Here is a 57,671-nt window from a genome sequence, read left to right as displayed (position 1 = left end):
CGTCATTCACAGCGCACCGTCGTTCATAGCGCCGGTCATTCATAGCGCCGTCGTTCACGCGCGCAGGAATTCGTGAGCGAGGAATCGCTGGTGCAGTCATTCGTGCATCAGACGCGCAACAAGGCCCGCGGGTTCCACCGATTCGGGAGAATCTGTGCCGACTTCGATCCACGGCGACGCCCAGCTCTCCGCGGCGAGTTGTCGGTAGACGGAGTCGACGCGCATCTGCAGGTCGTCGTCGCGTTCGTATGCGTCGCGTGGCCGTGACGGATCGGTGGCCGCGCGAGAGCGTGCGCGCTCCATCGCGACGGTTGCGGGCACTCCGAGCAGTAGGTGCTGGTCGGGGACGGGAACGTCAAATCTGCCGAACTCGAGGTCGGCGACCCAGCGCACGATGTCTCCGGATGCGTCCTGCCGTAGCCGTCCCGCGCTGTAGGCCGCGTTCGACGCGACGTATCTGTCGAGGATCACGACGTCGGACTCGGTGAGTGCCGCGCGGATCTGTGCTGCGGCGTCGACGCGGTCGAGTGCGAAGAGCAGCGCCATGGCGTTGACGCTCTCACGCAGATCGCCGTGCTCACCGTGTAATGCCTCCGACGCGACGTCGGCGAAAATAGATGAGCCATATCGCGGGAACGTGAAGGTCGACACCGACGCGCCGCGTCGGGTCAACTCGTCAACCACGCCGGTGACCAGCGTGTTCTTTCCGGCGCCGTCCAACCCCTCCACTGCGATGAGCACTCCCACGATCGAATGGTAGGCGCCGAGGCGATGAGAAGGCGCCAGCCCGCCTCGGCGCGTCAATCACGACGGTTCGATCACGGAAGTGTCACCATTGGAGTCATGAAGCCTCGCATCCTCGTTGTGGACGACGACGCCGCGCTCGCCGAAATGCTAACGATTGTGTTGCGTGGTGAAGGTTTCGAACCCTTCGTCGTCTCCGACGGAACACAGGCGTTGACTGCGGTTCGAGAGGTTCGTCCTGACCTCGTCCTCCTCGACCTCATGCTCCCCGGGATGAACGGGATCGACGTGTGTCGGGTGTTGCGGGCCGATTCCGGTGTACCCATCGTGATGCTGACAGCGAAGTCCGACACCGTCGACGTCGTGCTCGGGCTCGAGTCGGGTGCCGACGATTACATGGTCAAGCCGTTCAAGCCGAAAGAACTCGTGGCGCGGGTGCGTGCGCGGCTGCGTCGCAATGACGAAGAGCCTGCCGAGTTGCTGTCGATCGGGCCGGTGGAGATCGATGTGCCCGCACACAAGGTCACCCGTGACGGCGTGCCCATCTCGCTGACACCGCTCGAGTTCGATCTCCTCGTTGCGCTCGCCCGCAAACCGCGGCAGGTCTTCACGCGCGACGTGCTTCTCGAGCAGGTGTGGGGATACCGGCATCCGGCGGACACTAGACTCGTCAACGTGCATGTCCAGCGTCTACGCGCCAAGGTCGAGACCGACCCGGAGAATCCCGAGGTCGTCCTGACGGTGAGGGGGGTCGGCTACAAGGCCGGCCCGCCGTGATCGGTCGTTCTCGACGTCGCGTCAACAGCACTCTCGGTCGGTTCACCCGCGCGGCAGGCGGCGTCGGCCGGACATTCGGCCGCATGTGGCGGCGTTCGCTCCAGTTGCGTGTCGTCGTGTCGACGCTCGTGTTGTCGTTCGTCGTGCTCCTCATCCTCGGGTTCGTGCTGATGAGTCAGATCACCGATCGGCTTCTCGAGGTCAAGTTGGGTGCCGCGACCGAAGAGGTCGAGCGTGCGCGCGTCGCCGTCGAACGTGACCTTGCGAGCGGCGACGGCAACACGTCCGTGCAGAACCGGCTGCGGCAGACGAGGTCGTTGCTGACCGACCGCGACGTCGACACCAGCCAGACGTCAGGATCTGTCGGCACCTTCGACAGCGTGCTCATCGTGCCGCGATCAGGCAGTGATGGTTCACAGTTCGGCGTCGGCCCGATCTCGGAGATACCGCGCAACCTGCGTGACATGGTGCAGGGCGGACAGGTTGCCTATCAGTACACGCGCGTGGCCGATGGTTCAGGCGGATCGATTCCCGCGCTGGTCATCGGCACACCGACCAACTCGTCGGTTCCCGGACTCGAGCTCTATCTGGTGTTTCCGCTGACCACCGAAGAGAACACGGTCGACCTGGTGCGTGGCACCCTGCTCGCCGGAGGCGTTGTGCTACTCGGCTTGCTCGCGGCCATCGCATGGTTGGTATCCCGGCAGGCCGTCATGCCTGTGCGGTCGGCGTCGAGAATTGCCGTGCGCTTCGCCGATGGGCGCCTCAAGGAACGAATGCCTGTGCGCGGCGAGGATGACATGGCCCGCTTGGCGATGTCGTTCAACGACATGGCCGAGAGCCTGTCCAAGCAGATCACCCACCTCGAGGAGTTCGGTGGTCTGCAGCGACAGTTCACCTCCGATGTCAGCCATGAACTCCGTACACCGCTCACGACGGTCCGCATGGCCAGCGATGTCCTCTACGAGGGCCGCGACGACCTCGACCCCGTGCGTAAACGATCCGTCGAGCTGCTCGACAAAGAACTCGATCGCTTCGAGACGTTGCTCAACGAGCTCCTCGAGATCTCCCGACACGACGCCGGAATGGCTGAACTCGCCGCCGAACGGATGGACATGGCCATACCGATCGACGGAGCGCTCGCGACGGTCTCGCACCTCGCCTCCGACACGGGAACCGAGATCATCCTCGATCTACCGGACGAACCCGTCATCGCCGAGATCGACCCGCGTCGTGTGGAACGTATTCTGCGCAATCTGCTCGCGAACGCCATCGACCATGGCGAACGCAAACCCATCACGCTCACCATGCGCTCCGACGGCGACGCCGTTGCGATCACGGTGCGCGACCAGGGCATCGGGCTGCGCCCCGGTGAAGAAAAGCTGGTGTTCAACCGCTTCTGGCGGTCGGATCCGTCGAGGTTCCGTCGGTCGGGTGGCACCGGGCTCGGTCTTGCGATCAGCATCGAGGACGCCCGGCTGCACCAGGGGCGTCTCGACGCATGGGGCGAGCCCGGCAAGGGAGCGTGCTTCCGACTGACCATTCCGCTGATTCGCGGTTACAAGGTTCTCGGTAGCCCGTTGCCACTCAAACCGGTTGGTCAGCCGGTCCGCAGTTTGCCCGCGAAGTCGTCGACGAAAACGGTTGTTACGCGACTCGACGACCCCGGCACCTCTGACGCCGTTGGCGGGGACGACACTGCCGGCAGGGCCGACACCGCACAGAGGACAGACACCGCGGACAAGACAGACCCTGCGGACAAGGCAGACGCCGCAGACAGGGCCGACGCGAGCGACGGGGAGCAACGGTGATCGCGCGCGTGGGCGGCCGGACATCACGACGATTCGTCGCGCTGATCGGGCTGCTCGTGACGGCGATCGTGCTCGCCGCATGCGGCGGCGTACCCGAGAGTTCGTCGCCTCAGCCAATCGAATCCTTCAAGCGCGAGGGACCGACGAACGCGGTTCCGGTTCCGCAGTCCGATATGGACCCCGAAGCGCTGGTGCGTGCATTTCTTGAAGCCACGGCGTCGCCGACGGATGGGCATGCGGCCGCCCGGCGATTTCTGACGGCACCGTCGTCGCAGCAGTGGGACGAGCGTGGCGACGCCATCATCCTCGACGAGATCAACACGTTCGTCGATCAGCGCAGCCAGAACTCGGTGCGCATGCGTCTCGTCGGCGACAACGTCGGAGTACTCAAGTCCAACGGACAACTGCTGCCCGCCAGCGGGCGGGTCGAGACCACGATCAGCCTTGTCCGCGTGGGGGAGCAGTGGCTGATCGACGGCCCGCTGCCCAACGGCGCGATGATCGACAGGAGTCGGTTCGTCGCGACATACCGTTCGGTGTCGTTGTACTTCACCGATCGCACCCATCAGCAACTGGTTTCGGACCCGCGGTGGTTGTACGGCAACCAGGACGCCGACCCGACGGTCCTGCTCACCAGGCTGATCGCGGGCCCGGCAGAAGATCTCGAAGCGGGCGTCGACAACGGCTTCCCGACCGGGTCGTCGCTGCGCGGACAGGCTGCGCAGATCTCCGGCGGCGGTGTCCGCATCGAACTGACCGGTCTCGGAACCCTCGGCGTGCGTGACCGGACATCGCTTGCCGCTCAGATCATCTGGACCCTCAACGCCGCGGACATCGGCGGACCGTATGTGATCAGCGCAGACGGCGCGCCGCTGGTCCCCGAGCGCAGCGCCGGGTGGCAGCCCGCCGACGTCAAGGCGTTCGACCCGCTCGCAACGCCCACCACCGATGTCGGGCTCAACATCGTGCGCGACGGCGCTCTGCTCAAGGTCACCGACACCGGGACCACGCCGTCGGGTGGATCGCTGGGTACCAGCCGCGACGTTCGCTCCGCGTCGATTTCGGCGGACGGCGACGAGGTGACGGCGGTCGTCGCAGCCCGCGGCGGACCCGGACTGCAACTCGTGTCGGGCGCTTATGGCGGTGAGGTCTCGCCGCTCACCTCGGGGACCTCGATCACGCGACCGTCGTTTTCGGGGAGCTATGGGAACGACACCGTGTGGGCGGTCGTCGACGGCAAGCCCGTTCGCGTTGTGCGTGATTCCCAGAACTCCAGCCAGATCGTTTCGACGGTCGACGCGGCGTCGATCGCACCGATTGCCCGTGGCCCGATCACCGAATTGCAGGTGTCGCCCGACGGCGTCCGTGTCGCACTCATCGTCGGCGGACAGGTGCTGCTCGCCGTCATCGCGACCAACGAGGACGGCCAGGTGACCCTGTCCGACCCACGAATCGCCGCGTACAACGTCGGCAATCAAGCTGTGTCGCTGTCGTGGGCCACGTCGACGACTCTCATGGTCGCCCGGGACGCCTCCGATTCGCCGGTGGTCCAGTTGCCGATCAACGGTGCTCCTGCATCCGGTCTGATCAGCGGAAACGTGGCACCACCGGTCCGCGCGGTCACTGCGGATGCCAGCAACGTCTACATCGGCGACCAACGCGGGATACTCCGACTCGGCAGCACCAACGGGCAGCCCGACCAGTATTGGACTGAGGTTGAGCCCGCGATGTCGCCGACTGCGATCCCCGTGCTGCCCTGAGCCTCTGGCGTCTGTCATGCGCCGGCGATGACGGCGACGAGGTCGACGCGTACGCCGTGTTCAGCGAGCACGCGGACTGATTCTGCTGCTGTCGCGCCGGTGGTCATCACGTCGTCGACCAGCACCGTCGCCGTGCGAGGTGAACGGTCGGTCCGCGTCGGCGGTGACCGGACGCCGACGCGCTGCGCGAGGTTTCGACGCCGCGCCCTGGCGTCGAGTCCCGCGGAGTCGCGTCCTCCGGGGCGGATGGTCAACAACGGACGCACCGACGTGCGTTGCCCCAACTCACCGGCTGCGCAGGCGGCGATGGCCGTGACGGTGTCGCCGCCGCGTCGTCGTGCCGCGAGCGGCCGCGTCGGAGCGGGAACGAGAGACAGCCGCGACGCGGGTGGGATCTCGCCCCAGCGACTCAGCGTGCGCAGTGCGTCGCCCAAGGCGTGCCCCAGCGGGGCGGCGAGATCGCGTCGGCCGTGTTCCTTGAGCTCGATCACCGCCTTGCGATGTGGACCGCGATAGCGCCCGAGCGCCCACACCCCGACACCGACCGGGACCCTGGGGGAGAGCATCACGGGAGCGTCGGCGAGAAGCGCCGCGCAGCGTGCACACCAGCGCGGTCCCGGAGCATCGCAACCGCCACAGGTCACCGGGATCATGAGGTCGACGCCGGCGCGTGCGATCGCGCGGACGTGCCGTCGGGCGATTCCTGACATGGACCCGAGCCTGCACGCTCGACCGAAGGACACCCGTGGTGCGGCTGCGATCCGACGCACAACTGTGGATTCATGTGAGCCTGTGGATATCTGCCGAGCGGGCACCCGCTGGGCCGTTGGTCCCGTACTCGAATCAACGTGGCGACGAGCCGTCATATCGATGGCTAACAGGCAAACTTCCGACTACGGTCGAGGTTGCAGAAGGTAGCCGAGTCCCGGTACGGGAGGTGAAGCCCCTGACACTGGTTGTCAACCGCCGGTTGGCATGAATGAGTCGCCATTTCCTGACCTCAGTTGCCGCGAATCGTCTGGTGCTTCACGTAAGTCACAGCGGGTTCTCCTTGCGCACAACGGCTTTCGGGCTCTACAGACCTCGATGGGTTCCGTAGATCTTTCGACGAGATCGGGTGGTGGTAGCACACCCAGGAGGTAGTCGAATGTCGCAAGTCGTCCATCGCAAGGGTCGGCGTGAATCAAAGGTCGGTGCCACCACCGACGAGTACGACGCAGAATTCGCTTTTGTGCGGCCCCCCGGAACAGTCGAGTCCGACGAGCCGGCCGAACCGAACGCCACGGTCGTCTTCGCCGGGCGCAATGTCGAGATACCCGAGCACTACCAGATCTACGTCCGCGACAAGCTCGCGCGACTCGAGAGGTTCGACCTCAACGTCTACCGATTCGACGTCGAACTCAATCACGAACGCAATCCGCGGCAGTCCAAGGCGTGCCAGCAGGTGGAGATCACGGCCACCGGCAAGGGGCCTGTCGTCCGTGCGCAGGCATGCGCGGAAAACTTCTACGCCGCGCTCGAGGCCACTCTCGACAAGGTCGAGTCCCGATTGCGTCGGGTGAAAGACCGCAAACGCGTGCACTACGGCAACCGTCGGCCGCTCTCGGTGGCCGAGGCGACCGAGGTGGGGGCACCGCCACTGCGAGTCGACCAACTAACCGTCGACGAACTCCCCGGTGACCCCGGCACCGTCGACGGTGCACAAACCTGGGACGACGGCGTCGATGACCACACACCAGGACAGATCGTCCGCGTGAAGGAACACCCAGCCGTCCCGATGACCGTCGACGACGCCCTCTACGAAATGGAACTGGTCGGACACGATTTCTTCCTGTTCCACGACAAGGAAACCGATCAGGCTTCGGTGGTCTACCGCCGCCACGCCTTCGACTACGGACTGATTCGGCTCGTCTGATCGACAGCCACGGGGCACCGATCAGGCTCCCTTCAGGCGACGTCGGTACCATGGAATACGGCCTGCGTTCATGCACTCGCATGCACAGGCCGTATTTCGTGAGTAGTCGACATGAGTAAGGGACTCGATCCACGGTGCTGAACAAGCTGCTGCGCGTCGGCGAAGGCCGCATGGTCAAGCGACTCGATGCGATCGCATCGCACGTCGAGGCGTTGGAAGACGAGATCGCGTCGCTGTCCGACGACGAACTGCAGGCCAAGACCGGCGAGTTCAAGGATCGGATCGCCGAGGGCGAGACGCTCGACGAAGTGCTGCCCGAGGCCTTCGCGGTCGCTCGCGAGGCCGCGTGGCGCGTTCTCGACCAGAAGCACTTCCACGTGCAGATCATGGGTGGCGCCGCGCTGCACTACGGCAACATCGCCGAGATGAAGACCGGTGAGGGCAAGACCCTGACCTGTGTGCTGCCCGCCTACCTCAATGCGCTGTCCGGCGACGGCGTGCACGTCGTCACCGTCAACGACTACCTGGCAAAGCGCGACTCCGAGTGGATGGGACGCGTCCACCGCTTCCTAGGTCTCGAGACCGCGGTGATCCTGACCGGGATGACTCCCGAGCAGCGCAAGGTCGCCTACGCCGCCGACATCACCTACGGCACCAACAACGAGTTCGGCTTCGACTACCTGCGCGACAACATGGCGCATGCACTCGAGGATCTCGTGCAGCGTGGCCACAACTTCGCCGTCGTCGACGAGGTCGACTCGATCCTGGTCGATGAGGCGAGGACACCGCTGATCATCTCGGGTCCCGCCGAGGGATCGAGCAAGTGGTACACCGAGTTCGCGCGTATCGCGCCGCTGCTCGAGCGTGACGTCCACTACGAGGTCGACATCAAGAAGAAGACGATCGGCGTGCACGAGGCGGGCGTCGAATTCGTCGAGGATCAGCTCGGCATCGACAACCTCTACGAGGCCGCCAACTCGTCGCTGGTCAGCTATCTGAACAACGCGATCAAGGTCAAGGAACTCTTCCACCGCGACAAGGACTACATCGTCCGCAACGGTGAGGTGCTCATCGTCGACGAGTTCACCGGTCGCGTGCTCGACGGCCGTCGCTTCAACGAGGGTCTGCACCAGGCGATCGAGGCCAAAGAGGGCGTCGAGATCAAGGCGGAGAACCAGACACTCGCCACGATCACGCTCCAGAACTACTTCCGTCTGTACGACAAGCTCTCGGGCATGACGGGTACCGCGGAGACCGAGGCCGCGGAGTTCGACCAGATCTACAAGCTCGGCGTGCTCCCGATCCCGACCAACAAGCCGATGGTCCGCAAGGATCAGGGCGATCTGATTTACAAGACGGAAGAGGCGAAGTTCGCCGCCGTCGTCGACGACATCACCGAGCGCCACCAGGCGGGTCAGCCGGTTCTGATCGGTACGACGAGCGTCGAACGGTCGGAGTACCTGTCGCGTCAGCTCGCCAAGCGCGACATCCCGCACACCGTGCTCAACGCCAAGTTCCACGAGCAGGAAGCGCAGATCGTCGCAGAGGCCGGTCGACCCGCAGCGGTCACGGTCGCCACCAACATGGCCGGTCGCGGTACCGACGTCGTGCTCGGCGGTAACCCCGACATCATCGCCGACACCCGCCTGCGCAAAGCCGGACTCGATCCGGTCAACACCCCCGACGAGTACGAGGAGGCGTGGGAAGAGGCGATCACCGTCGCGCGCCGCGAGGCCGCGGAGGAAGCCGACGCCGTGCGCGATGCGGGCGGTCTGTACGTGCTCGGTACCGAGCGTCACGAATCCCGTCGAATCGACAACCAGTTGCGCGGACGTTCCGGCCGCCAGGGCGATCCGGGCGAGTCACGGTTCTACCTCTCGCTCGGCGACGAACTCATGCGACGCTTCAACGGCGCGGCCCTCGAGACGATCATGAACCGCGTCAACCTGCCCGACGACGTCCCGATCGAGGCGAAGATGGTCACCAAGGCCATCCGCAGCGCGCAGACCCAGGTCGAGCAGCAGAACTTCGAGGTCCGCAAGAACGTCCTCAAGTACGACGAGGTGATGAACGAGCAGCGCAAGGTCATCTACGCCGAGCGTCGCACCATCCTCGAGGGCACCGAGCATCGCGAGCAGATCATGCAGATGATCGCCGAGGTCGTCGGCGCGTATGTCGACGGCGCGACCGAGGAGGGTTACGCCGAGGACTGGGACATCGACGAGCTGTGGACCGCTCTGCGTGCGCTCTATCCGATCGAGCTGGACCCGCGAGAAGTGGTGGGCGAGAACGAGTTCGGTGAGCGCGACGACATCTCGGCCGACGAACTCAAAGAGATCCTCGTCGACGACGCGCAGAAGGCGTACGAGAAGCGCGAGGAGGAGATCACCGCGATCGGCGGCGAGGATGCCATGCGGCAGCTCGAACGCACGATCCTGCTCAGTGTTCTCGACCGCAAGTGGCGCGATCACCTCTACGAGATGGACTACCTCCGCGAGGGCATCCACCTGCGCTCCATGGCCCAGCGTGACCCGGTGGTCGAGTACCAGCGCGAGGGCTACGACATGTTCGTCGGGATGCTCGAGGGCCTCAAGGAGGAGACCCTCCAGTATCTGTACAACGTGCAGGTGCAGGCCGAGCCCGCTCCCACTGTCACACCCGCTTCCGCTGCGGCGACTGCAGCCGCGGCCGCCGCCCGTCAGCCCGCGATGGCAGGTGCGGCGGCGTCCGGTAACGGGGCATCGCAGAATGGCGCGTCGGGCAACAGCGAGGCACCGGCCGCATTGCGTGCTGTCGGCGTCGACGCCGAGTCCGACGTCCCGATGACGTACTCCGGGCCCGACGAGGACGGTGGCACGTCCGTGCACTCGGAGGAAGAGGAACTCGACGATCCGGCACTCGTGGCCGCGTCGCGTCGGGAGCGTCGGGCCGCCGCGCGTGCCAGCGGAAAACGCGAGGGCGCGAAGCCGCCGAAGTCCAAGCGACGTCGACGCTGAAAATTCTCTGACGTTCATGGAACCGGACGTACCTCGCGTGCGTCCGAGTTTCCATGACCAACACCTACACTGATCAGCCGTCGCATATCGAAGCGAGTCCGGCGTCGAGTCGTATCCGGATAGTGCCCGCGCCCGACTACGAGACGCGCGGGTCCCTGACCGGCTCGACGCGTGACGAGAGGTCCGCTGCCGCCCCCGCTCGCCGCGCGCCGGAGATGCCGGGCGCCAGTACCCGCACCGCGGCTCGTGCGACTTCCCGCACTGGTTCCGGCGCAACCGCCATTGCGGCGCGGGACTTCTCGGTCGGCACGCTCACGATGATCTTCGAGGTCATCGCGCGCCGCAGGCCCGCATCGCATCTGCAGCATCGGGTCGGAATCCAGGTCGACGACCAGATCGACGCCCTCGCGCGGGCCGGGGCGGCGGGCCACGACATGTGCATCCCCACCGTTCGACGCGTCCACGTCCAGATGTGCGACGCGGGATCGGCAGAGATCTTCGGGACGTACTCGCGGCAGGGCAGGTCGCGGGCGTTCGCGGGGCGTATCGAACGCGTGCCGTGCCGGGTTCGCGTAGCTGGGCAGGCGGCTCGTGGTCGCTACAGTCCGGTGGCGACCCGCGTCGAGTATCGCTGGCAGCTGGTCGTCCTGACACTCGGATGACTACGTTCGCGGGGCGCGCCCATGCGATGCGGCGGGTATCGCCATCGCGATGTCGGCGACGGTGTCCGCGGCGCTAGGATCATCGCGTGGCGAACCGGCTGTCTCCGCGCGAGGCGATCTCCTACTTCCTCGACGGCGCAGGTGTCACCAATCACCTCGGTGCCGTCATCGTCTTTCCCGGAACCAACGGCAAGAAGCGTTCCGCGGCAAAGGATCTCGCGACCAGTCGGACACGCGGAAAGAAGTCGGAACCACCCGTCCTCGACTATCCGGCGCTGGTGCGGCTCGTCGAGAACCGACTGCAACTCGTGCCGCGGTATCGGAAGGTGGTCCTGGAGGTCACCCTCGGGCTGGCCCGTCCGGTCTGGGCCGACGACCCCGACTTCGACATCAATTTCCACATCCGCCGATCGGGCCTGCCGTCGCCGGGAACGATGGCCGATCTCGAAGATCTCGTCTCCCGCGTGATGTCGCGGCCCCTCGACCGCAGCCGACCGCTGTGGGAGATGTATCTGATCGAGGGACTCGAGGACGGCGGGTTCGCGATCCTGACGAAGTCGCATCGCTGTCTGATCGACGGCGGTGGCGCCGAGATGAGCGAGCTGATCTGCGACGACGAACCCGACGTCGCCGCACTGCCCGTGGATGTCTGGATGCCCGGGCCCCCACCCGGTTCGGCGTCGTTGGCGGTCAGTGCGCTGGCCGAGGCGTTGGCGCGCCCGGGAGAGCTGATTGATTCGGTCATCGGTGGCAACGGATTGCTCGGTGAGGCGAAGTCCGTGGTGGTGGGTACGGTCCGCCGCGCAGGACGCCTGGTGCAGCAGCTCACGGATTCGGCACCGTCGAGCCTGTTGAACGCGCCCGGGTCGTCGACCCGCACGTTTGTCTCGGCGTCGGTGCCACGGCGCGATGTCGCGAAGATCGCCGAACGCAACGAATGCACCGTCAACGACGTCGAGCTCGCGATCATCACGGGTGCGATGCGCCATTGGCTGCTGTCCATCGACGCGGAGGGTCGGTTCGGCGACACCGTGCGGGCGGTGCTTCCGCTCGGCGCGCGACAGTCCGGGGTACTTGCGCACGAGGAGTCACCCGAGACGTGGATCGTCACCGACGAGCCGCGGTTTGTCACCGACCTCCCGGTTGGGGAGTCCAATCCGCTGGTCCGACTCGCTCAGGTCGCGGGGCTGGCCAATCGCTATGCGCAGTCGTCACGACGCGTCTCACCGTCGACGCAGCCGTTGCTGAGCGAGCTGGGTGTCATACCGTTCGCGGAACTCAGTTCGCGCGCGTTCCGGTCACTCGACCGCCGCGGGTACAACGTGCCGGTCGCGATGAACACCGTGCCGATTCCGCCCCAGTACGTCTCGGGCCACAAGGTGTCCAACCTGTTCGTCGTACCCGGCCTGGTCGCCGGACGCGCGTTGTCTGTCGGCGTGTGCGAGTATGCGGGGTCGATCGAGTTCGGGTTCACCGCCGATCGTGGTGTGATCGACGACCCTTCGCTCATCGGCGACTACGTCCGCGAGTCGTACGAGGAACTCGCCGACGCCCACTAGTGTTGGCAGCGGAATCCAGGTAAATGGGTGGAATCCAGGTAAAGCACGGATTCCATTAAAAGCGCGTGAATCCAGGTAACACGCTGAGGATGTCGTAGGAGGAAACACGCGGTGAGGGTCTACTTTCCGGCGACGCTGACCATGCTGCTCGAACTCGACGAGACCGGGGAGTTCCGCCCGGTCGGCGGGACGGGTTTCGCACTCACTCCGGCGTTGCGCGAGTCGTACTTCTCCGGTGACGACGAGGAGTTGGCGGAGGCGGCGATCCGCGAGGCCGCGCGTGCGTCGCTGCGTCTGCTGGCCGGTGAAGCCCCCGAGCCGGGCGACCCCGACGCGGAGGCCGACCTCGAAGCCGACGAGGCGACTGCCAAGCCCGGCGACACACCCCGCCTACCGCCTCGTCGTGCCGTGGTTGCCGCCGACGTCGACGGAGCCACACTGCGTCCCGACCTCGACGACGCCGTCGTGAAGGTCTCCGGTCCGATCGCGAAGTCGGCGATCGCGTCTGTGCTGGTCGACGGCGCCGATGCCGAAAGTGCTGTCCGTAACGCCGTCGTGGTCATCGACGCCGCGGACATGGGCGACCTGGACGCCGAACTCGCCGTCGGCGACGTCGAAGACCACGACCTGGGGTGGTACGCGACCCAGGAGCTACCGTTCCTCCTCGAACTGCTCTGAGGCTTTTGGACTGCTCTGAGGCTTTTGGACTGCTCTGGGGCTTTTGAACTGCTCTGGGGCTCTGAACTGCTCTGGGGCTGTCCCGGAGTCCACTCATTCCCTAACCTACGGTTCCGTAGGTTAAAGTTGTCGCGTGAGGTCTTCGGGGCCCCGATTGCGGGCTCCGTCCAACATGCGGTCGCACGACGAGGAGTGGGAACGGTGAACCTGCGGGAGCTGCGGGAACGGTTTGAAGAGCCGGTGTCGGGGGTGGCAGCGCGTAGTCGTGGGGCTCGGTGGGCACGCGCTGCGGTCGCGCGGATCACCACGCCGCTGTTGCCCGACGACTATCTCCACCTGGCCAATCCGCTCTGGTCGGCGCGTGAACTGCGCGGCCAGGTGGTGTCGGTGACTCCGGAAACCGACGACTCCGCCACCATCCGTATCAAGCCGGGGTGGGGATTCACGCTCGACTACGCGCCCGGGCAGTACATCGGAATCGGAGTGCTCGTCGAGGGGCGTTGGACGTGGCGGTCGTACTCGTTGACCTCGGTGCCGGATCTGACGCGCACCGAGGGCACCATCGCGATCACGGTCAAGGCCATGCCCGAGGGTTTCCTGTCGACGCACCTGGTCAAGGGACTTGAGCCGGGTACAGTCGTGCGATTGGCCGCGCCCAAGGGTGAGTTCGTTCTGCCCGAGCCACTGCCGGGCAAAGTGCTTTTCCTGACCGCTGGCAGCGGACTGACCCCGATCATCTCGATGCTGCGCATGATGCGCCATCGCGGACAGTCGACAGACGTGCGCGTGGTGCACTCGGTGCCGACGCCCGACGATCTGCTGTTTGCCGACGAACTCGTCGAGATGGAGAAGAGCGGACTCATCGACCTGCACGTGCAGTACACGAGGGCCGACGGCAAGGTCACCGCACATTCGCTCGACGAGCTCAGCCCCGACTGGCGGACACGCGAAACGTGGGCGTGTGGGCCGGGCGGTTTCTTGGAAATGGTCGAAGCGGCGTTCATCGATGCAGATGCCTCCGATCGCCTGCACATCGAGCGATTCGCTCTCGAGCGTGGCGCGGTCGGCGCGCAGGGCGGGACCGTCACCTTCGGACGCACGGGGCAGACCGCGGAGGTGGACGGCGCGACAACCCTGCTCGAAGCGGGGGAGCAGGCCGGTGTGTTGATGCCGTTCGGATGCCGCATGGGCATCTGTCAGAGCTGCGTGGTCATGCTCGACAAGGGGTGCGTGCGCGATCTTCGATCCGGCGACGAGCATGTCGCGGGCGAACGAATACAGACCTGCGTGAGCGCTGCCGCGGGTGACTGCACACTCGATGTATGACGAATCGCCGAAATCCTCGGCGAATGCGCAGCTCACGAGCGTTTCGGGCGCCTCGGCGCCTGTGTTCCCCGTCGCCGGGTTGGTCGACGCGTTAGGCTCTGTGGGCGAGGCTGTCGACCACGGAGGTGGATCCGCGTGCGAGCTGAACTGATTGAACTGACCGCGACGAGTGATGTCCCGATGCTGACCGATGGCACCATCACTCTGCGGGCACATCAGACCGACGACGTCGATCGCATCGTCGGATATGCCACCGATCCCCTGACGATGCGATGGGCCAAGATGCCATCGCCGTACGGTCGATCCGACGCCGAGCGGTTCATCATCAATGCACTGCAGGGATGGCGTAACGGGACGTCGATGATCTGGGCCATCGAGCACGACGGCCGGTTCGCCGGAAGTATCGATCTCCGTGGGCCCGGCCGGATCGTCGACATCGGTTTCGGGTTGCATCCCGATGCTCGCGGTGAAGGCCTCGTGCGGCGCGCGATGGTGTTGGCGATGCAGTACGCCGTCGACAACCGCGACGTCGAGGTCGTGCGCTGGGAGGCCGCCGAGGGCAACCTCACCAGTCTGCGCGCTGCGCACGCCGCGGGATTCACTCTGGTCGGTCGGCTTCCCGACTGGCTCGAGATGAACAGCGGCGTCGTCGACGCCTGGTGCGGCAAGTGGCACGCCGGCGAGAGTTTCGAACCCAAGACCGTCTGGCACGCAACGACTTTCGAAACCGAGCGGTTCCGCCTGCGGCCCCTGGAGGCCAAGGACGACGAGCGCATTCGAGAGACGCTCGACGACCCGATCTCGCGCAAGTACCTGTTCGGCAGGCCCGACCCGCTGACCGTCGAACATGCCGCGGCCGAGCGCACCAGGAAGTGGTGGACCGCTGCGCGAGGGGAGACCTGCACCTGGGCCGTCGCCGACAAGGAAACGGACCACTATCTCGCAGACATCTCGCTGTTCAAGATCGATCCGGTGGTCGGCGCCGAGATCGGCTTCTACACGCATCCCGAGGCGCGTGGTGCCGGCGTGCTCGGCGAGGCGTTCCCCGCGTCGGTGCGGCACAGCTTCGACGTCCTCGGTCTGCGCAGGCTGACGATGTTCGCGGCCGACTCCAACGAGGGCAGCAAACGCCTTGCGCTGCGCGCGGGCTTCAACGAGTTCGGCACCCAGCCGCTTGCCGCGAGCTCGGCGGGCAAGATCGAGGATCTACTCGGGTACGAACTGCTCGCCGACGCAGGCGATCACTAGCGCCTCTGTCCCCGAAAGCTGGGGCTTTTTGGTGGGTGGCCAAACCGGGACAATGGGATAAACGCAGCGGACCTGCCGCCACGCTCCGAATTCGGGAGAACCAATGGCATCCCAGAACAGTGCAGGTGCCGTAGCGGTGGCGAACGTCGACCTCTGCATCGTCGGCGCGGGAGTAGCGGGCTTGAATGCTCTCGCCGTGGCAACCGAATACCTCGACGCGGGCGCTCGGGCGGCTCTCGTCGATCGTCGTCCGGATGCGGGTGGTATGTGGAACGACACGTATTCCTATGTCCGGCTTCATCAGCCATATGAGTTCTTCACCGCCGGCGACATCGCCTGGAGGCTGCGTCGTGCGCCCGACTACCTTGCGACCAAGCCAGAGGTCCTCGATCACCTGCGGTACTGCCGCGACGTTCTCGCGGAACGAGTCGCGCTCGACGAGTACTACGGATGGACGATGGACCGATTCGATGAACACGCAGACGGCGTGCGCGTCCATCTCAGCGACCCCGCGGGTGGGAAACTCGTCCTCGACACGCCGATCCTGATCAACGCGTACGGATTCAACGTGACTCCCAATCAGCCTCTCGCGCTGAGCAGTTCGCAGGTGAAGTCGGTCTCGCCCGACTTCTTCGACTTCTCCGAGAATGACTTCACCGACACCAATACGCCGGTCTGGATCATTGGCGGCGGCAAGACCGCCATGGACACCGCCTATCTGATCACCACCAGAAATCCCGGACGTGAAGTGCATCTGGTGGCCGGTGCCGGGACGTTCTTCAACAATCGCGAGGCTGCTTTCCCAATCGGAATGCGCAGATGGTGGGCAGCCAAACCCGCCAGCCAGGTCTTCAGCTCGTTTGCCGACATGTACGACGGGACAAATGATCAGCAGGTGACCGCCGCCTACCGCGCGCGGTATGGAATCAGCCCGATGCCCGAGTCGCGTCGGTTCTTGAACGGCAACCTCTCACCATCTGAATGCGACGCCATCTCGGCTGCGCTCAGCGGCATTGTCACTGATTACCTTGTCGACGTCGTCGATCGAGATGGCATGCCGCAGCTGGTGTTCCGTAGTCATGAGGAGATTCCCGTCGTCCCGGGGAGTTGGGTCGTCAATTGCACCGGTTACATCCTGCGTGAGCGTTCAACCGACGATCCCTACGTTTCGGAGGGTGGTCGGGTGCTCACCATCAACTCCGGATCGGCGATCGTCCAGTTCTCCACCTACGCCGCCTATTTCCTCACCCACCTCGCCTTCCTGGGCAAGCTCGATTCGGTGCCGCTCTACCAAACCGATATCGGCGTGGTGGCGCGCCAACATTCACAGGCCGCGGTCGGTATCAGTTGCTGCCTTGCGATGTACAACATCGGGCTGATCGCCGACGAGGTCCCGCTCAAGGTCTTCACCAACTGCGGTGTCGACTTCGACAAGTGGGCTCCGATGCCGCTGCGGCTCGCGGCGTCGACCCGATTCATGCTCACCCATCGCCGCAAGCGTGAACAGTATCGCCGCGCGCTCGACATCGCGTCGCAACGGCTGGGATTCGCATGCGGGCCACTCGTCGGGGCGACTGCGTCCTGACCGTTGCGATCAACCTCACTGCCGTTCGCCACAGAACACCCCCCATTTGGTCTGGACAGCCCGATGCCCGTAACCTACGCTTACGTAAGTTACGGGAACGTAGGCGTAGCCGACTCTCCCGTCGCCCCTGACCATCCGCGACCAGTGAGGACGCCCATGGCGATCACCGACATCCCGGAGTACGCACATCTGAGCAAGGCTGACATCGAAGAACTCGGCCGTGAACTCGACAAGATCCGTGCCGAAATCGAGGCAGACCGAGGGGAGCGGGACGCGCGGTACCTGCGCAACACCATCCGCTTTCAACGCGGCCTCGAGTTGGTCGGCCGCGGACTGATCTTCGGTTCGACGCGTCGCTCGTGCTGGTGGGCGGGCGCGACGGCGCTCGGCGTCGCGAAGATCGTCGAGAACATGGAACTCGGCCACAACGTGATGCACGGGCAGTGGGATTGGATGAACGATCCCGAGGTGCATTCGACCACGTGGGAGTGGGACAACACCGACCCCTCGGCCCACTGGAAGCACACGCACAACTACATCCATCACAAGTACACCAACGTGCTCGGCATGGACGACGACGTGGGCTACGGACTGCTCCGCGTGACGCGCGACCAGCGGTGGCGTCCGTTCAACTACGGCAACCTCGTCTACAACACGCTGCTCGCGCTCTTCTTCCAGTGGGGAGTTGCCGCGCAGCACCTGGAGATCGGCAAGAAGCGTCGTACACCGGAGGCCAAAGCGCAGTTCCGCCGCGACCTAGCCGACGTCGGCAACAAGATCGGTCGCCAGGTCGGCAAGGATTACGTGATCTACCCCGGTCTTGCGGCTGCGGCAACCGCCGCGGTGACCAAGGGAGACGCCCGGGCGTCGGCTCGCGCGTTCGGCAAGGCAGCCACTGCGAACGCGCTGGGCAACGTCATCCGCAATGTGTGGAGTAACGCCGTGATCTTCTGCGGGCATTTTCCCGACGGTGCGGAGAAATTCACCAAGCAGGACGTCGACAGCGAGACGCAGGCCGAGTGGTATCTGCGACAGATGTTGGGATCGGCCAACTTTCGCTGCGGATTCCTGCTCGCTTTCATGAGCGGAAATCTCTCGTACCAGATCGAGCACCACATCTACCCCGACCTCCCGAGCAACCGGCTCGCCGAGATTGCCGTTCGCGTCCAGGCGCTCTGCGACAAGTACGACCTGCCCTACACGACGGGGTCGTTCCCGCTGCAGTACGCGAAGTCGTGGCGAACGATCGCCAAGCTGTCGTTGCCCGACAAGTACCTCAAGGCGACTGCCGACGACGCTCCCGAGACGGCGTCGGAGCGTCGATTCAAGACCGGACTCGACGAGGGGGTGCGCCTCGAGTCGGTGGTCGATCCGGTGAGTGGACGTCGACGCGGGCTGCGTAGTGCGATTCGGTCGCTGCGTGATCGGCGTCGAGGACGTGCGGCAGCGCCGACGGTGGTTACAGCACGTTCAACGCGCGCTGCCTGATCGTGAATACGGCGACCTCACGCTGCCTGCGGTTACTCGCGGGTAGGGTGGGTGTCGCACACACGCCGCGTGCGACATAATGGAGTGCAATGGCTATCACCGACATCAATGAATACGCACATCTGACTGACGCGGATGTCGAGGCCCTCGGCGCCGAGCTCGATGCTCTGCGACGAAAGATCGAGTCCGAACGCGGCGAGCGGGATGTGCGTTACCTGCGCAGGACCATCCTCGCGCAGCGCGCCCTCGAAGTTGCCGGTCGACTCGCGTTGTTCGGTTCGCATCGTCGTTCACTGTGGTTGCTCGGCACCGGTTCGCTGGCGTTGGCCAAGATCATCGAGAACATGGAGCTCGGCCACAATGTGATGCACGGGCAGTGGGACTGGATGAACGATCCCGAGGTGCACTCCACGACGTGGGAATGGGACATGGTGTGCGCGTCCCCGCACTGGAAGCACTCGCACAACTACGTCCATCACAAGTACACCAACGTGCTCGGCATGGACCACGACGTCGGTTACAAGGTCCTTCGGGTCACGCGGGACGAGCCGTGGGAACCGCGGCGCCTCCTCCAACCCTTCATGAACCTGTTTCTCGCGCTGACGTTCGAGTGGGGGATCGGGCTGCACGATCTCGATCTCAGCGAGTACCGCGCGGGCGAGCGTCCGCGTGAGGTCACGATTCCGAAACTCAAGCTGTTCGCGCGGAAGATCGGCAAGCAGGTGGGCAAGGACTTCGTTCTGTTCCCGGCACTGACCGGCCCCAACTTGATGCATACGCTCACGGCCAACCTCACCGCCAACGTGATCCGCAATCTGTGGGCCTACGTCGTGATCTTCTGTGGTCACTTCCCCGACGGCGCAGAGAAATTCACGGTCGACACCCTCGACGACGAGACGCCTGGCCAGTGGTACCTGCGGCAGATGCTCGGCTCCGCGAACTTCAACGCCGGCCCGGCGATGGCCTTCATGTCGGGCAATCTCTGCTACCAGATCGAGCATCACCTCTACCCGGATCTGCCGAGCAACCGCCTCGCCGACATCTCGGTGCGCGTGCGCGAACTCTGCGACAAGTACGACCTCCCCTATACGACGGGATCATTGTGGGTCCAGTACTTGAAGACGCTACGGACCATCAACAAACTCGCACTGCCCGACCGCTTCCTGCGTGATTCGGCCGACGACGCACCCGAGACCGCGTCGGAGCGACGCTTCGCCGGTCTCGACCAGGCGATGGGTCTCAAGACGGCTATCGAAGAGGTTCGCCGCAGGCGTCGGATGCGTCGCCGGGCGCGCCGCTAGTCACACGCTCGTCGGTGGTCACACGCTCGTCGGGTGGTCACACGAGAGCGTGGCTCATCGGCCGGCGGTGACCCAGTCGCTCGTCGATCGCGCGAGTCGTCGCGACACGAATGCCAGGCTGACGACGCAGACGGCCGCAACGGTCACTGCCCATGGTGCGAGGTCGTGGATCACGAGCACGCCGCCGACGACGGCTCCCGCGAACATGGTGGCGATCGACATCCCCCTGCGGCCGGCTCTGCTGCCGCTGCCGGTACCCACGCGGCTGTCCCCGAACACCCCTGTGATCGTCAGCGTGAGAACTGTCGTCGTGAGGTCGGGAACGGCGAGGCCGCGCGCGAGGGCGTTCTGCAGTCCCATCGCGGCGGAAACGAGTGCGATGAGCGTCGCCACGATTCCCGTGTGATAGGGATGCGGGAACGTCCACGCGACCACGCCCGCGACGATCATGAGTACGGCCTGGGTCGCGAGCGCGGTTCGCAACTGCTTGCCGCGATGCCCGTCGTGGATGCGTAGGATTCGTCCGCCAAGCGCGGCTCCACAGGCGAACGTCAGCAGCGACGTGATCGAAGCCCATGCTGCGAAGCCCGCGGCACCTGCCAAACCGAAAGCGAGGAAGACGACGTTTCCGGTCATGTTCGCCACGAACACTCTGCCGAGCGCGAGATAGCTGAAAGCGTCAACGACACCGGTCACGAAGGTCATGGCCAGCAACATCGCGGGCAGGGGGCCGTGCTTGCCCTGCGCCGGTGGAGCTATCGTTTGCCAAGCTTCGCGCGCGTGATTGCTGATGGTTGTCGCCATGTTGCCTCGCTCCTACCCGGCTTGTGTGTCTTGGCGTAGCCGTGCGTGTGCGGTCACTCCCTGTAGCGGATGGTTGCGCTCGCTGATTGCGAAGACGGCCCACAGTGCCATGCCGGCAATCGCCGTGCCTGCTCCGGCCGCGCACACCAGTACCCATCCACCGGCCTGGTATGCCCACGCGCCGAAGGCCGATCCGAGCACCCCGCCTGCGAAATAGGCGACCATGTAGGCGGTCGTCAAGCGGGATCGTGCTTCGTCGTCGAGCGAGTACACGGCGGCCTGGTTCGCGATCTGGACGCCTTGGACGCCGAAATCGAACACCAGCAGGGCGATGACCAGCACGATGACCTGGTGTGCTCCCCAATAGAGCAGAGCCCACCCCAGGAGTTCGATCGCCCACACGCCGTATTGGGTGTGGCGTAGATACCCGCGGTCGGCGAGTTTGCCGACGCGCGGCGCCGCCAACGCCCCGGCCACCCCGGCGAGTCCGAAGAGTCCGATCGCGGCGTCGGAGAAGTGGTACTGCGAGCCGTGTGCCCCTGCGAGCAGGAATGCGATGGCCGTCCACATGCCGCTGAAGGCGGCCATGTTCAGTCCGCCGAGAAGCATGCGGTGACGTAGGACCCCTTCGCTGCGAACCAGGGTGACGATGGACCACAGCACGCGGGGATAGCTCGTCGACGTGGCGCTGATCGCCGTGCGCGGGGCATACCACCACACCGCGGCCGCCATCGCCAGCTGGACCACTGCTGCGACGACCAGCACCGTGCGCCACCCGCCGACCTGCGCAACCAACCCGGCGAATACACGGGAGAACAGGATTCCGACAAGTAGTCCGCTCATCACCGTGCCGACGATTGCACCGCGCTCGCCCGGCGCGGCGACCGCTGCTGCCCACGGCACGACGACCTGCGCTGCTGACGCGGAGACACCCACCGCGAAGACCATCACCATCAGCACCGCGTAGGCCGGAGAGAAGGCCGCGATGGCCAGGCCGATGCAGGAGACGACGAGCAGTCCGCCGACCAGGATGCGTCGGCTGACGAAGTCTCCGAGCGGCACGACGAGTGCCAGACCGATGAGGTAGCCGACCTGAGTGACCGAGACGACGAGACCTGCGGCAGCGGTCGAGATGTGGAAATCGTCGCCGACCTCATGCAGTAGTGGCTGCAGGTAGTACAGGCAGCCTGCGGATGATCCCGCCGTGATCGCAAAGAGCAGCACTACCAGTCGACTCAACCGCGGCGTGACCGTCGACGGTGTCGCGGACGTTCCGGACGGGTTCGTCTCCGATGAGCTGGGTGAGGTGCGCTGTGGCGAAGTCATGAGTCCATGGTGAGCCGGATAGGCCATGCTGAAAAGCGATAGATTTCGATACGGACATCACCATCGTTGATGATTGATACGTTGCTGCGACCACCCTGCTGGAGATGCGAATGGAATTGCGTCAGCTCGAGTACTTTCTCGCGTGCTGTGACCAGGGAACTTTCACCGCGGCGGCGCGATCTCTGCACGTCGTGCAGTCCGCGGTGTCGACAGGAGTGGCGAAGCTCGAGCACGAACTCGGTGCAAAGCTCTTCGACCGGACGCGCACCGTGCTGGTGTTGACCGACGCCGGGCGGGCGGCGATGGCCCCGGCGCGGGAAGCGTTGCGCGCACGGGACGAGGTGCGTGACGCGATCGCCGGGATGCGAGGCGAGGTCCGTGGCGAGGTAGTGCTCGGAGCCCTCGTCAACGTCGCCACGATCAACCTCGCCGGGGCGTTCGAGGTGGTCCATCGCCGTCATCCGGGCATCTCAATCGCCATGCGGCAGAGTCCGCAGGGCAGCGCGGGCAACGTCCGGCATCTGCGCAATGGCTCCCTCGACCTGACGCTGCTGGGTGGTCGCGTACGCGATCTGTCGGGGATCACCTCGTACGCGTTGGCCGCCGAGCCGCTGGTACTGGTTACTCATCCCGACCACCGGCTTGCGCGCGCGGGACGTTTCGCCGCCGACGACCTCGCAGACGAGCGCGTCATCGACTACCCACCTGGTTGGGGAACCCGAACGATCATCGACGCCGAGATCCCGACGCGGCATTCGGTCATCGAGGTTGCCGATCAGGTCTTTGGAATTCAGTTGGCACGCAGTGGTTTTGGTGTGACAGCGGTTCCCGCCAGCGTTGCGGCCGATCAGTCCGGAGCCGGTATCGTCCCCTGTGTCGACCGGGATCTCACCTGGGTGATCTACGTAGCCCACTCGGCTACCAGAAGCCTGACAAGGCGGCGGGCGCCGTGCTGGATATCGTTCGAGAGGTATGCGGGCCGCCTGGGGATATGACAGCGTGACAGGTCGAAATGCGAAGGGCCGGTGCGACATTGCGCGCCGGAAACCTGACCGCGATGTTCAGTTCTCCCCGCTCTGCTTCGTCCCGGTCTCCTTTGTGTCGCTGACCGCCCGTAACAGGTGCCGCACCGCCATGGCGCGCCGGTGGGAGTGTCCGGTCAGCGAGTCCAGTGCGCACTCGGGGTCGGCGGGCGGTCCGAGGTGGGTGCACCCGCGCGGGCAGTTCTCGATCGCTTCGTGGAGATCGTCGAAGGCGTTCACGATGTCGTCGGCGCTGACGTGCGCCAGGCCGAACGAGCGGATACCCGGTGTGTCGATCACCCAGCCGCGCGGCTTGTCGTGGTCGCCCGGCAGTGGCAGTGCAACCGACTGCGTCGACGTATGGCGTCCCTTGCCGACGCCGCTGACGACCCCGGTTGCTCGTTCCGCTTCTGGGACAAGGCGATTCACCAACGTCGACTTTCCGACCCCCGAGTGTCCGATGAGCGCCGTGCGGTGATTGGTGAGTAATGCCAGCACGTCGTCGAGTGGATCGTCGCGCCCCGCACGCACAACCGGCAGGTCGAGGTCGGCGAATGCGGCAGCGAATTCGTCCGAGGAGGCGAGGTCGGTCTTGGTCAGACACAGGATCGGTGACAGCCCGCCGACGTACGCTGCCGCGAGCGCTCTTTCGACGAATCCGGTGCGTGGGGGAGGGTCGGCCATTGCTGTCACGATGAGGAGTTGATCGGCGTTCGCGACGACGATGCGCTCGTAGGGGTCGGTGTCATCGGCGGTGCGCCGCAATACAGTTCGACGCTCCGCCACCTTCACGATGCGTGCAAGGCTTCCGGAATCGCCGGAGAGATCGCCGACGAGCGATACGTCGTCGCCGACCACCACAGGTGTGCGGCCGAGTTCGCGGGCGCGCATCGCGACCACGCGTCGGTCGGGGTCTCCGTCGATCACGCAGCCCCAGCGGCCCCGGTCGACCGAGACGACCATCGCATGTTGCGCGTCGTCGTGTGTCGGTCTGGTCTTGGTGCGCGGTCGGCTGCCCTTGCCCGGACGAATCCGTACATCGGATTCGTCGTAGCTGCTCGCGCGGCGGCTCACCGGCGTCCTCCGTCAGGACACACTGTGAAAGCCTTTGCCGCGCGGTAGATCACGGATGTCCGACCATCTGCTGCCACATTCCGGGGAAGTCGGGCAACGTCTTCGACGTGGTCTCGATGTCGTCGACGGTGACGCTGGGGACCACAAGGCCGATGATCGCGCCTGCCGTGGCCATGCGGTGATCTGCATACGAATCCCATTGTCCGCCATGTAGCGGAGCCGGTCGGATGATGAGCCCGTCGTCGGTCTCGGACACATCACCACCGAGCTTGTTGATCTCGGTGGCGAGCGCGGCAAGCCTGTCGGTCTCGTGGCCGCGCAGGTGGGCGATCCCACTCAACAGGGATTCCCCATCGGCGAGCGCGCACACCGCGGCGATCGTCGGAGTCAGCTCGCCGATGTCGCGGAGGTTCCGGCTGATCCCGGTGAGTCGTTCTGGCCCGCGCACCGTCAGCACGCCGTCGGAAAGTTCTGCGGTGCAGCCCATCTCGGCGAGAATGTCGACGATCTGTGCACCCGGCTGTGTTGTTGTCGCGGGCCAACGCGGGATGCTGACCTCACCGCCGGTGACCGCGGCCGCCGCGAGAAACGCTGCGGCATTGGACAAGTCGGGTTCGACAGCGACGTCGACGGCTTTGATCACACTCGGGGGTACGCGCCAGGTATCGGGTTGTGACGTGTCGACGACGACCCCCGCGGTGGCGAGCATCTCGACGGTCATGTCGATGTGCGGCGTCGACGGCACCGGCGCTCCGACGTGTCGCACCGTGATCCCGTTGTCGAATCGCGCTGCGGCAAGCAGGAGTCCCGACACGAACTGCGACGACCCGGACGCATCGATCGTGACCGTGCCACCGTCGGCCGAGCCCGTGCCGTGCACCACGAACGGCAGGCTGTCGCCGTCGACGCCCACCCCGAGGTCGCGCAGAGCAGCGAGGATGGTGGTGAGTGGGCGCTGTCGGGCTTGTGGGTCGCCGTCGAATGCGACGTCGCCGGAGGCGAGCGCGGCCACCGGCGGCAGGAATCGCATGACTGTTCCGGCCAGGCCGCAGAACACCTCGCCCGCATGCAGCGGCCGAGGTTCGATGGAGACGGTCGTGGGATCGGCGGGGTCGACGCGGACTCCGACGCCGAGTTCGGTGAGCGCGGACAGCATGAGGTTGGTATCGCGACTGCGCAGGGTTCCGGTGATTGTCGACGGTCCGTCGGCCAGCGCGGCGAGTACCAGCGCGCGATTGGTGATGGACTTCGACCCGGGCAGGTCGACGGTGGCCTGAATATGGCGGTCGGCGAGGGGCGCAGTCCAGATGCTCATGCGTTCAGTCTCGCATGTCGTGCTTGCAGCGCCGGATGCCGAACTCAGCGGTTGTCCAACCGCAGCGGATGATCGGCAGGTACCTCGACGAGGATGAGGGTGCGTCCGTCCGGGTCGACGACGTGCATTTCGATGAGGCCCCACGGTTCGGTCAGCGTCTCCCTGCGGATGTCGACTCCCATTGCGCTCAGTTCGCGCTGGGTCGCGGCGACGTCGCGCACCTGAATCCACAGCGCGGCCCCGTTCGCGTGGCCGTCGGGCAGGTCGGTACTCATGTGGCCGGGTACTTCGATCAAGCCGTTGCCCGCGTGGAAGACCAGGCCGCCCGGGTACTCACGCGCGATCGCGAGATGAAGTTTGTGGCGGTAGAAGTGCTGAAGAGCCTCGGGATCACGCGACCGCAACAGGATGCGACTACTCAGGATCTCCATGTCTTCAGTATCTACACGGTTACGGACGAGTCGGACACCAGCCATCGCGGCGCGTCAGGACTTGCTGACGTGACCCGTTGTCATGGCACCGCCGGGCTGACGGCGTCACTGCCCCTCGGTGGTCCCGTCGCTGCCGCCGAGCGCGTGACCGCGATTGACGTCATTGCCGTGGCGGGCGGCCTCGTAGATGGCCTTCTCGCGGGCGATACGATCGGTCTCGCCGATCGGGGTGGCGTCGCCGAAAGCGAACGCCGACTCGTGAGGCTGCTCGTGTGGGATGTCGGGATCGTCGGGGTCGGGGCTGTCGGGATCGGGGCTGTCTGACATGCACCAACGATAGGACTCATCCGCTGGTGGCGCGGGGAGACGGCCCGGCGACCCGTTACCGTCGAGGAATGCGCCGCATCTTCACTACGAGCTTCGCCGACGTCTACCCGCTCTACGTCGCCAAAGTGGAGCGCAAGGGTCGCACCAAAGCCGAACTCGATCAGGTCATCTGCTGGCTCACGGGATTCGACGACGCCGCGCTCACCCGTCACATCGAGGACGGCACCACCTTCGCGGACTTCTTCGACGACGCGCAGCTCAACCCGCGCGCAGAACTCATCACCGGCGTCGTCTGCGGCAAGCGTGTCGAGGAGATCGACGACCCGCTCATGCGCAAGATCCGCTACCTCGACAAGCTGGTCGACGAACTCGCCAAGGGCAAGGCCATCGAGAAGGTGCTGCGGTAGTTCCAGCGTCCCCGCTGCTGGGCCCATCCCAGCTCAGGCCGGTGTGTCCTGTCCGCGGCTGGAGAACTTGCCGTCGGTGACGTCGTCCCACTTGTCGAACAGGCTCGTCACCTTCGGATCGCCGAGAGCCTTGATCTCGTCGCACAAATCCTTCGGTGCCGACGGGTTGGTGACGATGAACGGATGCAGCCCGGGGTCGTGGTCGGCCAGGATGCGTAGCGTCTGCGGACTCGTGTTCGGGTCCGCGGCGGCGAGTGCGTCGCGCGGATCGAATGCGGCCCCGCGCGGAGCGTCGGACCCCGAGATCCCGACGTTGTCGCCAGCGACGTCGATTTCACCGGTGTTGTGATAATCGACGGGATCGGTAGATGTGCTGCGCCAGTTGAAGACCAGGTTCAGCACGATGGCGCAGATGGCTCCCGCCGAGATTCCCGAGTGGAAGATGGTCTGGAACCAGTCGGGGAACTTGGCGTAGAGATCGAGCGCAACGGGAATCTTGTCGTCGTTGGTGTACGACAGGCTCGCCTCGGTGAGCATCGCGACGCCGATGGAGATCGCGACGACCAGGATGTTGGAGTTGTTGAACTTCACCTTGGTCAACGTCCGCACGCCGCTCGCGGCGACCATGCCGAACAGCGCCACGCCCGCACCACCGAGCACGGGCTGAGGAATGCCCTCGATGATCGCGGCCATCTTGGGAACCAGACCCAGGATCACCAGGATGACGCCCGCGCACGTTGCGACGTGGCGCGACTTGACGTTGGTGATCGCCACCAGCCCGACGTTCTGCGCGAACGCGGTGTACGGGAATGTGTTGAAGATGCCGCCAAGCACGGTGCCTGCACCGTCGGCGCGCATGCCGTCGGCCAGACGCTGCGGCGTGATCTTCTCGTCGACGATCTCACCGACGGCCACGATGTCGCCGGTCGTCTCGGTCATGATGACCAACGCGACGATGATCATCGCGATGATCGAGCTGACGTCGAAGCTGGGGAAGCCGAAGTAGAACGGTTCGGGCACGGCGAACCATGAGCTCGATCCGACGTGGCTCCAGTCGGTCATCCCGAACGGAATCGAGATGAGTGTTCCTGCGACGAGGCCGAGGAGGATCGAGACACGTTTGACCGCGGGTGGCCCGAATCGTTCGAGCAGGATGATGATCAGCAGCGTGAGGAAGCCGAAGGCGATGGACTTGGGAGCACCGAAGTCCTCACCCTTCGCGGTGCCACCGCCGAACCAACCTGCGGCGACACTCATCAGTGAGATACCGATGATCAAGATGATCGTGCCGGTCACCAGTGGTGGGAAGAATCTGATGAGCCGTCCGACGATGGGCGCCACGAGCATCATGAACAGGCCGCACGCGATCACCGAGCCATAGATCGCGGTGATGCCGTGGTTGAGGCCGATGGTGATCATCGGGCCGACGGCCGCGAACGTCACGCCCTGCATCAATGGGAGGCGCACTCCGAAGCGCCAGAATCCCACCGCCTGCACAATCGTGGCGATACCTGCGACGAAGAGGTCGGCCGTGATCAGGTGCACGATCTCGTCCGAGCGCATCTGCCCTGCGCCGACCATTGCCCCGCCGACGATCAACGGAACGGCTACCGCTCCCGCGTACATCGCCATCACGTGCTGTAGGCCCAGAGGGAACAGTCGCGCCAGCGGTGGGATGTCGTCGACCGCGCGGGCGGCCTTTCTGCCATGTTTGATCGTGTCGAGAACGGTCACGGATCATTGTTCTACTTATCGGACGTTTCGGACACGACGCGATCGTGTGACGTCCCTGTTTCCGCCAGAATATATTGCGTGGACACGCGCACTTCCCGACACAGTTTCGGGCTCCTGGTATTTCGACGGACCGGCGGGGCAGCTTCGATCGAAGGCGGCTCTTTCGGGGGAGTCGAGGTACTCATCGCGCACCCGGGTGGTCCGCTGTGGGCGCGCAAGGACGAGGGCGCGTGGTCGGTGCCCAAGGGGCTGCCGGAGGCCGACGAGTCTCCGCTCGACACGGCGCGCCGCGAGTTCGCCGAGGAGATCGGGCACGCCGCTCCTCGAGGCGAGGTCATCGAACTCGGTGACGTGCGCCAGAAAAGCGGCAAGGTCGTCACCGCCTTCGCTGTCGAGGGCGACGTCGACGTCGACACCGTCGTCAGCAACACGTTCGAGATGGTGTGGCCGCCGCGGTCGGGGTGTATGCAGACATTTCCCGAAGTCGATCGGGCGCAGTGGTGTGGCCTCGACGAGGCGCGCGTGAAGCTGAACCCCGCGCAGGCGGAGTTCGTCGATCGACTCGAATCGGCGCTCGGCAAGCAGTGAACCTCCACAACCAGTGAACCTCCACAACCACTGGACGCCGCCTTTCACCGTTCGCTGACAACCATTGTCGTTAAGGGTGTGGTGTCACTACGGTGGGTTGCATGACAGATCATGCGGCGGGTTTCAGGTTAATCGGCTTGTTCAATTCGATCGGAACCGATTTCGACGCCTTGCGACCGAGTCTGTGGGGCCTGCGGGTCAGGCTCTGGTCGACGAACTCGACATCCGGCCAGGGGAGCGCATCCTCGACATCTGTTCGGGGACCGGAGCGAGTGCGCTACCCGCTGCTCGGGCTACCGGATCGGCAGGCACGGTCGTCGCAGTCGATTTCGCGTCCGAACTACTCGACATCGCCGCTGCCAATGCGGCTGACGAAGGTCTGGAGATCGACTGCGTCGTCGCCGACGTCACGGCATTGAAAGCCGGAACATCGCCCTGCGTAACACCTTTCGACGTGGTGGCGTGTTCGTTCGGGATTTTCTTCCTTCCGGACATGGACGACGCCGTGCGCAACGTGTTGAGTCTGCTGCGCCCGGGAGGGCGGATGGGGGCGTCGATCTGGCACGCCGACAGCCTTCGTGAGTTCAGCGAGATCTACCGCGCATCGGTTGCGGAGGTGGCAGGCGAAACGTCACATCAAGGGCCGCGTAGCGGGAGTCGGATGCCGATCAGTCATATCGACACCGAAGAGTCTGTCTCGCAATGGTTCACGACGTTGGGCGCCCAGAAGGTCGACACGTCGGTGTACCGACTGCGCATCGAGTGCACGCCGGACTTCGCCTGGAAGTTGGTGGTGGGCACGGGGATGCGTGGCGCACTCACACCACTCGACGACGAGCAGATCGCACAGGTGCGGCAGGTGTTCCTCGAACGGCTGGCATCCGAGGGGCCCGCAGAGGTCAACTGCGACACACTGATCGCGGTGGCGACGGTTTGAATCGCCACCGCGGTCAATGGTTGTGTCGGGCGGTTGCGCGGGCGGTAGCCGATCTAGGTGACCGTGATTCCGCCGTCGACCGCGATCGTCTGGCCGGTGACGTAGCCGCCTGCGGCCGAGCTCAGCCAGATCGCCGTGGCCGCGAGTTCCGAGGGATCTCCCATACGTCCCAGCAGGACTCGCGGCATCTGCGACTCGATGTATCCGGGTGCGTAGGTGTCTGTCATCTCGCTCTCGAAAAACCCGGGTGCAATCGCGTTGACGCGGATACCCTTTCGAGATCCCCACTGTTGGGCCAGATCGCGGGTGAGGCCGACGATGGCAGCCTTGCTCGCCGCATAGGCGGCCTGGGGGAGACCTGCGGTGGTCAGGCCCAAGATGCTGGAGATGTTGACGATAACGCTGCCCGGCTGCATGACTCGGCCCGCGGCCTGAGCCATCCAGTACGAGCCGTTGAGGTTGACGTCGATGACCGAACGGAACTGCTCCGGCGTCTCACGCGTTGCCGGTACCGCGGTGCCGATGCCCGCGTTGTTGATGAGGATGTCGACGCGGCCGAAAGTTTCGACGGCGCTGTCGATCACGCGCTGGCAGTCCGCGGGGTCGGAGACATCTGCCGCCACGGTCAGGGCTTTGCGTCCGAGTGCCTCGACCTGTGCTGCGGTCTCGGTCAGCCGGTCGGCGCGTCGGGCGGCGAGTACGACGTCGGCGCCTGCCTCCGCGAAGGCCGTGGCGAAGCGTACGCCGAGTCCCGACGAGGCGCCGGTGACGACGACGACCTTGTCGGTCACGTTGAACAGATCGAGTACTGACATGAAGTCTCTCCTGAGTCGATCGTGCGGGGATGTGTTGTGGGTCAGAATATTTCGGGACGCGCGTCGAGCGTCGTGCGGTCGAGCGCTGCGAGCAGGTCGAACTGGGCGTCGACCTTCGGTAGCTCATAGGTGAAGAAGTACTGCGCTGCGACGCGTTTGCCGTCGTAGAAGTCTCCGGTCTTGTCTGCGACGGCGAGCAGTTGCTCGAGCCACATCCAGGCGATGACGATGTGTCCGGTGGCTTCGAGGTATGCGGTGGCGTTCGCGAGCGAGACCGCGACATCTCCTGCCGACCACACCTGCCCGGTCACGGTGACGAGTCGTTGGACGCGACTGCGCAATTCGTCGGCGAGAGCCGCAGTGGCGGGAGTGGAGCCAGCGCGGTCGGTGGTCTGGGTGATCGTGTTCGCGAGCAGTTCCAGGCCGGCTCCGCCATTCATGATGACCTTGCGGCCGAGCAGGTCGAGTCCGTGGATGCCATGTGCGCCCTCGTGGATGGGGTTGAGACGGTTGTCGCGGTAGAACTGCTCGACGGGGAACTCGCGGGTGTAACCGTAGCCGCCGTGAATCTGGATGGCGAGATCGTTTGCGGTCAAACACCATTGGGACGGCCACGACTTGGAGATCGGCGTGAGGACATCGAGCAGCAGGCCCGCTCGAGTTGCCTCGCTTGCGTCTCCGGTCCGCTGCAGGTCGACGAGCTTGCCGGAGTACAGGCCGAGCGCGAGTGCCCCTTCGACATAGGCCTTCTGCGCCAACAACATCCGTTTGACGTCGGCGTGCTCGATGATCGGGACGGGCTTGGAGGTCGGGTCCTTCTGGTCGACAGGACGCCCCTGCGTGCGAACCTTGGCGTACTCGAGGGATGTGAGGTAGCCCGCGTAACCCAGTGATGTTGCGAGGAATCCGACGCCGATGCGCGCCTCGTTCATCATGTGGAACATGTACTGGAGGCCTTTGTGCTCCTCGCCAACCAGGTAGCCGACCGCGCCGGGAACGGAGTGAGCGGGCGGGTTTTGTTCAGCGCCGGTGGATTCCGCGCCGGAGTTTTGTTCAGTGCCGTAGGTGCCGTCGCCGAAGTTGAGGAGGCAGTTGGTGGTCGCGCGCTGGCCCATCTTGTGGTTGAGGCCGACGAGTGCGACGTCGTTGCGGGTGCCCTCCGGCAGGTACTTGGGAACGATGAACAGCGAGATGCCCTTTACTCCCGGCTTGCCGCCCGGAGCCTTGGCGAGCACGAGATGCACGATGTTCTCACCGAGTTCGTGGTCGCCTGCCGAGATCCACATCTTGGTTCCGGTGATGCGGTAGGTGCCGTCGTCAGTCGGTGTCGCCTTGGTCGTGATGTCGGCGAGTGAGGATCCGGCCTGCGGCTCGGACAGGCACATCGTGCCGAAGTAGCGTCCCTCGACCATGGGGCGAACCCAGGTGTCGATCTGTTCTGGTGTGCCGTACTCGGCGATCAGATTGGCGTTGCCGATCGTGAGGAACGAGTACGACGACATGCCTGCATTCGCCGCCTGGAACCACGACTGCGCAGCGAGACTCACGACGCTCGGCAATTGCATGCCGCCGAGCGATTCGTCGAACGAGCCCGCGCCCAGGCCCGCCTTGATGAACTCGGCGATGCCCGACTGGATTTCGTCGGGCAAGACGACGGCACCGTCGTCGCCGACGTAGGGCTCCTGGGTGTCGCCGAGTCGGTTGACCGGCGCGAAGCGTTTGGTCGCGAGGTCGGCGGCGAGTTCGAGCACGGCGTCGAATGTGTCTCGGGAGTGTTCGGCGAAGCGTTCGCGCTCGGTCAGTGACTCGACGTCGAGCCACTCGTAGAGCATGAATTCGAGGTCGCGCTTGGAGATCGGTTCGGCCATGACACTTTCCTTGAGGCAGCGGATTGCTGGCTGCTCGACACGACGATCGGGTCACACGATCCGAAGTCCGACGTGACGGAATCGTCGTCCTAAGCAGTCGCTCATTTTATGAGCACTCGCTTATACTGCCTGGTGTGCCGGTTTGGGTCAACCATCAGGCGGGAATTCGACGAGCGAAACGGGGTGACGGCGACGTGACGACGCGGGAGTCGGCTGCAGCGCAGCGCATACGCGATGCGGCAATTGTGTCGTTCGCCCAACTCGGCTATGCGGGCACGTCGACGCGGCAGATCGCTGCCTCGTTGAAGATGAGCGCCGCGGCGATGTACCCACACTTCCGGTCGAAAGAGGACCTGCTGTACTCGATCGCCCTCGACGGACACCGCAGCGTCTACGAGGCGCTACGCGAAGTCGACGATCCGTCTGACCCGTACGCGGTTCGTCTGGAGAACGTCGTGAGTGCCTTCGCGCGGTGGCAGGCGGAGCATCACGAGCTGGCCAAGGTGGTCCAGTACGAACTGGGTGCGCTGACCGCCGACCACTACCGTTCGATCAGTGCGGTTCGTCGCAAGACAACCGCAATTCTCGCGACCATCGTCGCCGGAGGTGTTGCTGCCGGGGAGTTCGCAGCCGACGACCCCGACGACGTCGTGCTCGCCATCTCGTCGCTGTGCGTCGACGTGTGCCGCTGGTTCCCCAGCCGTGATCGCCGCGATCCTGTCGCGCTGGGCACGGCGTACGCGCGCATGGCCCTCCGAATGGTCTTGGCGCGCCAGAGCTGATTCGAACAGGGTTGATTCGACGCCCAACCACGTCAGCCCCGCCACCGGATGTACGGTGCGGGGGGCTGACGGGTTGCTGACGGGTTGCGGTGCAACAGGATTGGCGGCGACGCCGCAGCCAGTCAGGCTGCGTCAGACAGCGGCGGGTCGACGCCGCCAGGCGAGTCGGGTGCGGCCGGCGGGTCCGGTTCAGGTGACGCGCCGGGGTCGGATGGCCCGCCGGGGTCCGTCGGCGGGTCCGGGTCGAGTTGGAGTGGTCTGGGTGGGTTCCACGTGAAGTCGACGCGCTTCTCGCGGGCCGGGGTGTCGTCGGTGAGCATGCTCGCCACCAGTCGCAGTTCGACGCCGGTGAAGATCTGCTCATACGCGCTCGGCGTATCCGTTTTCCGGCGTGGCGATACAGCAGCGCCGCCAACGCTGGGTTCGCCTGCGCCGGTCATGCCGCTCGAACTCGCACCGCCGGCCGTTGTAATTCCTGCAGGATGCCCGGTGGTGTCGGTCGCGGTGTGTTCGGCGTTGATCTGCTCGGTGCCGGTGTGCGCGGTGCCGGTGTGCTCGGAGGCGAGGTAGTCGCGGAAGTCGGCGGCCACGTCGGCCATTCGGTTCACATGTTCACGATTGGGTGGCATGCCGGGACTGGCGTTCAACCGCCACGCCACTCGTCCGGTGTCGGGACCGTCGGTGATCATTCGCGTTGTGTACTGGCCGATATTCGGTCCGACCTTGCTGTTGTGCACGTCGCATGCGGGCACCAGTTGGTCGATATCGGTGAGTCCACCCTTCGCCCAGTCCTTGGCGGCGTGATGCATCTGTACTCGCGACGCGGGTTGGGTACAACCCGGTGCTGAACACATCCCGCCGCCATCGGAGGCGAACGAGGCGAAGCGTTGTCCGAGGGTGGCGATCCTTTTCGATCGACCCAAATACAGTGGCACGCTGGTGTGTTCGGCGAACACTGCGAGGAATGGCTGCGCGCCGCTGGTGGCAGCCATCTCGATCAGATCCTTGATCGGCAGTAGCGCTCCGGAGGCGGTCTGCGCCAAACCAGCCTGCTGCTCGAGTTCGGTGAGACTGGTTTTGACGATCACCTGGATCGGCAGCCCGCGATGAGACTTGCCGAGCATGCCGGAGTCGAGCACACGAGCCAGCAGCGCAGAGAAGGCGTCATGATTGCGTTGCGCTGCCGATCGCTCGTCACGTTGTGCCGCTGCGCGGAGCAGGTCGGGATCAGCCGAACCGACAGGTCCTGACGGCGAGTCGGGATCATCGGGATTGTTCATACCGGGTTTGCCCCACGCATCCAGCACCGCATCCAGACGCGCGCGTGCGGCCGGATCGAGATCGGCGGTCAGCCGTGACATCAGTTGCGCATCTTGCCGATTCACCCAGAACGCACGACGACGCTTGCGGTCTTTGGCGTCTGTCAGTGAGCCGTCGGGATCGAGATGGGCCAACAATCGTGCCCCGAGACTGCTGATTTCAGCCGGAGTGTATGAAGTCGCATAATCTGCCATCTGCACCTCGGCTGCCGCACGCGTCTCTGCGGGAACGGCGCGAGGGATCTTGTTGAGCACATCGATGACGGCCCGTGCATGTGCGGGCGCCACCAATCCCTGCGCCACACGCTCGGCCAGGGTTGGACACTTCGGGGCCACTCGCTCACCCAGTATCGAGGTGAACGTGCCGGTTTCGGCGATCAGCCAATACCTGGCCGCAGGGTCACCGACGTGCAGATGACTGGCCAAAAACCCACTTAGATTGCGGTAGCCCAGCCTACGGTCGGCACTGCGATCAGACACCTCGACCACCAGACGGTCGGTCACAGCTCCCGAGGTGCGCCGAGCCAGCCGCTCGGCAACCTGCGCAGCTTCTACGAGGACTCCGTCCGACAGCGCCGACGCATCAACCTCAGCCAACGTGTCCAAGGCTGCTGACAGACGTGACAGTTGCTCAGCCACCGCGGCATCGGCCGAACCTGGCACGGTTGAAGCCAAAGCGGAAGGCGTGCTGAGGTTTTCGTCGATCTGCTCGTCGTGAAATTCTGTGGCCATCTGTTCTCACCCCCGCCCGTGAGTATCCGTTACAGAGAATCGGCTGCCGAGATCGAGCCGATCAGCCTCTTCGAATATGTGTTCTATGCTACCTGACGAAACGGGCATCCGCCAGGAGAATCCGAACAGTCTTTCGATGAGAGACGGTGTCCTCTTCGGGTGTGATCTCATCTCCCAGAACACCGCGGAGACGCTTCAGCTCGCAAGTCCCCGCACGGCTGTGGCGCGACTACAGAGCGTCGCGAACAGGCCAAGCTGAGCGAACGGGGTGCGGCAGAACCGTTGCATCGCCTTACGTCCCAACCTGCTTACACTCAATTGTCACGTCGAGCTGGGGAGTCATCCGGTCGGAGCTTCATCGTTTCCGGTGGGCCGCAGCGCATACGACGGGGGCACCGTGCCGTTTTTGTAGTAGTAGAACCAAATGTCGGCTGCTTCGGCAGCAGCGAAGACCTCGTTCGGATAGACCCGCGTCGGGTACTCACCCACGTGGATGGTCACTGATGGTGGCGACGTCAAGTCCGCTGCCGGTGGCCGCCCTACCGTGAATAGTCCCGTACGGCCTTGTCCGCCCGGTAGTCGAACCTCGACAGTCATTTCCTGAGCGCTGCCGCCCACTTGTAGAAAAGCTGTCTTGGCGTCATCGATTTCTGCGTCGGTGAAGTCTTGTTGCCAACCGGGACGGGGCAGCCGCCACATGACTCGTGCGTAACGCGTTCGACCATCGAGCGCATCGAGCGGCGTACGAAACGAGTAGAGCGTCTCGTTCGGTCCCAACCACATCTCGTAATCCATCGCGTTGACCACGTGCGTCGGAACTGCCATGGCTAACTCACCTACCCCTCACCGCTCCCGATTTCAAACGCGACGCTGCGCTCGTGTGCGGATTTTTATCCTGCGCTGTCTAGTCGGATGAGGATTCGCCGCTTGTGAACGGGCGCAGCACATAGGAGTCGGGGACAGTGTCGTGCGTGTAGTAGTAGAAGCAGAGGTTTGCTGCTTCGGTGGCATCGAAGACTTCGTTTGGGTACACGAGTGTGGTGTGGTCGGCAACTGCAATCGTTATTGACGGGGGGCTGGTTGTGTCCGCAGCAGGGGGTCGTCCAACGGTGAACAGTCCCTCGATCCCGCGTCCCCCTCGGAAGCGAACTTCCACTGTCATTGCGGATGCGCTGCCTGCCACTTGCAGGAATGCTTCCTTTGCGTATTCGATATCGGTCTGAGTGAAGTCCTCCGACCAGCCGGGGTGGGGCAGCTTACAGATGAGTTCGGTGTATAGCTTGTGGCCATCAAACTGTTGCAGAGGTATGAGAAAGGACCCCAAGTCATCGTCAGGACCGATAAAGGACCTTAGTCCTGGGCTGTCGATCAGATGTGTCTGCATTGCCGAATTCAGCCTTCTCCCTTTTCGCCTGGAACCTCGATGTCTCGAATCCTAGTGACCTTTACCGTACGGCCGTCGGGGAGCTTCACTTCAGCGGGAGCACCGCCTTTTGCCTTGTCATCGAATGTGCGTTGACGCCTAGGTCTTGTGGCGTTGTCGGCACTGAAGTGTCTTGGGTCTGGTGGAGACCGTGATCTCACCGGGAGGACGGATATGGGAGCACCACGGAAGTTCGATCAGTAGACCCGTGAGCCGGCGGTTCGGATGTATCACGACCGTTTGAAGGAGGCGGCCGAGTCGAAACTCGGCGCCAGTAAGCACGTTGGTGGCCTGTTCGACGTCAAACTGCGACGTTGCCCAACTGGATCGAGAAAGACGCCTGCTGGATTCAGGGCCGGGCGCGCAGACGGTCGCCGAGCATGAAGCCGAGGTCCACCGGACTTCGGCGTCAATTTGCCGAATTGCCAAGAACTAATGAGATTGTGAAGACTGCTTCAGCGCTTTTCGCAGCGGCGGAGATCGACCGCGGACTGCGGTGATCGAGGACACAACACACGGTGCCCTTGGCTCCGTCGGGCTGTGTCAGCTACCTCGCGGACGTTATTCTCAGCCGCGCGCGATCCACGTCGTCTTGAGTCCGGTGAACTTCTCGATCGCGTGGACCGACAGGTCCGAACCGAACCCCGATGCCCCGAAGCCGCCGAAAGGTGTTCCGGGAGAAAGGGCGTCGACAGTGTTGATCGAGACGGTTCCGGCGTGCAGATTGTCCGACATCCGCAGTGCGCGATCGAGATTCGAGGTCCATGCCGATGCTGCAAGCCCGAACGGAGTGTCATTGGCCAGGGCGACTGCCTCGTCCTCGGAATCGAACGCGATCACCGCCAGCACCGGGCCGAAGATCTCGTCGGTCATCACCGCCGAATCGGCGGGAAGGTCGACGACGACGGTGGGCTCCATGAAGCACCCGACGTCGCCGATTCGGTTGCCGCCAAGTGCTATTCGTCCGTCTTCGCGCGCCTGATCGACGAAGCCGAGGACGAGGTCGAGTTGCTTGCGCGTCACCATGGCGCCCGTTGTCGACGCCGGGTCGAGCGGGTCGCCAGGCAAGTAAGCCCCAGCCTTCTCGACAACCTTGTCGACGAATTCGTCGAGTATTTCGCGCTGCACCAGAAGTCGGCTGTTGGCAGAGCAGACCTCGCCCTGATTGCCGAAGATGCCGAAACAGGCCATCTCTGCGGCGGCGTCGAGGTCGGCGCAGTCGGCGAACACCAGGTTGGGGCTCTTGCCGCCACACTCGAGCCAGACCTGCTTCATGTTCGATTCTGCGCTGTAGGCCAAGAACTTCTTTCCGACCTCCGTGGAGCCGGTGAATGTCAGGCACTGCACGTCGGAGTGGAGTCCGAGCGCACGACCGGCGTCGGCGCCCAGGCCCGGCACGACGTTGAAGACGCCGGGTGGGATCCCGGCTTCGACCGCGATCTCGGCCAAGCGCAGAGCCGAAAGCGGGCTTTCCTCAGCAGGTTTGAGGACGACGGTGTTGCCCGCGGCCAGTGCGGGTGCGACCTTCCATGCTGCGATGTCGAGCGGAAAGTTCCAGGGCACAACTGCGCCGACGACGCCGAGCGGTACCCGGCGAACCATGGCGACGCTGCCGTCGGCGGTCGGGGGCAACTCGCCCGGGATCTTGTCGGCCACCTCGCCGTAGAACCGGAAAACGGCTGCGGCGCCGGGGACTTCGACCTCGTACGAATCGCGGATCGCCTTGCCCATCTCCAGCGTCACGAGCGTCGCGAGTTCCTCGGCATGCTGTTCGATCAGGGTGGCGAAGCGGATGAGTACCGTCCCGCGCTCGCCGGCGGACAGCTTCGACCAGCGCCCGTCGTCGAAGGCTCGACGCGCAGCGGCGACGGCGACGTCGACGTCCTCGGCGTTGCAGGCGGCGACGGAGGCGAGCACGGTGTCCGTCGCAGGGTTCACGACGTCGAAGGTCGTGCCGGACTGTGCGGAGAGCCACTGGCCATCGATGAACGCCTGGGAGCAGAACGCGATCTCGCCTGCGCGCGCGGACCAGTCGATCGAGGTGAGGTCGGGTAGATCGGTCATGACTCTATCGTGACGGGAAATCGTGAAGCGCGATAGATCAGGCAGCGCCGATTTATCTGACGTTCTACATCGGTCTGGTCGATGTAAGGGGGCGCCGACGTGGTACGGCTGCCCGTCAGCGCCGAGAACGTATAGCGCAACGAGGTCATCTGTTCTCTAGATGTAAAAGTCCGGAACTTTCTGTTTTCCCGGTGATGCTGATCGCCTCGATACTTGCTGAACAGCCCCGACGCCGTGGCCGTGGCTCGCTCCGAACCGCACACCGTGACACCCGCCAGACACACGCGCACAGGCCGATCCAGTGCCGCCCACACAGAGCAGAGGTATCTCCCGATGAACACGTCAACCCAGCCGTCGACGGGCGCAGCGCCGTCGGTGGAGCGCCGCACCATCGACCACATTCCGCACGACGAACGGCACGGCCGCGCGCGCGACATCTTCACCGTGTGGTTCGGCTCGAACATCATGCTGCTGACGATCATCACCGGAGCGCTGGCCACCACCGTGTTCGGGCTGCCCTTCTGGGCGGGCGCGATCGCAGTCGTCGCTGGCAATCTCGTGGGCGGTGTGGTCATGGCGCTGCACGCGGCGCAGGGCCCGCAGATGGGTGTACCCCAGATGCTCCAGACCCGAGCACAATTCGGTTCGCTGGGCAGCCTGCTCGTGGTGGTGCTCGTCGTCTTCATGTATCTGGGATTCTTCGCGTCGAACGCGGTGCTCGGCGGCAAAGCCTTCGCCGAAGTGACCGGGCTGCCGGACAACTGGGCGATCTTCATCATCGGTGCCATCAGCGTCGTCGTGACGATGATCGGCTACAAGCTGATTCACTCCATGGCGGCTGTGCTGTCGGTGGTCGCGGGCCTGGCGCTCCTCCTCGCGTTCGTCTGGATGATCGGTGTCAATGGGTTGCCGACGGATACCTGGCACAGCAGCGGGTTCACCTGGGCAGGCTTCATGGCCACGTTCTCCGCAGCGGCGTTGTGGCAGATCGCCTACGCGCCCTACGTGTCGGACTACACGCGCTATCTGCCGCGCGACACCGGAGTGAAGACGGCCTTCTGGGCAACCTATGCGGGATGTGTTCTCGGGTCGGTACTTCCGATGCTGCTCGGTGTGCTGATCGGCGCCGCTCTGCCCGACTCCGACACCCTCGCGGGCATGGGAACGTTGACCCATGGGATCTCCACGGGGCTGTTCCTCGTCTTCGCCGTCGGTATCAGCGTCACCAACGGCATGAACCTCTACTGTGGCGCGCTCTCCACGATCACAGTGGGACAGAACATCTTTCCTCGATGGCGAGCACAGGCGACGAGCCGTGCAGTCATCGCGCTCGTGCTGTTCGCCATCGCGATGCTGCCTGCTCTGCTCAGTGCAGACGACTTCCTGGCCAACTACGCCAACTTCTTGGCCCTGCTCCTCTGCGTCCTGATTCCCTGGACCGCAGTCAATCTCGTCGACTACTACCTCCTACGCCACGGCGAGTACGACATCGAATCACTCTTTCGTCGCGACGGCGGTGTCTACGGTCGATTCAACTGGATCGCCATTGCGTGCTACGTGATCGGTATCGGAGTTCAGATTCCGTTCCTCTCGACGACTCTGTGGACCGGTCCGTTGGCGAAAGAGATTGGCGGCGTCGATATCTCGTGGATTGTCGGGCTCGCTGTCATCTGCCCGCTCTACTACGTCCTGATGGCCACCCGTAAGAGCGAGGCGCCGGCGAGCGCGAACCTGGCGTCAGAGCCGGCGGCATGAGCAATCCTGACAACCCCGGTTCTCCTGACAAGTCCAGTGCTCCTGACTATCTCGTCGTAGGAGGCGGCACGGCAGGCTGCATCGTGGCGGCTCGTCTGAGCGAGGACCCCGCGGTGACGGTCACGGTCCTCGAGGCCGGCCCGAGTGACGAGCACGAGCCCCGCGCCCGCTCGATTCGACGGTGGGCGGAGATGCTCGAGAGCGAGTACGACCAGGACTACCGCAGCGTGCCGCAGGAGCGTGGCAACTCCGGAATTCGTCAGGCGCGCATGCACATCCTCGGAGGCTGCGCGACGGCCAACACGATGATCACGTGGCGACCGCTGCGCGCAGACATCGACGAGTGGGTCGCGCTGGGGGCCGACGGTTGGGACGCCGATACGCTCGGCCGTTGTTTCGACAAGCTCGTCACCCCCATTGCGCCCGTCGCGGAAGCCGATCGCAATCCGTACGTCGCCGACGTCGTCGACGCTGCGCGCTGCGCTCTTGACCTGCCGGCTCGAGCCGGCTGGAACCACGACGCCGACTTCGCGAACACGGGGGAGGGTGCCGGATTCTTCGACATCGGCTACACCCCCGAATCCAACCTGCGATCGTCGACCTCGGTGCACTATTTGCACCCCGTACTCGCCGAGCGATCCAATCTGACTGTGCTGCACCATGAACTGGCCAGTTCGATCATCTTCGACGGCGACCGCGCCGTCGGAGTGCGGACCATCGCGCGAGACGGTAGCGAGAACGATCACCTCGCCTCGCGTGAAGTCATTGTCTGCGCGGGTGCGATCGCTTCACCCGCACTGCTGCAGCGCTCAGGAATCGGTCCGAGCGACGTGCTCACCCGGGCGGGAGTGCCGGTGCGCGTCGTCGCACCCGGCGTCGGTGAGAACCTCATGGATCACGCCGAAGGTCTCATCGTGTGGGAGACCGATCGCGACGTGCCGTCGACGTGCGCCACGGGGTGGGATGCGGGCGCTGCGCTGCGCGTCGACGAATCGAGCCCCGCCCGTCCCGACGTGCTCATGCATTTCCCGGTCGAGGCCGTCGCAGATCATGCCGTCAGCTACGGCGTCGACATGCCTGACCGGATCATCTCGATCGCGCCGAACGTGGCCAAACCGCGCAGCCGCGGTCGGGTCCAGATCGTCGACGACGATCCGTCGACTCCACCGTCGATCGACTACCGGTACTTCACCGACCCCGACGGTGTGGACGAGGCGACGCTCGTGGCGGGCATTCGTGCCGCACGACGTATCGCGGCAACCGCACCGATGTCGAAGTGGGTTGTGCGCGAAGTGTTCCCGGGCGAGGCCCTGCAGTCCGACGACGAACTGTCGTCGGCACTGCGGGCCACGCATCAGACGGTCTACCACGTATCCGGAACCTGCAGGATGGGGTCGGACGACGACCCGATGGCCGTGCTGGACCCATCGCTGCGAGTCCGTGGGGTCAGCGGTCTGCGCGTCGTCGATGCCTCCGTCTTTCCCACGCTCACCTCGGTCAATCCTGTCGGCACCATCATGAGCGTTGCCGAACGCGCCGCAGAGATCATCGCTGCTCAACAGTGATCGGGTTGGTGCGTCGCGACCTTCGTGCGACGAGGTATCCGGCGGTGGCGATCAGTGTGAGCACGGCCAGAGTCCCGAGTGTGAACGCCTCGAAGCGGACGCGTGAGACCTTCCAGGTGTCGAGGAACGCGTAGTCGAGGCCGAACAGGCTCTCCAGGGTGCCAGGGAACACCGCGACCCAGACCCCGAGTGCCGCCCAGAATGTCGCGAGTCCCGCCGCGATGCCCATGCCGATGGTTCCGCCGGGGACGGCGTAGGGCCGCGGCGTGTTCGGATGGTTGATGCGCAGGCGGAATGCCGCGGGAAAGACGAAGAGGTAGGCGATCAGCGACGTCGAGATGGTGATGGTGAGCACCACCGTGAACGTGGCTGCGCTGTCACCGCCGGAGAAGACGACGCCGACGATCATGAACGCCAGGGCGATCACTCCGGTGAAGATGCCGACCCGAATCGGCGAACCCGTCTTGGCGTCGAACTTCGCGAAGTAGGGGAAGAATCCGCCGTCGCCGGCGGCCACCGCCAACGCGCGGTTCGCGGCCATCGCCCAGGTGGCGCCGGTGATTCCGAGCGCGATGATGAACGCGATCACCGCAACCTTCACGAGGATCGACGCCGCTGACCCGTAGACACCGAAGACGGTGTCGAGTGCAGCCATGAAACCGCCGATGCCGGTGATCTTGTCGCTCGGCAACACCAGCAGCAGGGCCAGTACCGGCAGCGCGTAGACCATCAAGCCGATGCATCCACTCATCGCGATACCGCGGGGCACGTCGCGCTGCGGATTCTGCATCTCGCCGCCTGCCTGACTGGGAACCTCGAAACCGACGAGGGAGAACAGGAGCAGCGGTACGAGCCCGAGGAAGCCGCCGAGCGTCGGCGACCAGGTGACCGAGCCGATTCCGTTGAACCCGTGCTGAATTCCGTAGATGACGGTCGTCACGAGGAACACGGCGGCCAGGATCAGCTTGAGGTAGGTCCCGAGTTGCAGCACTGCCCTCGCCCGGCGCATCGACAGCAGCGTCACTGCGACGGCTGCCACGACGAAGAGCGTCTTGAAGAGAAAGTCGCCCGCGGTGCCCGAACCGATCGGATGGATGAACGTGCTCCATGCTTCAGTGCTGATGAAGGCGAGCGACCCGCCGATCCACAACGGGTTGATCGACCAGTACATGACCGTGGCGATGGACGCGGGTAGACGGCCGAAGGCGCGCTTGACCCACTCGAACAGTCCGCCCTCGTCGGGAAATGCGCTACCCAGCTCCGAGGTGACGAGGCCGTACGGCACCATCCACAGCAGCGCCAACACGACGAGCCATGTGAAGGTCTCTCCGCCGAAAGACGAGATCTCGCCCACCATGTCGAGGCTGATCAGTGCCGACAGGATCATGATCGGAACATCGAAGCGACGCAACGAGTGTCGGAGGTTCGGCCCGCCTTGTCCGAGGTCGGGGTGAATCTGCCCGGGATGCGCCTGTGTGGGATGAGCCGGTGTGGAAGGTGCCTGGGCGGCGGGTGTCCGTCCCGGGTCGGAATGCGAGAGTGTCATGGAGGTACTCCTGGATGGAAGTGGATTCTTCGCGCGGCGTCAGATAGCCGTCGGGATGAGGCGAGGTTCTGTAGAGTCGGGGTTCTCGTGCATCGGCATTGATCGAGCCGATGCCGCGCCGGATCGTCTGTGAGGTCGTCGTGGCTGATTACACGTTGCGTCAGTTGGAGTATTTCGTCGCCGTGGCCGAGGCGGGGAGTATCACCCGCGCGGCGTCGGCGGTGCACCTATCGCAGTCGGCGATGTCGACGGCGCTGACCGATCTCGAAGGCGCACTGGGGATTCAGCTTCTTGTCCGTCATCACGCCAAGGGCATCACGTTGACTCCCGCAGGTCGACAATTGCTCGTGGCGAGCCGCCAGTTGTTGGCATCCGCAGCCGATCTTCGTTCTGCCGCACACGGATTGGGCGGCTCGCTGACCGGAACCCTGACGATCGGTTGCTTCGAGGTCATGGCGCCCTACCTCCTTCCTGAGTTGTTGTCCGTCGCAGCCGAGAAGCTGCCGAACCTGGAGTTGGTGACCACCGAGGTCGACATGGCCGACCTGGCCGAGGGTGTCGCGAACGGAACATTCGAGATGGGTATCGGATACGACCTCGTCGACGACCCGCGACTCAAACGGTGGCCGCTACGTCGTGTTCCGCCCTACGCTCTGGTCGCGGGCTCGCACCGACTCGCCAAACGGCGGAAGGTCCGACTCGCCGACCTGGCCGACGAACCCATGGCGCTGCTCGACCTGCCACACAGCCGTGACTACTTCCGGCAGGTCTTCGCCGACGCCGGCGTCGAACCCGTTGTGCGCTACCGCTCGACGACCGTCGAGACCTGTCGCGCGCTGGTCGGACGTGGCCTGGCATACACGGTGCTCAACCTGCAGTCCGCCGTGCCGATGGCGCTCGACGGACATCCGGTCGCAGCGATACCCATCGCCGACGAGACGCCCGCACTCACGATGGTCCTGCTCAATGCGATCGCCGCGCGACCGACCCGGCGTGCGGCAGTCGTCGCCGAACTGTGCCGAGACCTGTTCGGCGACACCTCCGCTCAGTGAGCGCATGCCCGGCCACCGATGTTCTCGCCGAGCGCGCTACCCCCGACAACATTTCCCCCGACCATCGTCAGTTGTGCAGTGAGGCAACCGATGTCCTGCGCTGTCGAGATGTCACCGGAGAGTGCGACGAGGTCGGCGTCCTTGCCGATCTCGATCGAACCGGCGTGTTGAGCGCAGTGGGCGGCGCGCGCCGCGCCGATCGTGTAGGCATCGACGGCGGTCCGCAGAGTGAGCGCCTCCTCGGCGACGAGCGGCACGGTGCGGGCGTCGGTGCCGATTGCATGCGGATCGGCGTCAGAACCGGTTCGATTCACCGCGGTGTGGATTGCCCACAGCGGATTGGGATCGGTGACCGGCCAGTCGCTGCCCATCGCCAGCGTCCCACCGGCCGCGCTGATCGAACCGAAGGGGAAGTGCCATCGCTCGCGGTCGGCGCCCAGTAGCGGGAGCTTGCGTTCGACGATCTCGATGTCGCGGCGAGCCCACAGTGCCTGGATGTTCGCCATCACGCCGAGCGCTGCGAAGCGTGGAATATCCTGCGGGTCAACCACATCCAGATGCGCGATCTGGTGTGCGGCGTCGAACTCCGGATTGGCGGCGCGTGCGGCCCCGAGCGCATCGAGGCATTCGCGGACCGCGCGGTCGCCGACGGCGTGCATGTGGATGTGGAACTCGTCGCGCGCTAGCAGTGCGCAGACCTCGTTCAGTTCTGCCGGGTCGATGAAGGAGAGCCCGGTGGGGTCGGCCCCGGTCGGCAGGCCGGAGTAGGGCGCAAGCATTGCGGCAGTGCAGTTTTCGCAGATCCCGTCCTGCATCACCTTGACGGTGTCGACGTGAAACCGGCCGCCGTGTCGCGAGAGTGCCCGGCGTTCGCGGACTGCGTCGATCTGCGAGAGCCCCTGCTCGGCCGCCCACCACAATGCGCCGCACACGCGTGCGGTCAACTCGCCGGCCTCGTCCGCGGCGAGGTACGTCGCGAGTGTGTCGGAGAGGCCGAATGCCGGGATGTCGACGCCCGCGTCCTGCCAGCCGGTGACGCCGACGGAGTGCAGTCGACGCTGAGCTGTCAACAATGCCTCGCGCAGCACGTCGTCGTCGATCTCGGGCGCGAGTGCCTGGACGCTGTCGGCCGCCCGCTCGAACAGGACGCCGGTGGGTTCGCCCGCGGCGTCGCGGTCGATACGTCCACCCGTCGGGTCCGGGGTGTGCCGGTCGATTCCGGCGTCGGCGAGTGCGGCACTGTTGACCCAGACGCCGTGTCCGTCGTGGCTGGAGAGCACCGCCGGTCGGTCCGCGACCACCTCGTCGAGATCGGCACGCGTGGGCAGACCGCCGGGAAATGCGTCGCCATACCAGCCACTTCCGGTGATGACCGGGGCGTCGGGGTGCGAGTCGACGTAGGCCGCGATGGCCTCGAGGTAACCGCGCCGATCATGTGCGAGCTCAGAGAGATCGCAGCGCAGCGCTGCGAGTCCGCCTGCCACCGGATGCACGTGCGCGTCGATGAACCCCGGGAGCAGGCTCGCCCCCGCGAAGTCGTGGATGACGGTCGACGCCGAGACGAGGTCACGGTCGACGTCGGAGCCGATCGCGACGATGGTGCCGTCGGACACCGTGACCGTGGTCGCCGGTGGCATACCGAGTGGTTGCCACACTGCGGCGTTGGTGAAAATGTGATCTGCGTACATCACCACTCCTGTGGTCGGTGGGTCCGTCAGGACACCGAGACCGGCGTGTTGAACACCGGCTCGATCGACAACTGGGTGACCTCACGGCGGAACGGCACCGGATCGTCGTTGCGCGGCACGTCGAGTTCCTCGGCGAACCGGTGTCCCGACCAGACTGCCGCGGCGATGGTCGACGGCGCCCAGGCGTCGCCGACACCGGTGACGCTGCGAACTCCGGCCGCGGCCCAGTCGTCGCCGCGCTCGTGCAGTTGGGTGTAGAGCTCGTCGTGGGGGAGACGCGCGGTCACCATGACGACGGCGTCGGCATCGAGATGCCCTGTCCGACCGGTGAATCGGCACGCGGTCTGCACGCCGGACGCGTCGACAGCGGTCACCGCCGTATCGGTGCACACGTCCACGCCGGCCTCCATGATCCGCGCGCGGATACGGTGAGCCTCCATGGTGTTGGTGGTCCACTGCGACACCTGGGGGACAGGGGTGACGAGCGTGACCGCGAAGCCCTCCTTGGCCAGCATCTCCGCGATGACAGCGCCGAGGTAGTAGTGGTCGTCGTCGAACAGCACGACGCGCTTGCCGGCAGGCCGCGCCCCGGCCATGATGTCGTCCGGAGTGAAGACCACTGTGCTGGTATCGATCTCGATGGGATGCGTGTGCCAGCGGCCCACGCCGTCGTTACGCCACGACGCCCCGGTCGCGATCACGACGTGGTCGAAGCCGTACTCGAGGATGTCGTCGGTGCTCATCGGCGATTCGCGATAGACCTCGACGTTGTCGAGGCGGTCGAGTTGCTGCAGCCGATAGTCGATGACGCGAATCCATGCCGACAGTCCGGGAAGCTTCGACTCGCGGGCCACACGGCCACCGAGCACCCGGCTCGCCTCGGTGAGCGTCACGGGATACCCGCGATTACCCAGTGCGCGTGCGGCTTCGAGGCCCGCCGGTCCCGCACCGACGACGAGCACCGAGGAGTCGGAGCCCTTCACCGAGATGCGCTCCGGATGCCAGCCGCGTCGGAATTCCTCACCCATTGTGGGGTTTTGCGTACACCGGATCGGCGACATGGTGAAGTCGCCGGACACGCAGATGTTGCAACCGATGCACTCGCGGATGTCCGCGAGATCGCCGCGTTCGATCTTGTTGGGCATGAAGGGATCCGCGATCGACGGTCGAGCGGCGCCGATGAGGTCCAGGATGCCCGACTTCACGTGGCGCACCATGGTGTCGGGAGAGGTGAAGCGGCCCACTCCGACGACGGGCTTGGTGGTGAGTTGCTTGAGTCCGGTGACGTAGGGCTCTTGCTCGGCCTCGGGGCCGAAGCGCGAGGTGACCGAGTCGTCCTCCCAGCTTCCCAGCACGAGGTCCCAGAGGTCGGGATGCTCGCCGATCAGGCCGAAGACGTCTTCCATCTCGCTGCGGGTGATGCCGTCGTCACCGAGCAGTTCGTCGACCGAGATGCGGCACGCGACAGCGGCTTTGCCGTCGGCGATCTCGCGGGTGTCCTCGAGGATCTCGCGGATCAGGCGTACACGGTTCTCGAGGCTGCCGCCGTACTCGTCGGTGCGATTGTTGTATCGACGAGACAAGAAATGGTGCAGACCGCCGATCGCGTGTCCCGCGTAGACGTAGACGATGTCGTAGCCGGCCTTCAGTGACCGATGGACCGAATCCGCATGCCATTTGCGCAGATCGACGATGTCGGCCTTCGTCATCGCACGGGCCTGCACCGGATCGAGATTCCACGAGACGACGGGCAGATGCTGTGGTGCCAACGGAGTTTCGCGGCTGATCAGATTGGGGCTGTTGAGTCCGTTGTGCGCCAGCTCGATTCCCGCGAGCGCACCGCCCTCGTGAATCTGCTCGGCGATACGCGCGATCGCGGGCATGTCCTGGTCGTCCCAGAGGCGGAGCTCGATGAACGGTCCGATATCCGAGGTGGGATGGATCTCGACCTGCTCGGTGCAGACCACGGCCCACCCGCCCTCGGCTTTCGTCCGACGCATCGCTGCCTCGCCGGACGGATCGCGGTACCCCATGCCGTTGCAATGCGGCACCTGGAAGAACCGGTTGCGGGCGGTGACCGGTCCGATCCGGACAGGTTCGAAGAGGATGTCGTAGCGATGGTCGCGCATGTGGATCTCCGTCGAGAGGTGCTGCGGCGTGAAAATGCTTGGCGCAGTGGTCAGTTGTGGGCTGTGGAGTCGGCGTCGGGCAGTGGCGGCGACTCGTGTCATTCTTTGAGGTCAATCGCAAAGAATGAAATGACGGTATCGCGGTTTGTCCCGTCGGGCAGCCCTGTTGCGGACATCTCACGGTGCGAACTTCCGAATTGGTTCATCGGGAGAACCGATGTAATCAGCGGAGTTGCCCCGACGTGGTGCAGGGCGGCAATATCGGGACGTATGGCACGTCCACGCAATCAGCACGCGCGTCGCGCAGAGATCGTCGGCGCCGCGACGAGTGCGATCGCCGCGCGCGGACTGATGGGACTGCGTATCAAGGACGTCGCCGACGCGGCGGGTCTGTCGCCAGGGTCGATAACCTACTACTTCCCCGGGATCGACGAGCTGTTGCTTGCTGTGCACGAGGCTGCGGTCACGCGGTTCTATGAGGGCCGACGCACCGCCGCCACCGACGTCGACGATCCGGTAAAGGCCCTGGCAGGGCTCGTCGAACTCGGAATCTGTGATCCGGACGATCCGATGTCACCTGCGCTGTACGAGTTACATCTCTACAGTGCGCGCTCACCCGCACATGCTGAACTGATGTCGACGCTCTTCGACCTCGAGACCTCGCTCTACCGCGAGGCGATCGATGGGGGTATCGCGGCGGGTGTCTTCGCCGACGTCGACAGCGAAAGCGTCGCCAGGGGCGCGGTGGCGCTCGAGGACGGGTGTGGCATTCACCTTGTCGGGCGCACCAGGGCACTCGACGCGGCTTCTGCTCGCGGCGCTGTTATGCAGTATCTGCAGGCCGCGTTGCGGTGTCCGGATCTCGTGGTCGACGAGAGTTCCCGCTGACCCCGCTGACGGCTCGACGCGCCGAATCGTGTGGCCGACACAGGTTGTCGGGGTGAAGTGCGGTGTCGAGGGCGACGTCTTCGAGCAGTGCGGAGCGTCGGACAAGGTCGGGAATCGACGCTCCGGTTGCCACCGCCTCCGCGACCAACGCGGTGGTCGCCTCGTAGCCGAGGACGGGATTGAGCGCGGTGGCGATACTGGCGGAGCCGAACACCGCGGCGCGCATGCGTTCCTCTTCAGCGGTGATGCCTCGGATGCAGCGTTCGCCGAGTACGTGCACCGCGGCCCGCAGATGGGTCAGTGACGAGAGGAGTGCCCGCGCGATGATCGGCTCGAAAGCGTTGAGCTGCAACTGACCTGCTTCGGCGGCGAGGGTCACCGTGAGGTCGTTGCCGATCACCTCGAAGGCCACCTGGTTCACGACCTCGGGGATGACCGGGTTGACCTTGCCCGGCATGATGCTCGATCCGGCCTGTACAGCGGGAAGTACGATCTCGCCGAAGCCCGCGCGGGGACCAGAAGACAACAGGCGCAGATCATTACAGATTTTCGACAGCTTCACCGCGGCACGTTTGGTGACACCGGAGAGTTGCACGAAGGAGCCGACGTCCGACGTCGCTTCGACCAGATCTCCCGCGGTGGTCAGCGGCAGACCGGTGAGCTGTCGCAGGCGTTCGCATGCCTGCGCGGCATAGGACGGGTGGGCATTGAGTCCGGTGCCGATCGCGGTGCCGCCGAGATTGATCTCGGCGATGAGCGAGATCGCCTCGTCCATCCTGTCGGCATCCTCGCCGATGGTGACCGCGAACGCGCCGAACTCCTGCCCAAGCGTCATCGGCACGGCATCTTGCAGTTGCGTACGTCCGAGTTTGAGCATGTCGCCGAATTCGACTGCCTTGTCGGCACATTCGGCCGCCAGTGTGCGCAGGGCGTCCGAGAGCCCACGGGCGGCGATTCCGAGCGCCACCTTCACGGCAGTGGGGTAGACGTCGTTGGTGCTCTGTCCGAGGTTGACGTGTTCGAGCGGGTGCAGCACGTGATAGTCGCCGCGTCGGTGCCCGAGCAGTTCGAGCGCCCTGTTCGCGATCACCTCGTTGGCGTTCATGTTGGTCGACGTCCCCGCGCCGCCCTGGATCTGGTCGACGACGAACTGCTCGTGAAGCGACCCGGAGCGGATCTCGGTGCATGCCGCGATGATCGCGTCGGCGATCGTGGGATCGAGCAGTCCGAGCTCGCGATTGGATTCTGCGGCAGCCTGTTTCACCGCCGCCAGGGCCACGATGAGGTCGGGATGCGTGGAGATCGGAACTGCGGAGATCGGGAAGTTCTCCATCGCCCGTGCGGTGTGCACCCCGTAGTAGGCGTCGGCGGGTACCGCGTGATTGCCGAGGAGGTCGTGTTCGATGCGAATCGCACCCGCGGCGTCAGTGGTCACCTGTTGCCCCTGTGTGTGTCGTGCGAGTGCCGTTGGCCAGGAGCCTGTCGCGGATCGTATCGAGCACGGCTGCGTCGACGACGGTCCCGGCCAGCGCGAGCGCGCCCTGAGCGATCGCCGTCTCTGCTGCCGATGTGAGTGTGGCAGCAGCAAATTCGGGCTGATGGTTGACCGCGGGCAGAGAGTCGATGCCGATGTAGGGGTGAATCGCCGGCAGTACCTGCGAGACGTTGCCCATATCGGTCGACGCACGCGCCATGGTCGCGTCGGGTCCGGAGCCGAAACGGCGTCCCGCCGCGAGTGCGCGTCGTTCGTAGCGGCCGAGAAGTTCGTCGTCCGTGCGGAACTCGGCGTAGGGCTTCGACTCCGGGGTCACCGTGAGCGTCGCGCCACTGGCGAGTGCGCCCGCCTCGAAACATCGCATGACACGCGGTTCGACCTCGGCGAGTTCGGCAAGTGTTTCGGCGCGGACATACCAGCGTCCCTCGGTGTGCTCGGCGATGGAGTTGGGTGCCTCGCCGCCGCGTGTCATCATGCCGTGCACGCGCACCGACGCCGGAAGCTGTTGGCGCAGCAGGCCGATGGCCACCTGAGCGATGGTGAACGCATCCGCGGCATTGACGCCACGTTCGGGGTATGCGGCAGCGTGCGCCGACTTGCCGTGGTAGTCGATGTGGCTGTGCGACACGGCGAATGGCCGCGCGCGTGCCACGTCAGCCGGTCCGGGATGAACCATCGCGGCGGCATGCTGAGCGTCGAATCCGCCCCGTTCGAGCAGTTCGATCTTGCCGCCACCGCCCTCTTCAGCGGGAGTGCCGATGACCGTCAGTGTCAGACCGAGATCGTCGACGATCGGTGCCAGTGCGAGCGCCGCGCCGACGGTGATCGCCGAGATGAGGTTGTGCCCGCAGGCGTGTCCGAGTCCCGGCAGTGCGTCGTATTCGGCGCAGAGCGCGACGTGGAGGTCGCCGCTGCCGAGCGTCGCGGTGAACGCGGTCGGGAGGTCGCAGAACTGTTCGACGACGGTGAAGCCGCCGTCGGAGAGGGAACCGGCGACCCGAGCTGCCGAATAGGTTTCCTCCCAAGCGGTCTCGGGATTGTCGTACAAGTCGTGCGAGAGCGCGATCAGACTCGGGTGCGCCGACGCGATACGGCTGCCGAGTTCGGCGTCGAATCGATCGGGGGTGGCGTCGATGGTGGTCACAGGTCTCCCGGAACTCCGTAGGAGGGCGCACGCGTCGGGTCGACGCCGCGGACACGGTAGTCGTTCTTCTGCGGTTGCCAGATCTGCCAGAGCGAAGCGAGGTCGCCGAGCGGATCGTCGGCGAAGTCAACGCGCAGATCGGTCACCGGCCACGGCACGTCCTCGACGACCAGGAGGCCTGCAGAGTGCACCGGTCCTTCTTCGCCGCCGGCGTCGAGTGCGCTGTGTAGCCCGTCGAGCAGTCGTTGCTCGAATGTGTCGGCGGCACTGTCGGCATAGCCGTTCAGCAGCGACTCGAGCACAGACAGATCCGCAAGCATATTTCCCGCGGCCACCGCCTGATCGCCCTCGACGCCGCCGTAGGTACCCAGGCTGCGAGCGCCGGAATGCAGCGCGGTGTGCCCGTGTGCGTCGACGACGCTCACCTGGCGGTACTCGGGGTGTTGCTCCGCGGAAAGCGCTGCGCTGAGCGCTTTCTCGGCGTCTAGGCCGTCGGAAAGCCGGTCGAGTACCGCGGGCCCGAGCGCAGGGTTGGTCACGTTCTGCGACGCGACCACTCCGACGCCTGCCCTCGGGTGTGCGCAGCGCGCTGCCACCGCGGGACTCGACGAGCAGACGATGATGCCGAACGCGCCACTCGCGGGGTCGCGCGCGACGAGCGACATCGTCATCGTGCTGCTCCGCTCTGCTCGCTGAGAACTGCGGTCGCGTCGATCTCGACGAGCCATTCCGGCCGTGCGAGTGCGTCGACCACCAGTCCGGTCGACACCGGATACACGCCCTTGAGCCAGCGGCCCATCACCCGGTAGACGGTCTCGCGGTAACGGATGTCGGTGAGGTATACGGTCACCTTGACGATGTCGCGCAGCGAGCTGCCCGCCTCGTCGAGCAGCATCGCGATGTTGCTCATCGCCTTCTCCGCCTGCACCTCGACGTCGCCGATGCCCACCGATTCGCGAGTGTCGAGATCCTGGCCGATCTGGCCGCGCAGGTACACGACGCCGCCCGCGACGACGGCCTGGCAGAGGTCGTTGTCGAGGTTCTGTTCCGGGTAGGTCTCGCGGGTGTTGAAGGGACGGATCCGGGTGTGGGTGACGTCAGGGCTGACGGCTGCGCTCATGGGTGGCTCCTCGTGCTGCGGCTGGTGGAGTAATGAAGTGGGCGGGGTTTGCTGGTTGGCAGATTACGGCGAGTTCAGGAAACAGCCTGCGCGGCAAGCACATCGGAGTCCGCCGGTGTGGTGTCGTCGACCTGGTCGGGTCGGTAGGCCCGGTAGCCGCGCTGGATCGCGATCTGGTCGGCCAGGTACTTCGCGTCGTGCCATACGCCCCAGATGAAGCTCGACCCGCGACGTGAGAGCCAGGGCAGCCCGAGGAAGTAGATTCCCGGTTCGCCCGACACGCCCCGCTGGTGCGCCGGGCGGCCCTTCTCGTCGAAGGCGTCGACCTCCAGCCAGCCGTAGTCGTAGGCGAAACCGGTTGCCCACACGATGGACGTGATCCCGGCGGCTGCGAGGTCGAGCTGCGCGATCGGGTCGGTGACGCAGTCGGGGAGTGGTCCCAGGATGTGCGCCTGTGGCTCCGCGGGGAGGTCGAGGCCGTTGCGCTCGATGTAGTCGTCGGCCTCTCGCAGCATGGCGAGATAGGTTGCGTCGCCGTTCTCGATGTTGGTGCGCAGGTCGGAGGCGAAGGTCATGGTGCCTGCGTCGAATGCCTGCGCGCGTCCGAGAAGAGTGATCCCATCCGCGGCGAGCTGCCGGAAGTCGACGGTGTGCCCACCGCCCGCGCCGCTGACGGCGATGGTCACGTGCTCGGCGCCCGCGGGAGGTGCCGCCGCGTCCCACTTGCCGAGAACACCCAGCCACCAACAGAAGTCGCGTCCGCGGTAACTACGCGGCGGGCGATCATGCGGTCCGACGGCGAGGTACGTCTCGCGGCCTGACGCGCGTAGCTCTGCAGCGATCTGCACGCCCGACGATCCCGCGCCGACGACGAGAACGCCACCGTCGGGGAGCTGCTGCGGGTTGTGATAGTCGCTGGAGTGGATCTGATGGAAGGGCGCGTCGCGCGGCACGACGGCGGGGATGACCGGGGTCTGAAAGGCGCCGGTCGCGGCGACGACGAAGTCGGCGTCGATCACACCATCCGAGGTCTCGACGCGAAAGCCGTTCTCGCCCTGCTTCTTACGGACCGATGTCACCTCCACGCCGGTGCGGATGGGTGCGTTGATGCGCTGGGCGTAGGAGCCGAGGTAGTCGGCGACCTGATCCTTGGTCGCGAACGCGTCGGCGTCGACGTCGAACTCCAGTCCGGGGAAGCGGTCGTGCCATGCGGGACCGTTGGCGACCAACGAATCCCACCGCCACGTGCGCCAGCGTTCGGCGACGCGATCACGCTCGAGTACGAGGTGGTTGATTCCCTGTGCGGTGAGATGCTCACTCATCGCGATACCTGCCTGGCCCGCGCCCACGACGAGCACCTCGACCTGTGTGGCCGCGGTACCCGCGGGTGTCTGCGTCCCCGGCGTAGCCAACTCCACCATCTCGTACCTCCGCTGTTGCATGCGTTGTCGTTGACTCAATGATCATCGGACCGCCTGCATCTGTACAGCAGAGATATCCTGGGTATTACATCGCTTCAGTCGATGCAGGGTTGTGCCGCGTTCTCAGCGGTCGCGACCGGGGTAGGGCTGGTAGGCCCGGCGGGCGGCGGTGGCGACGACCTCGGTGAGCTGGTCGTCGCTCAGTATTGCGGGCGCCCCGGCGCTGACGGCTTTCAGATACACCTCGCTGAGCCATTCGACGACGCCGAGGTGCTCACACGCGGTCTCGATGTTGCCGCCGATGGCGACCGAACCGTGGTTGCGCATGAGGGCTGCGGTGCGCTCGAACAGTGCCGCCACCACGCCTTCGCTCAGCTCGGGGCTCCCGAAGACCGCATAGGGGGCGACTCGTATCGAGCCGCCGACCATCGCGGCGTCGTAGTGGATCGGTGGGAGGAGCTCGGTGATCGTCGACACCGCGACCGACGCGAGCGGGTGGGCGTGGGCGATTGCCGACGCGGAGGTCGACCGGTAGAGGTCGAGGTGGAATCGGAGTTCTGCCGTCGGCCGGTAGCGGGTTTCCTCGATCACCGAACCGTCCATGTTGACGACGACCAGCTGGTCCGGTTGGACGGCGCCGAGGCGTGCACCCGACGGCGTCACGAGCACGCGATCGCCGACGCGGACAGAGAGGTTGCCGCCGGTGCTCAGCGACGTGCCCGCGGCCGCGAGCTGATGCGCAGCGACGCACAGGGGTACGCGCTGATCGACGATGTCCACCTCTTTGACGGTAGTCGTTCGAACGGTCTCGCCGCAGTGAGACGGCTGCGGCTGCGCATCTCGATCTGGTTCCGCGGACTCTCGAACCGTCACGTTCCGATTGGTAGAGCGAATCCAATGCAACTAATGGTTGCGCATTGCGTCAAGGGGTCGTAGATTGATACGCAACCAGAGGTTGCAGGAGGCGACATGGACAAGCTGACCGACGCAGAGGTGGGGACCCTCGTGCGTGAGCTCTACATCGACGCGGAACCCGACATCGTGTTCGACGTGGTGAGTTCGCCCGAGTACGTCGAACAGTGGTGGCCCGATGAGGCGCGATACCGACTCGAGCCGGGATCGCCCGGCGAGTTGGTGTTCCGTACCGCCGAGGGCGACGAGATCGTCCAGCAGTTCAGCGTCGTCGAATCGAATCCGCCGCGCACGTTCTCGTTCCGGTGGACTCACTCGCCGGGCGAGGACCCGGCCGCGGGTAACTCGTTGCTCGTCACCTTCGCCCTCACCGCGTCGGGTAGCGGTACGACGCTGACGATGACCGAGACGGGATTCCGTGAAAGAGGTTGGGAGGAAGCAGAACTCGAGCGGCAGTTCCGCGAACACATCGACGGCTGGAACTACTTCCTGCCCCGACTGGTGACCTACGTTGCCGGAATGGAAGCAGCATCGTGACGCATGGCCAAGCGTCGACGGGCGACGTCGACGACGCGCTGTGGTCGGCCATCGGAGATCCGACGCGGCGCCGCATCGTCGACCTTCTTCTCGCAGGCGACGGTGGGACAGCGACGTCGTTGAGCGAACAGCTTCCGGTCAGCAGGCAGGGAGTGGCGAAGCATCTCGGCGTACTCGACCGAGCAGGACTCGTGCACGCGACGCCTGCGGGACGCGAGCGACGTTACGACGTCAACAGGGCTCAGCTCGCGAAGGCTGCTGCGCAGCTCGAATCCGTCGGCGCGGCATGGGATGCCCGGCTGCATCGCATCAAGGGCATCGCCGAGGCGTTGCAGCATGCCCGGAACCGCAGCAAGACAGAACACCAACGTTCGCAACAGAACGGTCCAGAACAGAGCCGTTCAGAACATAAAGAACAAGGGAGTACGTGATGAGCAGCATTCTGCACAGGATCGGCGTCGAAGGCGCCACCACCACAGACGTCTACGACGTACTGACCACGATCGACGGTCTTGCGGGCTGGTGGACAGAAGACGTGAGCGGGGACGGCACGGCCGGTGGACGCCTCGAATTCCGCTTCCCGCCAGTCGGCGGATTCGACATGGAGGTACTCGAGACCGTTCCGTCGGAGTCGGTGCGATGGCGGGTCGTCGAGGGGCCGGACGAGTGGGTTGGCACGACCATCACGTGGTCGCTGCGCCAGGAGGGAGACCACGCCATCGTGATGTTCAGTCACGACGGCTGGCGTGAGCAGGTGCCGTTCATGAATCACTGCAGCACCAAGTGGGCGGTCTTCCTGTTGAGCCTCAAAGCGCTGATCGAGTCCGGCAAGGGGACACCCGCACCGCGCGATGTGGCGGTCAGCGACTGGCACTGATGCACGGGGTCAGGTGTTGATCCCGAACTCGCGGATCTTGCGGTAGATGGTCGCCCGCGAGATACCGAGGGCCGCGGCGGCCGCGGCCTTGCTGTGGTTGTTCTCCTCGAGGCTGCGCACGATTGCGTCGCGTCCGGAGCGACGGTCAACTCCCGTCCACGGGTCAGTTGTTTGAGCAGTGTCGGCACCAGATCGTGGAGGTCTTCGATGCTATGCCGCAGCGGAGGGAGTTCGACCGCGGCCCGGAGTACGGCGGTCCGACCGGTACCGGATTCGCCCGAGACCGCGATCCAACGTCCGGCCCGAACGTGCCCGGCGACGTTGTCGCAGCACTGACGCCACGACGAACTTTGCGGCCGACCAGTCGTGGAAGGGCGCGTTGAGAAGTCGGGATTCGCGCTCGCTGGCCTGCGAGACCATGCGCTGCATGATCTGTGACTTCGCCGACTTCGCCAGCGAGCGCGGCGGTCGTCCGCGGCTGGGCGCGGCGCGCCCGACGTCGGGCCTGGTTGTGAACGTGTGTTGGATCGAAGGATGTGGGTGCTGCAGCACCCACATCCTCACGTTCGACACACATTTACCGCGGCCAGAGGCGTATCTCGGCGGATGTGGAACCCGGCGGGTCGGGGGTGCGTCGGATATGTCATGCACTCACCCGCTACTGAACCTGACTCTGCTGCCCGCTATCCCGCTGCTTGTTATCCAGCCGACCGGTTCGGGCTCA

Annotated in this window: 50 protein-coding genes and 1 pseudogene (1 of these 51 only partly in view); 26 read left to right on the top strand and 25 right to left on the bottom strand. The window is 65.1% G+C overall.

Annotated features, from left to right (window positions below):
* Positions 1-96: 96 nt before the first annotated feature.
* Entirely contained in the window at positions 97-747 is a 651-nt protein-coding gene (locus A5766_RS12605; protein WP_064904958.1) for a dTMP kinase, read from the bottom strand.
* A 96-nt stretch (positions 748-843) separates the two neighbouring features.
* Here A5766_RS12605 and mtrA point away from each other — a divergent pair, with 96 nt between their 5' ends.
* The 3 genes from mtrA to lpqB are packed head-to-tail and all read left to right on the top strand — an operon-like array spanning position 844 to position 5,092.
* A complete protein-coding gene (gene mtrA / locus A5766_RS12600; RefSeq protein ID WP_005170551.1) occupies positions 844-1,521 on the top strand; it encodes an MtrAB system response regulator MtrA in 678 nt (225 codons plus the stop codon).
* Positions 1,518-3,332 (top strand): MtrAB system histidine kinase MtrB, encoded by a 1,815-nt coding sequence (gene mtrB / locus A5766_RS12595; RefSeq protein WP_064904957.1) that lies wholly within the window; start codon positions 1,518-1,520, stop codon positions 3,330-3,332. The genes mtrA and mtrB overlap by 4 nt, the downstream gene beginning before the upstream one ends.
* Positions 3,329-5,092 (top strand): MtrAB system accessory lipoprotein LpqB, encoded by a 1,764-nt coding sequence (gene lpqB, locus A5766_RS12590; RefSeq protein ID WP_064904956.1) that lies wholly within the window; start codon positions 3,329-3,331, stop codon positions 5,090-5,092. The genes mtrB and lpqB overlap by 4 nt, the downstream gene beginning before the upstream one ends.
* Positions 5,093-5,106: 14 nt before the next feature.
* On the opposite strand, the gene A5766_RS12585 is transcribed toward lpqB, so the two are convergent.
* Positions 5,107-5,802: a ComF family protein gene (locus A5766_RS12585; protein WP_005208006.1), complete on the bottom strand. Its 696-nt coding sequence runs from the start codon at positions 5,800-5,802 to the stop codon at positions 5,107-5,109.
* Positions 5,803-6,239: 437 nt separating this feature from the next.
* Here A5766_RS12585 and hpf point away from each other — a divergent pair, with 437 nt between their 5' ends.
* The 10 genes from hpf to A5766_RS12535 all read left to right on the top strand — a co-directional run bounded on the left by hpf (position 6,240) and on the right by A5766_RS12535 (position 19,850).
* Positions 6,240-7,007 (top strand): ribosome hibernation-promoting factor, HPF/YfiA family, encoded by a 768-nt coding sequence (gene hpf, locus A5766_RS12580; RefSeq protein WP_005208007.1) that lies wholly within the window; start codon positions 6,240-6,242, stop codon positions 7,005-7,007.
* 134 nt (positions 7,008-7,141) lie between these two features.
* Positions 7,142-10,003: a preprotein translocase subunit SecA gene (gene secA / locus A5766_RS12575; protein WP_064904954.1), complete on the top strand. Its 2,862-nt coding sequence runs from the start codon at positions 7,142-7,144 to the stop codon at positions 10,001-10,003.
* Positions 10,004-10,056: 53 nt separating this feature from the next.
* Positions 10,057-10,665 carry an Rv3235 family protein gene (locus A5766_RS12570; RefSeq protein WP_005208009.1) on the top strand — a complete coding sequence of 203 codons (609 nt, stop codon included), beginning with the start codon at positions 10,057-10,059 and terminating at the stop codon, positions 10,663-10,665.
* 86 nt (positions 10,666-10,751) lie between these two features.
* Positions 10,752-12,224 carry a wax ester/triacylglycerol synthase family O-acyltransferase gene (locus A5766_RS12565; protein ID WP_005208010.1) on the top strand — a complete coding sequence of 491 codons (1,473 nt, stop codon included), beginning with the start codon at positions 10,752-10,754 and terminating at the stop codon, positions 12,222-12,224.
* 111 nt (positions 12,225-12,335) lie between these two features.
* Positions 12,336-12,902: a DUF6912 family protein gene (locus A5766_RS12560; protein ID WP_005208011.1), complete on the top strand. Its 567-nt coding sequence runs from the start codon at positions 12,336-12,338 to the stop codon at positions 12,900-12,902.
* Positions 12,903-13,103: 201 nt separating this feature from the next.
* Positions 13,104-14,228, top strand: a complete 1,125-nt coding sequence (locus A5766_RS12555; RefSeq protein ID WP_005208012.1) for a ferredoxin reductase — start codon at positions 13,104-13,106, stop codon at positions 14,226-14,228.
* 135 nt (positions 14,229-14,363) lie between these two features.
* A complete protein-coding gene (locus A5766_RS12550) occupies positions 14,364-15,476 on the top strand; it encodes a GNAT family N-acetyltransferase (RefSeq protein ID WP_064904952.1) in 1,113 nt (370 codons plus the stop codon).
* Positions 15,477-15,579: 103 nt separating this feature from the next.
* Complete coding sequence (locus A5766_RS12545; protein ID WP_064862039.1) at positions 15,580-17,061, top strand: hypothetical protein; 1,482 nt, start codon at positions 15,580-15,582, stop codon at positions 17,059-17,061.
* A gap of 156 nt (positions 17,062-17,217) precedes the next feature.
* Positions 17,218-18,549: a fatty acid desaturase family protein gene (locus A5766_RS12540; RefSeq protein ID WP_064862038.1), complete on the top strand. Its 1,332-nt coding sequence runs from the start codon at positions 17,218-17,220 to the stop codon at positions 18,547-18,549.
* 89 nt (positions 18,550-18,638) lie between these two features.
* Positions 18,639-19,850: a fatty acid desaturase family protein gene (locus A5766_RS12535; RefSeq protein ID WP_064904951.1), complete on the top strand. Its 1,212-nt coding sequence runs from the start codon at positions 18,639-18,641 to the stop codon at positions 19,848-19,850.
* 54 nt (positions 19,851-19,904) lie between these two features.
* Here the strand turns inward: A5766_RS12535 and A5766_RS12530 are convergent, their stop codons facing one another.
* Complete coding sequence (locus A5766_RS12530; protein ID WP_064862036.1) at positions 19,905-20,654, bottom strand: YoaK family protein; 750 nt, start codon at positions 20,652-20,654, stop codon at positions 19,905-19,907.
* 12 nt (positions 20,655-20,666) lie between these two features.
* A complete protein-coding gene (locus A5766_RS12525; RefSeq protein WP_064904969.1) occupies positions 20,667-21,980 on the bottom strand; it encodes an MFS transporter in 1,314 nt (437 codons plus the stop codon).
* Between the two features lie 104 nt (positions 21,981-22,084).
* On the opposite strand from A5766_RS12525, the gene A5766_RS12520 reads away from it, so the two are divergent.
* Entirely contained in the window at positions 22,085-22,975 is an 891-nt protein-coding gene (locus tag A5766_RS12520; protein WP_231894632.1) for a LysR family transcriptional regulator, read from the top strand.
* Positions 22,976-23,041: 66 nt separating this feature from the next.
* Here the strand turns inward: A5766_RS12520 and rsgA are convergent, their stop codons facing one another.
* From rsgA to A5766_RS12500, 4 genes are all read right to left on the bottom strand, one after another.
* Positions 23,042-24,076, bottom strand: a complete 1,035-nt coding sequence (gene rsgA, locus A5766_RS12515; RefSeq protein ID WP_064862034.1) for a ribosome small subunit-dependent GTPase A — start codon at positions 24,074-24,076, stop codon at positions 23,042-23,044.
* Between the two features lie 49 nt (positions 24,077-24,125).
* Positions 24,126-25,391: a 3-phosphoshikimate 1-carboxyvinyltransferase gene (gene aroA, locus A5766_RS12510; RefSeq protein ID WP_064904950.1), complete on the bottom strand. Its 1,266-nt coding sequence runs from the start codon at positions 25,389-25,391 to the stop codon at positions 24,126-24,128.
* A gap of 44 nt (positions 25,392-25,435) precedes the next feature.
* Positions 25,436-25,822: a VOC family protein gene (locus tag A5766_RS12505; protein ID WP_064862032.1), complete on the bottom strand. Its 387-nt coding sequence runs from the start codon at positions 25,820-25,822 to the stop codon at positions 25,436-25,438.
* 105 nt (positions 25,823-25,927) lie between these two features.
* Positions 25,928-26,149, bottom strand: a complete 222-nt coding sequence (locus A5766_RS12500; protein WP_064904949.1) for a hypothetical protein — start codon at positions 26,147-26,149, stop codon at positions 25,928-25,930.
* Positions 26,150-26,217: 68 nt separating this feature from the next.
* On the opposite strand from A5766_RS12500, the gene A5766_RS12495 reads away from it, so the two are divergent.
* On the top strand, positions 26,218-26,556 hold the full coding sequence (locus tag A5766_RS12495; RefSeq protein ID WP_064865058.1) for a DUF2200 domain-containing protein: 339 nt from the start codon (positions 26,218-26,220) through the stop codon (positions 26,554-26,556).
* Between the two features lie 33 nt (positions 26,557-26,589).
* Here A5766_RS12495 and A5766_RS12490 read toward each other — a convergent pair whose 3' ends face one another.
* Positions 26,590-28,290 (bottom strand): nucleobase:cation symporter-2 family protein, encoded by a 1,701-nt coding sequence (locus A5766_RS12490; RefSeq protein ID WP_064904947.1) that lies wholly within the window; start codon positions 28,288-28,290, stop codon positions 26,590-26,592.
* Positions 28,291-28,368: 78 nt separating this feature from the next.
* Here A5766_RS12490 and A5766_RS12485 point away from each other — a divergent pair, with 78 nt between their 5' ends.
* Together A5766_RS12485 and A5766_RS12480 are read left to right on the top strand one after the other, a co-directional pair.
* Positions 28,369-28,878 carry an NUDIX domain-containing protein gene (locus A5766_RS12485; protein ID WP_197501446.1) on the top strand — a complete coding sequence of 170 codons (510 nt, stop codon included), beginning with the start codon at positions 28,369-28,371 and terminating at the stop codon, positions 28,876-28,878.
* Positions 28,879-29,062: 184 nt separating this feature from the next.
* Positions 29,063-29,815: a class I SAM-dependent methyltransferase gene (locus A5766_RS12480; protein WP_005202214.1), complete on the top strand. Its 753-nt coding sequence runs from the start codon at positions 29,063-29,065 to the stop codon at positions 29,813-29,815.
* A gap of 53 nt (positions 29,816-29,868) precedes the next feature.
* Here A5766_RS12480 and A5766_RS12475 read toward each other — a convergent pair whose 3' ends face one another.
* Both A5766_RS12475 and A5766_RS12470 read right to left on the bottom strand, forming a co-directional pair.
* Positions 29,869-30,630: an SDR family NAD(P)-dependent oxidoreductase gene (locus A5766_RS12475; RefSeq protein WP_005202213.1), complete on the bottom strand. Its 762-nt coding sequence runs from the start codon at positions 30,628-30,630 to the stop codon at positions 29,869-29,871.
* 41 nt (positions 30,631-30,671) lie between these two features.
* Entirely contained in the window at positions 30,672-32,498 is a 1,827-nt protein-coding gene (locus tag A5766_RS12470; RefSeq protein ID WP_005202211.1) for an acyl-CoA dehydrogenase, read from the bottom strand.
* A gap of 194 nt (positions 32,499-32,692) precedes the next feature.
* Here A5766_RS12470 and A5766_RS12465 point away from each other — a divergent pair, with 194 nt between their 5' ends.
* On the top strand, positions 32,693-33,280 hold the full coding sequence (locus tag A5766_RS12465) for a TetR/AcrR family transcriptional regulator (RefSeq protein WP_064904945.1): 588 nt from the start codon (positions 32,693-32,695) through the stop codon (positions 33,278-33,280).
* 122 nt (positions 33,281-33,402) lie between these two features.
* Here A5766_RS12465 and A5766_RS12460 read toward each other — a convergent pair whose 3' ends face one another.
* The 4 genes from A5766_RS12460 to A5766_RS12445 all read right to left on the bottom strand — a co-directional run bounded on the left by A5766_RS12460 (position 33,403) and on the right by A5766_RS12445 (position 38,818).
* Positions 33,403-35,331: an HNH endonuclease signature motif containing protein gene (locus A5766_RS12460; RefSeq protein ID WP_005202199.1), complete on the bottom strand. Its 1,929-nt coding sequence runs from the start codon at positions 35,329-35,331 to the stop codon at positions 33,403-33,405.
* A 339-nt stretch (positions 35,332-35,670) separates the two neighbouring features.
* The gene (locus tag A5766_RS12455) at positions 35,671-36,156 is read right to left on the bottom strand and encodes a hypothetical protein (RefSeq protein WP_005202196.1); all 486 of its coding nucleotides are present in this window, start codon (positions 36,154-36,156) and stop codon (positions 35,671-35,673) included.
* 79 nt (positions 36,157-36,235) lie between these two features.
* The gene (locus tag A5766_RS12450) at positions 36,236-36,715 is read right to left on the bottom strand and encodes a hypothetical protein (protein ID WP_005202194.1); all 480 of its coding nucleotides are present in this window, start codon (positions 36,713-36,715) and stop codon (positions 36,236-36,238) included.
* A 606-nt stretch (positions 36,716-37,321) separates the two neighbouring features.
* On the bottom strand, positions 37,322-38,818 hold the full coding sequence (locus A5766_RS12445; protein ID WP_005207126.1) for an aldehyde dehydrogenase family protein: 1,497 nt from the start codon (positions 38,816-38,818) through the stop codon (positions 37,322-37,324).
* Between the two features lie 333 nt (positions 38,819-39,151).
* Between A5766_RS12445 and A5766_RS12440 the strand changes: the two genes are divergently transcribed.
* Positions 39,152-40,573: a purine-cytosine permease family protein gene (locus tag A5766_RS12440; RefSeq protein ID WP_064862375.1), complete on the top strand. Its 1,422-nt coding sequence runs from the start codon at positions 39,152-39,154 to the stop codon at positions 40,571-40,573.
* The gene (locus A5766_RS12435) at positions 40,570-42,138 is read left to right on the top strand and encodes a GMC family oxidoreductase (RefSeq protein WP_064904936.1); all 1,569 of its coding nucleotides are present in this window, start codon (positions 40,570-40,572) and stop codon (positions 42,136-42,138) included. Before A5766_RS12440 ends, A5766_RS12435 begins: the two co-directional genes overlap by 4 nt.
* Here A5766_RS12435 and A5766_RS12430 read toward each other — a convergent pair.
* Positions 42,119-43,684, bottom strand: a complete 1,566-nt coding sequence (locus A5766_RS12430) for an APC family permease (protein ID WP_005207122.1) — start codon at positions 43,682-43,684, stop codon at positions 42,119-42,121. The genes A5766_RS12435 and A5766_RS12430 overlap by 20 nt on opposite strands.
* A 110-nt stretch (positions 43,685-43,794) precedes the next feature.
* On the opposite strand from A5766_RS12430, the gene A5766_RS12425 reads away from it, so the two are divergent.
* On the top strand, positions 43,795-44,736 hold the full coding sequence (locus A5766_RS12425) for a LysR family transcriptional regulator (protein ID WP_064904935.1): 942 nt from the start codon (positions 43,795-43,797) through the stop codon (positions 44,734-44,736).
* On the opposite strand, the gene A5766_RS12420 is transcribed toward A5766_RS12425, so the two are convergent.
* Together A5766_RS12420 and A5766_RS12415 are read right to left on the bottom strand one after the other, a co-directional pair.
* Positions 44,730-46,424: an amidohydrolase gene (locus A5766_RS12420; RefSeq protein WP_005207120.1), complete on the bottom strand. Its 1,695-nt coding sequence runs from the start codon at positions 46,422-46,424 to the stop codon at positions 44,730-44,732. The genes A5766_RS12425 and A5766_RS12420 overlap by 7 nt on opposite strands.
* A gap of 26 nt (positions 46,425-46,450) precedes the next feature.
* Entirely contained in the window at positions 46,451-48,553 is a 2,103-nt protein-coding gene (locus A5766_RS12415; protein ID WP_005207119.1) for an oxidoreductase, read from the bottom strand.
* A gap of 270 nt (positions 48,554-48,823) precedes the next feature.
* Between A5766_RS12415 and A5766_RS12410 the strand changes: the two genes are divergently transcribed.
* On the top strand, positions 48,824-49,441 hold the full coding sequence (locus tag A5766_RS12410; RefSeq protein ID WP_005207118.1) for a TetR/AcrR family transcriptional regulator: 618 nt from the start codon (positions 48,824-48,826) through the stop codon (positions 49,439-49,441).
* Here A5766_RS12410 and A5766_RS12405 read toward each other — a convergent pair.
* The 6 genes from A5766_RS12405 to A5766_RS12380 all read right to left on the bottom strand — a co-directional run bounded on the left by A5766_RS12405 (position 49,377) and on the right by A5766_RS12380 (position 55,401).
* Positions 49,377-50,876, bottom strand: a complete 1,500-nt coding sequence (locus A5766_RS12405) for an aspartate ammonia-lyase (RefSeq protein WP_064904933.1) — start codon at positions 50,874-50,876, stop codon at positions 49,377-49,379. The genes A5766_RS12410 and A5766_RS12405 overlap by 65 nt on opposite strands.
* The gene (locus tag A5766_RS12400) at positions 50,866-52,026 is read right to left on the bottom strand and encodes a M20 family metallopeptidase (protein WP_051993919.1); all 1,161 of its coding nucleotides are present in this window, start codon (positions 52,024-52,026) and stop codon (positions 50,866-50,868) included. The genes A5766_RS12405 and A5766_RS12400 overlap by 11 nt, the downstream gene beginning before the upstream one ends.
* Before the next feature lie 50 nt (positions 52,027-52,076).
* A complete protein-coding gene (locus tag A5766_RS12395) occupies positions 52,077-52,751 on the bottom strand; it encodes a DUF1028 domain-containing protein (RefSeq protein WP_005207115.1) in 675 nt (224 codons plus the stop codon).
* Positions 52,748-53,200, bottom strand: coding sequence for a RidA family protein (locus A5766_RS12390; RefSeq protein WP_005207114.1), 453 nt, complete (start codon positions 53,198-53,200; stop codon positions 52,748-52,750). Before A5766_RS12390 ends, A5766_RS12395 begins: the two co-directional genes overlap by 4 nt.
* Before the next feature lie 74 nt (positions 53,201-53,274).
* Complete coding sequence (locus A5766_RS12385) at positions 53,275-54,621, bottom strand: flavin-containing monooxygenase (RefSeq protein WP_005207113.1); 1,347 nt, start codon at positions 54,619-54,621, stop codon at positions 53,275-53,277.
* 123 nt (positions 54,622-54,744) lie between these two features.
* Positions 54,745-55,401, bottom strand: a complete 657-nt coding sequence (locus A5766_RS12380; protein ID WP_005207112.1) for a class II aldolase/adducin family protein — start codon at positions 55,399-55,401, stop codon at positions 54,745-54,747.
* Positions 55,402-55,590: 189 nt separating this feature from the next.
* Here A5766_RS12380 and A5766_RS12375 point away from each other — a divergent pair, with 189 nt between their 5' ends.
* The 3 genes from A5766_RS12375 to A5766_RS12365 are packed head-to-tail and all read left to right on the top strand — an operon-like array spanning position 55,591 to position 56,947.
* Positions 55,591-56,070, top strand: coding sequence for an SRPBCC domain-containing protein (locus A5766_RS12375; protein WP_005207111.1), 480 nt, complete (start codon positions 55,591-55,593; stop codon positions 56,068-56,070).
* Entirely contained in the window at positions 56,067-56,501 is a 435-nt protein-coding gene (locus A5766_RS12370; RefSeq protein ID WP_064904932.1) for an ArsR/SmtB family transcription factor, read from the top strand. Before A5766_RS12375 ends, A5766_RS12370 begins: the two co-directional genes overlap by 4 nt.
* Entirely contained in the window at positions 56,501-56,947 is a 447-nt protein-coding gene (locus tag A5766_RS12365; RefSeq protein WP_064904927.1) for an SRPBCC family protein, read from the top strand. Before A5766_RS12370 ends, A5766_RS12365 begins: the two co-directional genes overlap by 1 nt.
* A 9-nt stretch (positions 56,948-56,956) precedes the next feature.
* On the opposite strand, the pseudogene A5766_RS25325 reads toward A5766_RS12365, so the two are convergent.
* A pseudogene (locus tag A5766_RS25325) lies at positions 56,957-57,321 on the bottom strand (helix-turn-helix domain-containing protein); the annotation flags it as partial.
* 271 nt (positions 57,322-57,592) lie between these two features.
* On the opposite strand from A5766_RS25325, the gene A5766_RS12355 reads away from it, so the two are divergent.
* Positions 57,593-57,671 carry the beginning of a hypothetical protein gene (locus A5766_RS12355; protein WP_064904923.1) on the top strand. The gene runs 1,025 nt beyond the window's last position, so only the first 79 of its 1,104 coding nucleotides appear in the window; its start codon is at positions 57,593-57,595; the stop codon falls past the right edge of the window.

This window comes from Gordonia sp. 852002-51296_SCH5728562-b (assembly GCF_001665475.1).
Classification (GTDB): Bacteria; Actinomycetota; Actinomycetes; order Mycobacteriales; family Mycobacteriaceae; genus Gordonia; species Gordonia sputi.
Note: the sequence above shows the minus strand (reverse complement) of the source record. Positions and strands in the feature narration are given on the sequence as shown.

Coding starts and splice junctions, on each gene's coding strand:
- A5766_RS12470 (WP_005202211.1), bottom strand. CDS start 32,498: ATGGCCGAACCGATCTCCAAGCGCGACCTCGAATTCATGCTCTACGAG.
- A5766_RS12445 (WP_005207126.1), bottom strand. CDS start 38,818: ATGACCGATCTACCCGACCTCACCTCGATCGACTGGTCCGCGCGCGCA.
- A5766_RS12545 (WP_064862039.1), top strand. CDS start 15,580: ATGGCATCCCAGAACAGTGCAGGTGCCGTAGCGGTGGCGAACGTCGAC.
- hpf (WP_005208007.1), top strand. CDS start 6,240: ATGTCGCAAGTCGTCCATCGCAAGGGTCGGCGTGAATCAAAGGTCGGT.
- A5766_RS12540 (WP_064862038.1), top strand. CDS start 17,218: ATGGCGATCACCGACATCCCGGAGTACGCACATCTGAGCAAGGCTGAC.
- mtrA (WP_005170551.1), top strand. CDS start 844: ATGAAGCCTCGCATCCTCGTTGTGGACGACGACGCCGCGCTCGCCGAA.
- A5766_RS12390 (WP_005207114.1), bottom strand. CDS start 53,200: ATGAGCGCAGCCGTCAGCCCTGACGTCACCCACACCCGGATCCGTCCC.
- A5766_RS12365 (WP_064904927.1), top strand. CDS start 56,501: ATGAGCAGCATTCTGCACAGGATCGGCGTCGAAGGCGCCACCACCACA.
- A5766_RS12585 (WP_005208006.1), bottom strand. CDS start 5,802: ATGTCAGGAATCGCCCGACGGCACGTCCGCGCGATCGCACGCGCCGGC.
- A5766_RS12435 (WP_064904936.1), top strand. CDS start 40,570: ATGAGCAATCCTGACAACCCCGGTTCTCCTGACAAGTCCAGTGCTCCT.
- A5766_RS12455 (WP_005202196.1), bottom strand. CDS start 36,156: ATGGCAGTTCCGACGCACGTGGTCAACGCGATGGATTACGAGATGTGG.
- A5766_RS12460 (WP_005202199.1), bottom strand. CDS start 35,331: ATGGCCACAGAATTTCACGACGAGCAGATCGACGAAAACCTCAGCACG.
- aroA (WP_064904950.1), bottom strand. CDS start 25,391: ATGAGCATCTGGACTGCGCCCCTCGCCGACCGCCATATTCAGGCCACC.
- A5766_RS12520 (WP_231894632.1), top strand. CDS start 22,085: ATGCGAATGGAATTGCGTCAGCTCGAGTACTTTCTCGCGTGCTGTGAC.
- A5766_RS12395 (WP_005207115.1), bottom strand. CDS start 52,751: ATGACGATGTCGCTCGTCGCGCGCGACCCCGCGAGTGGCGCGTTCGGC.
- A5766_RS12530 (WP_064862036.1), bottom strand. CDS start 20,654: ATGGCGACAACCATCAGCAATCACGCGCGCGAAGCTTGGCAAACGATA.
- A5766_RS12475 (WP_005202213.1), bottom strand. CDS start 30,630: ATGTCAGTACTCGATCTGTTCAACGTGACCGACAAGGTCGTCGTCGTC.
- A5766_RS12505 (WP_064862032.1), bottom strand. CDS start 25,822: ATGGAGATCCTGAGTAGTCGCATCCTGTTGCGGTCGCGTGATCCCGAG.
- A5766_RS12415 (WP_005207119.1), bottom strand. CDS start 48,553: ATGCGCGACCATCGCTACGACATCCTCTTCGAACCTGTCCGGATCGGA.
- A5766_RS12375 (WP_005207111.1), top strand. CDS start 55,591: ATGGACAAGCTGACCGACGCAGAGGTGGGGACCCTCGTGCGTGAGCTC.
- A5766_RS12525 (WP_064904969.1), bottom strand. CDS start 21,980: ATGACTTCGCCACAGCGCACCTCACCCAGCTCATCGGAGACGAACCCG.
- A5766_RS12420 (WP_005207120.1), bottom strand. CDS start 46,424: ATGTACGCAGATCACATTTTCACCAACGCCGCAGTGTGGCAACCACTC.
- A5766_RS12385 (WP_005207113.1), bottom strand. CDS start 54,621: ATGGTGGAGTTGGCTACGCCGGGGACGCAGACACCCGCGGGTACCGCG.
- A5766_RS12440 (WP_064862375.1), top strand. CDS start 39,152: ATGAACACGTCAACCCAGCCGTCGACGGGCGCAGCGCCGTCGGTGGAG.
- A5766_RS12570 (WP_005208009.1), top strand. CDS start 10,057: ATGACCAACACCTACACTGATCAGCCGTCGCATATCGAAGCGAGTCCG.
- A5766_RS12430 (WP_005207122.1), bottom strand. CDS start 43,684: ATGACACTCTCGCATTCCGACCCGGGACGGACACCCGCCGCCCAGGCA.
- A5766_RS12535 (WP_064904951.1), top strand. CDS start 18,639: ATGGCTATCACCGACATCAATGAATACGCACATCTGACTGACGCGGAT.
- A5766_RS12495 (WP_064865058.1), top strand. CDS start 26,218: ATGCGCCGCATCTTCACTACGAGCTTCGCCGACGTCTACCCGCTCTAC.
- A5766_RS12450 (WP_005202194.1), bottom strand. CDS start 36,715: ATGCAGACACATCTGATCGACAGCCCAGGACTAAGGTCCTTTATCGGT.
- A5766_RS12410 (WP_005207118.1), top strand. CDS start 48,824: ATGGCACGTCCACGCAATCAGCACGCGCGTCGCGCAGAGATCGTCGGC.
- A5766_RS12425 (WP_064904935.1), top strand. CDS start 43,795: ATGCCGCGCCGGATCGTCTGTGAGGTCGTCGTGGCTGATTACACGTTG.
- A5766_RS12500 (WP_064904949.1), bottom strand. CDS start 26,149: ATGTCAGACAGCCCCGATCCCGACAGCCCCGACCCCGACGATCCCGAC.